At 67.7% G+C, this 54707-nt stretch carries 55 protein-coding genes and 1 pseudogene (2 of these 56 running past the window's edge); 30 read left to right on the top strand and 26 right to left on the bottom strand.

Annotated elements, in window-relative coordinates; genetic code table 11:
• The 8 genes in view from ABRP34_RS10635 to ABRP34_RS10600 are tightly spaced (at most 56 nt apart) and all read left to right on the top strand, a layout consistent with a single transcriptional unit that may run on beyond the window.
• Positions 1 to 292: the end of an MFS transporter gene (locus ABRP34_RS10635; RefSeq protein WP_003806434.1), read on the top strand. 1085 nt of this gene lie to the left of the window's left edge; only the last 292 of its 1377 coding nucleotides appear in the window; the start codon falls outside the window, past its left edge; its stop codon occupies positions 290 to 292.
• A 37-nt stretch (positions 293 to 329) separates the two neighbouring features.
• Positions 330 to 1481, top strand: a complete 1152-nt coding sequence (locus ABRP34_RS10630; protein ID WP_353713194.1) for a Gfo/Idh/MocA family oxidoreductase — start codon at positions 330 to 332, stop codon at positions 1479 to 1481.
• A gap of 3 nt (positions 1482 to 1484) precedes the next feature.
• Positions 1485 to 3590, top strand: coding sequence for an FAD-dependent oxidoreductase (locus tag ABRP34_RS10625; protein WP_353713193.1), 2106 nt, complete (start codon positions 1485 to 1487; stop codon positions 3588 to 3590).
• On the top strand, positions 3587 to 4435 hold the full coding sequence (locus tag ABRP34_RS10620) for a TIM barrel protein (RefSeq protein ID WP_353713192.1): 849 nt from the start codon (positions 3587 to 3589) through the stop codon (positions 4433 to 4435). The genes ABRP34_RS10625 and ABRP34_RS10620 overlap by 4 nt, the downstream gene beginning before the upstream one ends.
• Positions 4432 to 5289 carry an aldo/keto reductase gene (locus ABRP34_RS10615; protein WP_353713191.1) on the top strand — a complete coding sequence of 286 codons (858 nt, stop codon included), beginning with the start codon at positions 4432 to 4434 and terminating at the stop codon, positions 5287 to 5289. Before ABRP34_RS10620 ends, ABRP34_RS10615 begins: the two co-directional genes overlap by 4 nt.
• 20 nt (positions 5290 to 5309) lie before the next feature.
• Complete coding sequence (locus ABRP34_RS10610) at positions 5310 to 7157, top strand: FAD-dependent oxidoreductase (protein WP_353713190.1); 1848 nt, start codon at positions 5310 to 5312, stop codon at positions 7155 to 7157.
• Between the two features lie 56 nt (positions 7158 to 7213).
• Entirely contained in the window at positions 7214 to 7546 is a 333-nt protein-coding gene (locus ABRP34_RS10605; RefSeq protein WP_353713189.1) for a metalloregulator ArsR/SmtB family transcription factor, read from the top strand.
• Positions 7547 to 7559: 13 nt separating this feature from the next.
• On the top strand, positions 7560 to 8057 hold the full coding sequence (locus ABRP34_RS10600) for an SRPBCC domain-containing protein (protein ID WP_353713188.1): 498 nt from the start codon (positions 7560 to 7562) through the stop codon (positions 8055 to 8057).
• 101 nt (positions 8058 to 8158) lie between these two features.
• On the opposite strand, the gene ABRP34_RS10595 is transcribed toward ABRP34_RS10600, so the two are convergent.
• The 4 genes from ABRP34_RS10595 to ABRP34_RS10580 all read right to left on the bottom strand — a co-directional run bounded on the left by ABRP34_RS10595 (position 8159) and on the right by ABRP34_RS10580 (position 13138).
• Positions 8159 to 8317 (bottom strand): hypothetical protein, encoded by a 159-nt coding sequence (locus ABRP34_RS10595; protein WP_306302375.1) that lies wholly within the window; start codon positions 8315 to 8317, stop codon positions 8159 to 8161.
• 444 nt (positions 8318 to 8761) lie between these two features.
• Entirely contained in the window at positions 8762 to 10543 is a 1782-nt protein-coding gene (locus ABRP34_RS10590) for a biotin carboxylase N-terminal domain-containing protein (RefSeq protein WP_353713187.1), read from the bottom strand.
• Positions 10543 to 12354: a carboxyltransferase domain-containing protein gene (locus ABRP34_RS10585; RefSeq protein ID WP_353713186.1), complete on the bottom strand. Its 1812-nt coding sequence runs from the start codon at positions 12352 to 12354 to the stop codon at positions 10543 to 10545. Before ABRP34_RS10585 ends, ABRP34_RS10590 begins: the two co-directional genes overlap by 1 nt.
• A gap of 25 nt (positions 12355 to 12379) precedes the next feature.
• Positions 12380 to 13138: a 5-oxoprolinase subunit PxpA gene (locus tag ABRP34_RS10580; RefSeq protein ID WP_353713185.1), complete on the bottom strand. Its 759-nt coding sequence runs from the start codon at positions 13136 to 13138 to the stop codon at positions 12380 to 12382.
• Between the two features lie 104 nt (positions 13139 to 13242).
• Between ABRP34_RS10580 and ABRP34_RS10575 the strand changes: the two genes are divergently transcribed.
• The 3 genes from ABRP34_RS10575 to ABRP34_RS10565 all read left to right on the top strand — a co-directional run bounded on the left by ABRP34_RS10575 (position 13243) and on the right by ABRP34_RS10565 (position 16400).
• A complete protein-coding gene (locus tag ABRP34_RS10575) occupies positions 13243 to 13938 on the top strand; it encodes a GntR family transcriptional regulator (RefSeq protein ID WP_003806420.1) in 696 nt (231 codons plus the stop codon).
• 306 nt (positions 13939 to 14244) lie between these two features.
• Entirely contained in the window at positions 14245 to 15606 is a 1362-nt protein-coding gene (locus ABRP34_RS10570; protein WP_003806419.1) for an MFS transporter, read from the top strand.
• Positions 15603 to 16400 carry a putative hydro-lyase gene (locus ABRP34_RS10565; RefSeq protein WP_353713184.1) on the top strand — a complete coding sequence of 266 codons (798 nt, stop codon included), beginning with the start codon at positions 15603 to 15605 and terminating at the stop codon, positions 16398 to 16400. Before ABRP34_RS10570 ends, ABRP34_RS10565 begins: the two co-directional genes overlap by 4 nt.
• Positions 16401 to 16465: 65 nt before the next feature.
• Here the strand turns inward: ABRP34_RS10565 and ABRP34_RS10560 are convergent, their stop codons facing one another.
• Positions 16466 to 17260: a carbon-nitrogen hydrolase family protein gene (locus ABRP34_RS10560; RefSeq protein ID WP_353713183.1), complete on the bottom strand. Its 795-nt coding sequence runs from the start codon at positions 17258 to 17260 to the stop codon at positions 16466 to 16468.
• Between the two features lie 32 nt (positions 17261 to 17292).
• Here ABRP34_RS10560 and ABRP34_RS10555 point away from each other — a divergent pair, with 32 nt between their 5' ends.
• Positions 17293 to 17949 (top strand): GntR family transcriptional regulator, encoded by a 657-nt coding sequence (locus ABRP34_RS10555; RefSeq protein ID WP_353713182.1) that lies wholly within the window; start codon positions 17293 to 17295, stop codon positions 17947 to 17949.
• 75 nt (positions 17950 to 18024) lie between these two features.
• Here ABRP34_RS10555 and ABRP34_RS10550 read toward each other — a convergent pair whose 3' ends face one another.
• Complete coding sequence (locus tag ABRP34_RS10550) at positions 18025 to 19407, bottom strand: MFS transporter (protein ID WP_083839728.1); 1383 nt, start codon at positions 19405 to 19407, stop codon at positions 18025 to 18027.
• A 148-nt stretch (positions 19408 to 19555) separates the two neighbouring features.
• Here ABRP34_RS10550 and ABRP34_RS10545 point away from each other — a divergent pair, with 148 nt between their 5' ends.
• On the top strand, positions 19556 to 20242 hold the full coding sequence (locus ABRP34_RS10545; protein WP_353713181.1) for a DUF2848 domain-containing protein: 687 nt from the start codon (positions 19556 to 19558) through the stop codon (positions 20240 to 20242).
• 82 nt (positions 20243 to 20324) lie between these two features.
• Here ABRP34_RS10545 and ABRP34_RS10540 read toward each other — a convergent pair whose 3' ends face one another.
• Both ABRP34_RS10540 and ABRP34_RS10535 read right to left on the bottom strand, forming a co-directional pair.
• Complete coding sequence (locus tag ABRP34_RS10540) at positions 20325 to 21602, bottom strand: pyridoxal phosphate-dependent aminotransferase (protein WP_003806413.1); 1278 nt, start codon at positions 21600 to 21602, stop codon at positions 20325 to 20327.
• A 102-nt stretch (positions 21603 to 21704) separates the two neighbouring features.
• Positions 21705 to 22589 carry a peptidase gene (locus ABRP34_RS10535; RefSeq protein ID WP_353713180.1) on the bottom strand — a complete coding sequence of 295 codons (885 nt, stop codon included), beginning with the start codon at positions 22587 to 22589 and terminating at the stop codon, positions 21705 to 21707.
• Between the two features lie 183 nt (positions 22590 to 22772).
• On the opposite strand from ABRP34_RS10535, the gene ABRP34_RS10530 reads away from it, so the two are divergent.
• The 3 genes from ABRP34_RS10530 (at position 22773) to ABRP34_RS10520 (ending at position 24928) form a co-directional block, all read left to right on the top strand.
• Positions 22773 to 23240: a hypothetical protein gene (locus ABRP34_RS10530; RefSeq protein WP_353713179.1), complete on the top strand. Its 468-nt coding sequence runs from the start codon at positions 22773 to 22775 to the stop codon at positions 23238 to 23240.
• Positions 23241 to 23273: 33 nt separating this feature from the next.
• Positions 23274 to 24221 carry an LssY C-terminal domain-containing protein gene (locus ABRP34_RS10525; protein WP_353713178.1) on the top strand — a complete coding sequence of 316 codons (948 nt, stop codon included), beginning with the start codon at positions 23274 to 23276 and terminating at the stop codon, positions 24219 to 24221.
• A 197-nt stretch (positions 24222 to 24418) separates the two neighbouring features.
• Complete coding sequence (locus ABRP34_RS10520) at positions 24419 to 24928, top strand: ASCH domain-containing protein (protein ID WP_353713177.1); 510 nt, start codon at positions 24419 to 24421, stop codon at positions 24926 to 24928.
• 30 nt (positions 24929 to 24958) lie between these two features.
• Here the strand turns inward: ABRP34_RS10520 and ABRP34_RS10515 are convergent, their stop codons facing one another.
• A complete protein-coding gene (locus ABRP34_RS10515; RefSeq protein ID WP_003806406.1) occupies positions 24959 to 25600 on the bottom strand; it encodes an NAD(P)-binding domain-containing protein in 642 nt (213 codons plus the stop codon).
• Between the two features lie 813 nt (positions 25601 to 26413).
• Between ABRP34_RS10515 and ABRP34_RS10510 the strand changes: the two genes are divergently transcribed.
• Entirely contained in the window at positions 26414 to 27010 is a 597-nt protein-coding gene (locus ABRP34_RS10510; RefSeq protein WP_353713347.1) for a DUF1992 domain-containing protein, read from the top strand.
• Between the two features lie 27 nt (positions 27011 to 27037).
• Complete coding sequence (locus tag ABRP34_RS10505; protein WP_353713176.1) at positions 27038 to 27904, top strand: HNH endonuclease; 867 nt, start codon at positions 27038 to 27040, stop codon at positions 27902 to 27904.
• Positions 27905 to 27917: 13 nt separating this feature from the next.
• Here ABRP34_RS10505 and ABRP34_RS10500 read toward each other — a convergent pair whose 3' ends face one another.
• The 3 genes from ABRP34_RS10500 to ABRP34_RS10490 are packed head-to-tail and all read right to left on the bottom strand — an operon-like array spanning position 27918 to position 31080.
• On the bottom strand, positions 27918 to 28274 hold the full coding sequence (locus ABRP34_RS10500; RefSeq protein ID WP_353713175.1) for a DUF6221 family protein: 357 nt from the start codon (positions 28272 to 28274) through the stop codon (positions 27918 to 27920).
• Positions 28275 to 28282: 8 nt separating this feature from the next.
• Positions 28283 to 29242 (bottom strand): NUDIX domain-containing protein, encoded by a 960-nt coding sequence (locus ABRP34_RS10495; RefSeq protein WP_353713174.1) that lies wholly within the window; start codon positions 29240 to 29242, stop codon positions 28283 to 28285.
• Positions 29239 to 31080 (bottom strand): ABC transporter ATP-binding protein, encoded by a 1842-nt coding sequence (locus tag ABRP34_RS10490; RefSeq protein ID WP_353713173.1) that lies wholly within the window; start codon positions 31078 to 31080, stop codon positions 29239 to 29241. Before ABRP34_RS10490 ends, ABRP34_RS10495 begins: the two co-directional genes overlap by 4 nt.
• Positions 31081 to 31346: 266 nt before the next feature.
• Here ABRP34_RS10490 and ABRP34_RS10485 point away from each other — a divergent pair, with 266 nt between their 5' ends.
• Entirely contained in the window at positions 31347 to 31706 is a 360-nt protein-coding gene (locus tag ABRP34_RS10485; protein WP_353713172.1) for a hypothetical protein, read from the top strand.
• A gap of 4 nt (positions 31707 to 31710) precedes the next feature.
• Here the strand turns inward: ABRP34_RS10485 and ABRP34_RS10480 are convergent, their stop codons facing one another.
• The 3 genes and pseudogenes from ABRP34_RS10480 to ABRP34_RS10470 form a co-directional block, all read right to left on the bottom strand.
• Positions 31711 to 31935 carry a hypothetical protein gene (locus ABRP34_RS10480; RefSeq protein ID WP_003806399.1) on the bottom strand — a complete coding sequence of 75 codons (225 nt, stop codon included), beginning with the start codon at positions 31933 to 31935 and terminating at the stop codon, positions 31711 to 31713.
• Positions 31936 to 32090: 155 nt separating this feature from the next.
• Positions 32091 to 33952 (bottom strand): annotated as a pseudogene (locus ABRP34_RS10475) (Na+/H+ antiporter).
• Positions 33953 to 34005: 53 nt separating this feature from the next.
• Positions 34006 to 34167, bottom strand: a complete 162-nt coding sequence (locus ABRP34_RS10470) for a hypothetical protein (protein ID WP_003806397.1) — start codon at positions 34165 to 34167, stop codon at positions 34006 to 34008.
• A gap of 231 nt (positions 34168 to 34398) precedes the next feature.
• Between ABRP34_RS10470 and ABRP34_RS10465 the strand changes: the two genes are divergently transcribed.
• A complete protein-coding gene (locus ABRP34_RS10465) occupies positions 34399 to 35010 on the top strand; it encodes an NADPH-dependent FMN reductase (RefSeq protein WP_003806396.1) in 612 nt (203 codons plus the stop codon).
• Positions 35011 to 35119: 109 nt separating this feature from the next.
• Here the strand turns inward: ABRP34_RS10465 and ABRP34_RS10460 are convergent, their stop codons facing one another.
• The 3 genes from ABRP34_RS10460 to ABRP34_RS10450 are packed head-to-tail and all read right to left on the bottom strand — an operon-like array spanning position 35120 to position 39361.
• Positions 35120 to 36643: a carboxyl transferase domain-containing protein gene (locus ABRP34_RS10460; RefSeq protein ID WP_353713346.1), complete on the bottom strand. Its 1524-nt coding sequence runs from the start codon at positions 36641 to 36643 to the stop codon at positions 35120 to 35122.
• A gap of 32 nt (positions 36644 to 36675) precedes the next feature.
• Complete coding sequence (locus ABRP34_RS10455) at positions 36676 to 37917, bottom strand: CoA transferase (protein WP_353713171.1); 1242 nt, start codon at positions 37915 to 37917, stop codon at positions 36676 to 36678.
• Positions 37918 to 37969: 52 nt separating this feature from the next.
• Positions 37970 to 39361, bottom strand: a complete 1392-nt coding sequence (locus ABRP34_RS10450) for an SLC13 family permease (protein WP_353713170.1) — start codon at positions 39359 to 39361, stop codon at positions 37970 to 37972.
• A gap of 130 nt (positions 39362 to 39491) precedes the next feature.
• On the opposite strand from ABRP34_RS10450, the gene ABRP34_RS10445 reads away from it, so the two are divergent.
• From ABRP34_RS10445 to ABRP34_RS10420, 6 genes are all read left to right on the top strand, one after another.
• Positions 39492 to 40193 (top strand): FadR/GntR family transcriptional regulator, encoded by a 702-nt coding sequence (locus ABRP34_RS10445; protein ID WP_353713169.1) that lies wholly within the window; start codon positions 39492 to 39494, stop codon positions 40191 to 40193.
• Positions 40194 to 40197: 4 nt separating this feature from the next.
• A complete protein-coding gene (locus tag ABRP34_RS10440) occupies positions 40198 to 40929 on the top strand; it encodes a glutamine amidotransferase (protein ID WP_353713168.1) in 732 nt (243 codons plus the stop codon).
• A 273-nt stretch (positions 40930 to 41202) separates the two neighbouring features.
• Positions 41203 to 41601: a cupin domain-containing protein gene (locus tag ABRP34_RS10435; RefSeq protein WP_003806387.1), complete on the top strand. Its 399-nt coding sequence runs from the start codon at positions 41203 to 41205 to the stop codon at positions 41599 to 41601.
• Between the two features lie 171 nt (positions 41602 to 41772).
• Positions 41773 to 42789 carry a magnesium and cobalt transport protein CorA gene (locus ABRP34_RS10430; protein WP_353713167.1) on the top strand — a complete coding sequence of 339 codons (1017 nt, stop codon included), beginning with the start codon at positions 41773 to 41775 and terminating at the stop codon, positions 42787 to 42789.
• 311 nt (positions 42790 to 43100) lie between these two features.
• The gene (locus ABRP34_RS10425) at positions 43101 to 44795 is read left to right on the top strand and encodes a multicopper oxidase domain-containing protein (protein WP_353713166.1); all 1695 of its coding nucleotides are present in this window, start codon (positions 43101 to 43103) and stop codon (positions 44793 to 44795) included.
• A gap of 246 nt (positions 44796 to 45041) precedes the next feature.
• Complete coding sequence (locus ABRP34_RS10420; RefSeq protein WP_353713165.1) at positions 45042 to 47141, top strand: Ig-like domain-containing protein; 2100 nt, start codon at positions 45042 to 45044, stop codon at positions 47139 to 47141.
• A gap of 94 nt (positions 47142 to 47235) precedes the next feature.
• Here ABRP34_RS10420 and ABRP34_RS10415 read toward each other — a convergent pair whose 3' ends face one another.
• Complete coding sequence (locus ABRP34_RS10415) at positions 47236 to 47757, bottom strand: hypothetical protein (RefSeq protein WP_353713164.1); 522 nt, start codon at positions 47755 to 47757, stop codon at positions 47236 to 47238.
• Positions 47758 to 48057: 300 nt separating this feature from the next.
• Positions 48058 to 48894, bottom strand: coding sequence for an alpha/beta hydrolase (locus tag ABRP34_RS10410; protein WP_353713163.1), 837 nt, complete (start codon positions 48892 to 48894; stop codon positions 48058 to 48060).
• Positions 48895 to 49036: 142 nt separating this feature from the next.
• Here ABRP34_RS10410 and ABRP34_RS10405 point away from each other — a divergent pair, with 142 nt between their 5' ends.
• Together ABRP34_RS10405 and ABRP34_RS10400 are read left to right on the top strand one after the other, a co-directional pair.
• Positions 49037 to 50083, top strand: a complete 1047-nt coding sequence (locus tag ABRP34_RS10405) for an LLM class flavin-dependent oxidoreductase (protein ID WP_353713162.1) — start codon at positions 49037 to 49039, stop codon at positions 50081 to 50083.
• 142 nt (positions 50084 to 50225) lie between these two features.
• Positions 50226 to 50471 (top strand): hypothetical protein, encoded by a 246-nt coding sequence (locus ABRP34_RS10400; protein ID WP_353713161.1) that lies wholly within the window; start codon positions 50226 to 50228, stop codon positions 50469 to 50471.
• Here ABRP34_RS10400 and ABRP34_RS10395 read toward each other — a convergent pair whose 3' ends face one another.
• The 3 genes from ABRP34_RS10395 to ABRP34_RS10385 form a co-directional block, all read right to left on the bottom strand.
• The gene (locus ABRP34_RS10395) at positions 50472 to 51131 is read right to left on the bottom strand and encodes a nucleoside/nucleotide kinase family protein (RefSeq protein ID WP_353713160.1); all 660 of its coding nucleotides are present in this window, start codon (positions 51129 to 51131) and stop codon (positions 50472 to 50474) included.
• 64 nt (positions 51132 to 51195) lie between these two features.
• Positions 51196 to 51675, bottom strand: a complete 480-nt coding sequence (locus ABRP34_RS10390) for an ATP-binding protein (protein ID WP_003806376.1) — start codon at positions 51673 to 51675, stop codon at positions 51196 to 51198.
• Positions 51676 to 51828: 153 nt separating this feature from the next.
• Positions 51829 to 52065: a hypothetical protein gene (locus ABRP34_RS10385; protein ID WP_003806375.1), complete on the bottom strand. Its 237-nt coding sequence runs from the start codon at positions 52063 to 52065 to the stop codon at positions 51829 to 51831.
• Between the two features lie 138 nt (positions 52066 to 52203).
• On the opposite strand from ABRP34_RS10385, the gene ABRP34_RS10380 reads away from it, so the two are divergent.
• Positions 52204 to 52818, top strand: a complete 615-nt coding sequence (locus tag ABRP34_RS10380) for a helix-turn-helix domain-containing protein (protein WP_353713159.1) — start codon at positions 52204 to 52206, stop codon at positions 52816 to 52818.
• 61 nt (positions 52819 to 52879) lie between these two features.
• Here the strand turns inward: ABRP34_RS10380 and ABRP34_RS10375 are convergent, their stop codons facing one another.
• Positions 52880 to 53314, bottom strand: coding sequence for a hypothetical protein (locus tag ABRP34_RS10375; protein WP_353713158.1), 435 nt, complete (start codon positions 53312 to 53314; stop codon positions 52880 to 52882).
• Positions 53304 to 53489, bottom strand: coding sequence for a hypothetical protein (locus ABRP34_RS10370; RefSeq protein WP_353713157.1), 186 nt, complete (start codon positions 53487 to 53489; stop codon positions 53304 to 53306). Before ABRP34_RS10370 ends, ABRP34_RS10375 begins: the two co-directional genes overlap by 11 nt.
• 368 nt (positions 53490 to 53857) lie before the next feature.
• Between ABRP34_RS10370 and ABRP34_RS10365 the strand changes: the two genes are divergently transcribed.
• Positions 53858 to 54400 (top strand): Hsp20/alpha crystallin family protein, encoded by a 543-nt coding sequence (locus ABRP34_RS10365; protein WP_353713156.1) that lies wholly within the window; start codon positions 53858 to 53860, stop codon positions 54398 to 54400.
• Here ABRP34_RS10365 and ABRP34_RS10360 read toward each other — a convergent pair.
• Positions 54388 to 54707 carry the end of a GAF and ANTAR domain-containing protein gene (locus tag ABRP34_RS10360; protein WP_353713155.1) on the bottom strand. The gene runs 424 nt beyond the window's last position, so only the last 320 of its 744 coding nucleotides appear in the window; the start codon falls outside the window, past its right edge — the gene reads right to left on this strand; it ends in the stop codon at positions 54388 to 54390. The two genes, ABRP34_RS10365 and ABRP34_RS10360, sit on opposite strands and share 13 nt — an antisense overlap.

Below are 54707 nucleotides of genomic sequence, written 5' to 3'. Positions count from 1 at the left end.
CTGCTGGAACGGTGTGTGGACCGTCTTCTTCCCCGAGATGTTCCCGGCACCGGTCCGCTACTCCGGGATGGCCATCGGCAGCCAGGTGGGGCTGATCCTCACCGGCTTCGCCCCCGCCATCGCCACCGTCCTGGCCCAGCCGGGCCCCGGCGGCTGGATCCCGGTGGCAGTCTTCACCGTGGCCTGCCTGGCAGTCTCCGCGATCGCCATCGCCACGGCCCGCGAAACCCACAGGACCCCGCTCGAGGAACTCGGCCTGCCGCGCCAACGCAGCTCTTTCGCCTCCCGCTGAACCCGGCCCCGCCCCACCCAGAATGAAAGTTGGAACCATGACCCCGTCAGCAACCGCCCCCCGCATGTACCGAGCCGGAATCGTGGGCTGCGGCGCCATCTCCCGCAACCACCTCGAGGCCTTCGGCGCCCTGGACAACGTGCAGGTGGTGGGTGTGTGCGACATCGACCTGGACCGGGCCCGCGCCACCGCCCGGGACTGGGACGTGCCGCATGCGGTGAACACCGTAGACGAAATCCTGGCGCTGGGCGTGGACATCGTGTCGGTCTGCACGCCCCACCCGACCCATGAAGAGGTGGTGCTCAAAGCCGCGGCAGCCGGGGTACATGTCCTGTGCGAAAAGCCGATCGCCACCCGGCTCGGATCGGCGGAGCGCATGGTCGCCGCCTGCGAGGAGGCCGGAGTGCAGTTCGGAGCGCTGTTCCAGCGCCGCTTCTGGCCGGCCGCGCAGCGGATCCGTTCCGCCATCGACGACGGGACACTGGGCCGGCCGCTCATGGCCCAGTGTTCCGTAATGCTGCACCGCGCGCCGGAATACTACAACAGGGATGCGTGGCGCGGCACCTGGGAGAACGACGGCGGCGGCGTGCTCATGACGCAGGCCATCCACCAGATCGACCTGCTGCAGTGGTACCTCGGCGACGTGGCGGAGGTGTACGGGAAGGTCAACACCTACCGGCACGGCGGCTACATCGAGGTGGAGGACTCCGCCACGGCAGTTATCACCTTCACCTCCGGCGCCATGGCAACGCTGGAGGCGTCGACGGCGGTGTCGCCCAACCTGGGCATCCAGCTGCGGATCACCGGCGAAACGGGAGCCTCGGCATCACTGACGGAATTCCCCGAGGGCAGCGACGGCCGGCTCGACCTGTGGGCCGTGGGGGAGAGGATCACCGTGGAGCCCGTCCATCCCGAGGGCGTGGAGCCGAACGTCGACCTCTCCACCATCAACGGCCAGCTGATTCCGCACCACACCAGCCAGGTCCGCGACTTCGTACAGGCCTTGGACGCCGGCACTGAGCCCGCCATCACGGGCAAGGACGCGCTGAAATCGCTGCGGATCCTGCTGGCGGTCTACGAATCCTCGCGCACCGGAGCCCCCGTCCGCTTCGCCGGTTCCGAGGCTTCACCGGGTGTGGACATACCGGCCGACGTCGTGACCCGGGTCCCGGCAGAAGCGGCAGGCTAGGCCATGACGGAGCACAACACCGGCCACGCCGCCCGCCCGCTCACCCTGGGCCGGAACGGCCGCACGCCGCGGACCCTCCGCAACCGGCTCGCCTCCGCTCCGATGGAACGGAACTACGGCACCGTGGACGGGCACATCACCGGGCAGTACATCGACTACCTGGTCACCCGCGCCAGGGCCGGCCTCGGACTGGTCACCACCGAAGCCACGTACGTGCGGGCCGACGGCAAGGGCCGCACGCACCAGCTGGGCCTGCACACCGACGCCATGGTTCCGGGGCTGCGCAGGCTCACCGACGCGCTGCACGCGGAAGGTGCGCTGGCCGCCGTCGAACTTAACCACGGCGGCCGGACCGCCCAGGCGGCGGTGTCCGGGCACAAGAACGTGGCGCCGTCGCCGGTGCCGTGCGCAGTGGCCGGCGGGGAGGTGCCGCGGGAACTGACCGCCGGGGAATGCCATGACCTCGTGGCGGCATATGCCGCTGCTGCCCGCCGGGCCGTGGCCGCGGGCTTTGACGTGATCAATATCCACGGCGCCCACGGGTACCTGATCCATCAGTTCATGTCCCCGATCTCCAACCACCGCACGGACGAGTTCGCCGCTCCGGAGCACTTCCTGAACCTGGTCATCGACGCCGTGCGCGAGGCCGCGCCGGACGCCCTCGTCGGGGTGCGGGTGTCCGTCGTCGAGGGCCCGGCGGACGGCATCAGCGCCGAAGAGCAGGTGGCGATCATAGCCAAAGCGCACCTGGACCGGCTGGACTTCCTGGACCTGTCCGCCGGCAGCTACGACGCCGGGGAATGGATCGTGCAGCCCGGCGAATGGAAGCCCGGCCTGCTCCGGGACTACGCCACGGCCTACCGCCGGTTCGGGCTTCCACTGGGCATGGCCGGGCGGCTGAACTCGCCGGCCGTCATCGAAGAGGTCCTCGGCGACGGCGTCTGTGATTTCGTCAGCCTGGCACGGGCCATCCACGCCGACCCGGCCTTTGCGGGCGGCGTGCTGCGGGGCGAGACATACCGCCCCTGCATCGCCTGCAACGTCTGCATCGATACCCTTGGCCAGGGGCAGGTCACGTGCACCGTCAACCCGGCGGTCGGGCGCTCGCGGGTCCCGCTTCCGACGCCGGGGGTGCGCCAGGGCGCCCGGGTGGCCGTGGTGGGCGCCGGCCCCGCCGGCCTCACCGCTGCCCGGGAACTCGCCCTGGCAGGCGCGCAGGTCACCGTGCTTGACGGCGGCGCCCGGCTCGGCGGGCAGCTCGCCCTCGCGGAACGGATGAAGTCCACCCCGGATTTCCACCGCTTCACCGACTGGTCCGCGGCCGAGAACGAACGGCTGGGCATTGGTGTCCGGTTGGGCAACCAGGTGGATTCCCGCGACCTGGGGGCGCTGGTCCGGGAAACGGGGGCCGACGCCGTCGTGCTGGCCACCGGCGGGACCCGCCCGGGTGCAGGTTTCCCCGGCGCGGACCTGCCCGGCGTGGCCGACGTGCGCGACTGGCTTGCCGCCCACCCCGAGGTGCTGCACCCCGATGGAGCCGGCGGGGACGTTCCGGAAGCCGTGACCATCTGGGGTGCGGACTCGGTGGCGATGAGCCTGGCCGACACCCTCGCGGACCGCGGCACCGCCGTGCTGCTGGTGGGCCCGCAGGAGGTGCTCGCTCCGGAATCCGGGCGGCGGGCAAAGATCCTTGCCGTGCCCCGGCTGGAACAGAATCCCCGGGTCCGGATCCGGCTGGGCGCCACGATCGAGGAATACGACGGCGGCCGGATCCGGATCGCCGCCCCGTCCCGGGACGGGGCCTACTCGGAGTGGCTGGACGCGCCGGGGAGCCTGCTGGTGTCCCGTTCAGTGCTGCCGCTGGACGGTCCCATCCCCGCTGAGGACCGCGAGGCAGTCCTTGCCCGCGAGGCCGGCGTGCCGGTCGTGTTGGCCGGAACGGTGGTGGACCGGAGCCCTGCCATCGCCTCCAACGCGGTGAAGAGCGGCTACGACGCAGCGCAGCGCATCGCCGCAGCCCTTGCCGCTGACCCTGCAACGCCCGAGACCGAACCCGCACCCCGCCCCTACGAACCCGTCGAACTCAGCATGAACGGAGCAGCATCATGAGCGCACCGCGCCGCCCGCTGGGCCTGGCCCAGCTGTCCCTCCTCAACACCGCCCCGCCGCAGCTGGTGGCCGTCGCCGCGGAGGCAGGCTTCGATTTCGTCGGTGTGCGCGTCCGTCCCGTCACCGCTGCCGAGCGCCCGTACGACCTGCAGCCTGGGTCGCCGATGCTGAAGGAGACCCTGGCCCGGATGGACGACACCGGGGTCACTGTCCGCGACATCGAGTTCCTGCTGCTGGACGGCACCGAACAGCGCGACGCGTGGCTTGGGATGATGGCGGCGGGGCAGGCCCTCGGTGCGGCATCCCTGACGGTGGCCGCGTCCGATCCCGACACCGCACGCCTTGCCGACACACTGGCGCGCATGACGGAGGACGGCCGCAGCCACGGCATCGTTCCCACCCTCGAGCCCATCTCCTACCAGGCGGTGCACTCCATCCCGGACGCGGTGGCCCTGGCCCGGACCGCCGGCTGCAACATCGTGGTGGACGCACTCCACCTGAACCGCTTCGGGGCTGTCCCGGGGTCCGCGCAGTGGCGGGACCTCGAGGCTAACTGTGACCTGGTGCCGCTGCTGCAGCTGTGCGACGGGCCTGCAGCGCGTCCGGCCGACCGTGCGGCGCTGGTGACGGAGTCCCGCTCGGAACGCGGTGTTCCGGGCGAAGGCGGCTTCGACCTGGCCGGCCTGGTCAACGCTTTCCCCGCCGATGTTCCGGTGAGCGCCGAGGTCCCGTCGGACAGCACGGTCGCCCGGCTGGGCGAGCTGGGCTGGGCACGGAAGCTCAAAGCCGCATCGGACACCGTGCTGCAGGCAGCAGACAACCTCCAGAAAGCAGGAAGCCAATGAGCAGGGCAACTCAGGAACGCCAGGAAGTACAGGAAAGCACGACGGCGGAACTGGCGCCCGGCGTCGTCATTCCCCTTATTGGCTTGGGCACCTGGCCGATGACCGGCGGGGAGGCTGCCGACGCCGTGGCCCGCGCCATCACCAACGGTTACCGGCACATCGACACGGCTGAAAATTACGGCAATGAGGAGGCCGTGGGCGAGGGGATCCGCCGCAGCGGCGTCCCCCGCGGGGACCTGTTCCTGACCACCAAATTCAACAGGCAGTGGCACGGCAAAGCCGGTGTGCGCGAGGCGTTCGGCGCGGCAACCCGGCGGCTGGGCACCGGGTATCTTGACCTCTTCCTGATCCACTGGCCGAATCCTGCCGAGGGACGGTTCGTCGAGGCAGCGGAGGGGCTCACCCGGCTGGCAGAGGACGGGCTGATCAGGTGCTGGGGTGTTTCCAACTTCAAACCGGCCCACCTGCGGGAACTGCAGGCGGCAGGCCTGCAAAGTCCCATCAACCAGGTGCAGATCGATCCCGAACACCAGCAGCTGGACCAGCTGGCCTTCCACCGTGGGCACGGCATCGTCACCGCCGCCTACAGCCCGCTGGGCCGCAATGGCGGCTTCCTCTCGGCGCCTGCGGTCACCGGTCCGGCCGAGGCATACGGCAAGACACCGGCGCAGGTGGTGCTCCGCTGGCAGGTCCAGTCCGGCCGGGTGGCCATCCCCAAGTCCGCCGACGACCGGCGGCAGCGCGAAAACCTCGACGTCTTCGGCTTTGCCCTCACGGAGGCCGAAATGGCCGGCATCGACGCCCTGGACACAGGCGCACCGCCGCGGCTCGACTCAGACGAATTCGGACACTGAAAGAAGTACTGGAGCAAGAGATGACTTTCCCGACAGATGCAACAACGCCGTCCGCGGCCGGAGCCGGAAGGCCGGCCGGAGCCGGTGCGCCGGCCGGAAGCCCCGACACCCTGACCTGCGACACCCTGAACTGTGACGTCCTGGTGGTGGGCTCCGGCGCGGGCGGCCTGGCCGCCGCCGTGACGGCCGCCTACCACGGGCTGAAGGTTGTGGTGGTGGAAAAGGCGGACGTGTGCGGCGGCGCCACGGCATGGTCGGGCGGCTGGGCCTGGGCGCCGGGCAATCCGCTGGCCAGGGCCGCCGGCGTCAGCGAGGACAAGGAGACCTTCCGCACCTACCTGCGCGGTGTCCTGGGGGCCGACTACCAGGCCGACCGGGTGGACGCATTCCTGGAGGCTGTGCCGCACATGGTGGGCTTCTTCCACCAGAAGACGTCGCTGCAGTTCGTGCCGGGTGCCAAAATCAACGACATCTACGGCGGACTTCCCGGCGCCGGGACCGGGCACCGCTCCGTGGGGCCCAAGCCGATGAACGCCCGGCGGATCCGTCCAGAGGTGCGCGCCAAGCTCCAGCATCAGCTGTATGAAACCTCGTTCCTGGGAATGGGCATCATGGCCGGACCCGATCTGGCCAAATTTCTGTCCGCGTCCCGGGGCAATCCCCGCGGGCTATTCCATGCAGGCTGGCGCTTCGGCCTGCACATCCTGGACCTGCTGACGCACCGGCGCAACATGCAGCTGGTCAACGGCACGGCCCTTACCGGCCGGCTGCTGCAGTCCGCAGACCGCTTCGGCGTGGACATCCGCGTCTCCACGCCCGCCCGCCGCCTGCTGACCGACGGCAGCGGCAAGGTAACGGGCGCCGTCGTCGGAACGTCCGCAGGGGAGCTGCGGATCAACGCGGCACGCGGCGTGGTCCTGGCCGCTGGAGGCTTCCCGCACGACGCGGAGCGCCGGCAGGCGCTGTTCCCGCACACGCCCACCGGACGAGAACACTGGACGCTGGCGCCTGCCGAGGCCAGCGGCGACGGCATCAGCCTGGGCCAGCAGGTGGGTGCCCGCTTCAGGACCGACGTGAAATCCGCAGCCGCGTGGTGCCCGGTGTCGCTCGTGCCGTACCGCAGCGGCCGGACCGGCACGTTCCCGCACATCATGGACCGCGCCAAGCCGGGCAGCATTGGCGTCCTCCGCAATGGGAAGCGGTTCGTCAACGAAGCCAACGGGTACTACGACTACGTGGCGGCGATGCTGGAGGCCACGCCGGCGGGGGAGCAGGCGGAGGCCTGGCAGATCGCCGACTCCCGCTTTGTGCGCCGCTTCCCGCTGGGCATGGCCAAGCCGCTGCCCGTGCCGCTCTTTCCCTACCTGCGCTCCGGCTACCTGAAGAAGGGCCGCACGCTCGAGGAACTCGCAGAGCGATGCGGCATCGACCCCGCCGGGCTGAAGGAGACGGTGGAGCGGTTCAACCGCCATGCGGCCGCCGGCGCGGACCCGGACTTCGGCCGCGGCTCCACGCCCTTCAACCGCTACGGCGGCGACGCCGCCGTGAAGCCGAATCCGTCGCTGGGCCCCATTGAGAAGGGCCCGTTCTACGCCGTGCGCGTGGTGCCGGGCAGCTTTGGCACGTTCGCCGGACTGGATGTGGACGGTCGCTCCCGGGCCCTGGACGACGGCGGCCGGCCCATCCCGGGGCTGTATGTCGCCGGCAACGACCAGGCCAGCGTGATGGGCGGGCACTACCCGGCCGGCGGCATCAACCTCGGCCCGGCGCTGGCGTTCGGGTACGTCGCCGGACGCGACCTGGCCGGCGCCGTTGAGTACGAGGACGACGGGACCGTGCCCGCGGACTCCGGCGTGGGGGCACTGTGAGCGGCAGTCGGCACGGCCATTGACTTCCTTCCCGTGCGGTCATATCCTACAACCAAATGGTTGTAGATCAGCTTAGCGATGCCGAACTCGACCGCCTCTTCCAGGCGTTCGCGGACACCACCCGGCGGGACATCATGCGCCGGGTGGCGGTGGGCGAGTACTCGGTGACCGGCCTGGCGGCCCTCTACGCCATGAGTTTTGCCGCCGTTCAGAAGCACGTGGCGGTGTTGGAGCGCGCCTCCCTGGTCACCAAGGAGAAGCGCGGAAGGGAGCAGATCGTGCGGGGCAACCATGACGGCCTGGAGAAAGCCCGCCGGCTGCTTGATGAGTACGAGGTGATCTGGCGGCAGCGCGTCGCCCGGATTGCAGACATCCTCGCTGAAGAATAGGAAGGGTCCGGCAATGACGGTTATCAGTTCCACCAAGAATCCCGAGGCGCTCAGCTTCATCCTCGTGGCCGAGTTCGACGCCGACGTGAAACGCGTGTGGCAGATCTGGGAAGACCCGCGGCAGCTCGAGCGCTGGTGGGGTCCGCCCACCTGGCCGGCAACGTTCAGCCAATACGAATTCACCCCCGGAGGAGAGGCTTCCTATTACATGACCGGCCCGGAAGGCGAAAAGGCCGGCGGCTGGTGGCGCATCACCGACATCCAGGCACCGAACCGCCTTGAGTTCGACGACGGCTTCGCCGATGATAACGGCGCTCCCGTCGAGGCCATGGGCAGCGCGCATGCCACTGTCACGCTGGAGGACATCGGCGGCCGCACGCGGATGACCGTCCAGTCCGTCTTCGAATCCGAAGAGCAGATGAACACGATGATGGAGATGGGCATGGAGGACGGCATGAGGGAGGCCGCCGGACAGATCGATGCCCTCCTGGCCGAGCACACCCGCGCCTGACGCGCAGCTCCGGCACGCTCCAACTGCTCCGGCTTAAACGCAAGAGGACGACGGCGGGAATGTCCCGCCGTCGTCCTCTTGCGTTTTGTCCGGGGTGCTGGTTACAGCGCACCGGTGTTCAGGCTGAGCGTGAACGTGTTCGGGCCGGTGAGGTGGACCGCAACGTCATTCTTGTGGGCGTTCGCCCGGCTCGAAAAGTCGTGCACCAGCGATTCCAGCGTGTGGTCCACTGCGGAACGGTCCCAGATCTTGATCGTCATTGATTCAGTGTTGTCAAAGGTCATTTCTCAGTGCTTTCGTGTCTGGGCATAGCGCCAATGCGATGCCGCGGAACAGGTCGGCCCAGAGAACGCTCGGAGGCCTAAGGCAGCTCGACGAGCTCACCGGTTTGGCCTCATTGCGTCCACCAGGATTTTGTTGTGTTTGAACTTCTAAGCCCGAGTTTGGAAAGCGTATTCCTATCGGGCTTCACTCTATGATGCACAGGCGGCGGAAGGCTTTTCAACCGATTTGGCCCCAAACGGTGGGTGAGGTTTGACACATGCCGCCCGCGGTGCTTATGAGACGAGACCCGCCCCACGTTCAGCGCGAACGTACACTTGAGGCCCCTAGGAAGCGGTTTCCAAGGGCCCCAAGTGTACGTTCGCGCGGGGTGGCCGAGCCGAGGACGCCGTCGTCCATCCGTTGCGTTAGCCGGTCGCGGCTTAGCCGATAAGCGCCAGGACCGAGCCGGAGGTGATCACGTCGCCCGGGCTGGCGGCGACGCCGGAAAGGATGCCGCCCCGGTGGGCGGGGACGCTGGTCTCCATCTTCATGGCCTCCAGGACCACCACGGGATCGCCGGCGGTCACGTCGGCACCCGGCTCCACGAGCCACTTCACCACGGTGCCGCTCATGGCGGCCCGGAGTTCCGCCGGGTCAGTGGAGACGCCGGAGGAAGCGCCGTCCGGGGAGCCGCCGCCGGACGGGCCAGCGGCGGAAGCCCCCAGGCCAGCGGGAAGCGCCTGGCCTGAACGCGCCCAGCCGTCCAGCAGGTCAGCCGGAAGCCCGACCGCGAGCCGGCGGCCGTCCACCTCCACGGTGATGGTCCGCCGGCGGCCGTCGGGGCCGGTGGGGCTGAAGTCGGGATCGGCCGGGATGCTGTCGGCGAAGTCCGTTTCGATCCAGCGCGTGTGGACGTCGAGGCCCGTCTCGGAAACGAAGTCCGCGGCTTCCACTACCGCGCGGTGGAACGGCAGGACGGTGGCCACGCCGGTGATGCTGATCTCGGCGAGGGCGCGGCGGGCCCGGCGCAGGGCCTGCTGGCGGTCGGCGCCGGTGACGATCAGCTTGGCCAGGAGCGAGTCGAACTGCGGTGCCACGAAGGAACCGGAGCGGACTCCCGTGTCCAGCCGGATGCCGGGGCCGGTGGGTGCGGTGAAGTCGCTGACGGTGCCGGGGGAGGGCAGGAAGCCGCGTCCCACGTCCTCGGCGTTGATCCTGAATTCGAAGGCGTGGCCGCGCGGGGCCGGATCCTCGGTGAAGTGCAGCCGTTCCCCGGCGGCGATCCGGAACTGTTCCTGGACCAGATCGATCCCCGTGGTTTCCTCGGTGATGGGGTGTTCCACCTGCAGCCGCGTGTTCACCTCGAGGAAGGCGACGGTGCCGTCGGCGGCGACCAAAAACTCCACCGTCCCCGCGCCCGAGTAGCCGGCTTCCCGGCAGACTGCCTTGGCGGCGTCGTAGATCTGGGTCCGCTGCCCCTCGCTGAGGAACGGCGCCGGGGCCTCCTCCACCAGCTTCTGGTGGCGGCGCTGGAGAGAGCAGTCGCGGGTTCCGACGACGACGACGTTGCCGTGCGTGTCGGCCAGAACCTGGGCTTCCACATGGCGCGGGCGGTCCAGATAGCGTTCCACGAAGCATTCGCCGCGGCCGAACGCGGCCACTGCCTCACGGACGGCGGAGTCGAAGGCTTCCTCGATCTCCTCCATATTCCGGACCACCTTCAGGCCGCGGCCGCCGCCGCCGAAGGCCGCCTTGATGGCGATCGGCAGGCCGTGCTCTTCGGCGAAAGCTCGGGCCTCCGCCGCGGATTCCACCGGTCCGTCGCTGCCCGCTACGAGCGGCGCCCCTGCACGGACGGCGATCTCGCGGGCGGTGATCTTGTTGCCGAGCTGGCGGATGGCCTCCGGCGACGGACCAATCCAGGCGAGTCCGGCATCCAGCACGGCCTGGGCGAAATCCGCGTTCTCGGACAGGAAGCCGTATCCGGGGTGCACGGCGTCCGCTCCGGCCCTGGCTGCGACGTCGAGCAGCTTGGGGATGTTCAGGTAGGTGTCCGCCGGGGAGTTGCCGCCGAGGCTGAAGGCTTCGTCCGCGGCGGCGACGTGCATGGCGTCCGCGTCGATGTCTGCATACACGGCCACGGAGGCCAGCTGGGCGTCGTCGCAGGCCCGGGCGATGCGGACGGCGATTTCGCCGCGGTTGGCAATGAGGACCTTGTGCATCAGTTACTCGCTTCTCTTTCTGGAGCTTCTTCGGAGGGGCCGGCGGGGGCTGCGGCAGATTCGGGGGCGATGCGGAAGCGGATGCTCCCGCCGATCGGGACCTGGGCGGCCAGGTCGAGCTGGTGGTCCACCACTACGCCGATCACCGGGTAGCCACCCGTGATGGGATGGTCGGCGAGGAAGAGGACGGGCAGGCCCTCCGGGGGCATCTGGATGGCACCCGCCACCGTGCCTTCGCTGGGCAGCTCGCCGGTGCGGCTGCGCTGCAGCGGTGTTCCCTGCAGCCTCATGCCCACGCGGTTGGACTCCGGCTTGACGGTCCAGTCCTGGCCGCACAGGGAGTCGATCGCGGCCTGGTCGAACCAGTCCGCACGCGGGCCCGGGACGATGTCCAGCACGGTGACCCCGCCGCTCGGATAGTCGGGCTGGATTTCCGGGCTGCCCACGACGCCGGACTCGGCCGCGCCGCCGGAGGGCAGCAGCTGGCCGGCCGCCAGCGGCTTCGGCCCGATTCCGGACATGGTGTCCGTGGAGCGGCTGCCCAGCACCGGCGGCGCGTCGACACCGCCCCGGACAGCTATGTAGCTGCGGAAGCCGGCGTCAGGAACTCCGATGGTGAGGATCTCGCCGTCCAGGAGGGCGAACGGTGCGGCCACCGGAACGGTCCGCTGCCGGTTCTGTGAGTCGCCGCTCTGTGTCTCGCCGGTGTCCGGCGCGTCGGGGGAGGCCGGCGGCGTTACGACGGTGAGTGCCGACGGCGCCCCCGCAACGGCCAAAACCTGGTCACCGACGGCCTGGACCCTGAGCCCGCCGGAGACGGTCTCGATGGCGGCTGCCGACGGCGCGTTCCCGACCAGGCGGTTTGCCCGGCGGAGCGAGGCCCGGTCCAGAGCGCCGGCAGCGGAGACGCCGAGGGCTGAATGCCCCTGCCGGCCCAGATCCTGGATGAGGCTGTGGATTCCGGGCGCGAGGACGCGGAGCCCGGAGGTGGCTGCCGGGGCTTGCTGCTGGCTGTCGGTTTGCCGGGTGTCCTGGCCTGCCAGCTGGACCACATCGCGGACGGCGCGGAACTGGACCCGGTGGCCCGGACTGGCAAGCGCCGGTTCGGGGCGGTCGAGGTCCCACATCTTCGCTCCGGTGCGGCCGATCAGCTGCCAGCCTCCCGGAGACTTTCGCGGGTAGACGGCCGAGTAGTTCCCGGCCAGCGCCACCGATCCTGCCGGGACCGCGGTGCGCGGGGAGCTGCGGCGGGGAACCTCCAGCGCCTGGTTCTCGCCCACCATGTACCCGAAGCCGGGGGCGAAGCCCGCGAAGGCAACGGTCCAGATCTGGCCGGTGTGGGCTGCGATCACGCCGTCGGCACCGAGGCCTGTCAGCTGCCCCACTTCGGCGAGATCCTCGCCGTCGTACACGGTATCTATGACCACCAGGCCGCCGGCCTGCTCCGCCGGTGCCGTGAGGTCCAGCTCCAGGAGGGCCTGCCCGATCCGCCGGGCAGCGGCGGGGGATTCGGCCCTGACCATGACGGTCTCGGCGGCGGCCAGGACATCCTGCTGGCCCGGCAGCGGCGCGTCGAGGAGCGCGGCCTGCAGGGCGAGCACGTCCTGCGTTCCGGATACTTCGGCGAGGACCGTGCGGGTTCCCACCGGCCGCACCGCGCGGACCCTTCCGGGGCGGGGAGCATCCGGGCGGACGGTGTCCGGGGGCGCGGTGTTGGTACCCGTGGTGGTTGGACGGGCGGTGTTGTGGCGGGCGGCCGCCGCGGGCTGGCCGAATGATGCAAAGGGCATGTCCACGTTAATGTTTGCCATCGGGTCCTGAATCCGTCGCTTCATGCTAGACGAAGGCCTTGATGCTGATGCCGGCGGCGTCGAGGGCGCGCTTCACGGCCACGGCCATGGCCACAGCGCCCGGAGAATCCCCGTGGACGCACACCGATTCTGCGCTGACCAACAGGTCCGAACCGTCGATGGCGCTGATGGCCTCCCCGGTGGTCATCTGCAGGACGCGGGCGGCAACCGCCTCCGGATCCTCCAGCACGGAACCGGGCTGGGAGCGCGACGTCAGCGTGCCGTCCGGGTTGTAGGCGCGGTCAGCGAACGCCTCGGAGACGGCGCGGAGCCCGGCTGCCTCCGCGAGCCGCAGCACTTCGGATCCGGGCAGGCCAAGGACGGGCAGGCCGGGATCCACCGACTTGACGGCGTCCACCACGGCGCGTGCCTGCGCGGTGTTGCGGACGATGGCGTTATAGAGGCCACCATGCGGCTTCACGTAGCTGACCCTGGTGCCGGCCGTCGCGGCCAGCGCCTGCAGCGCCCCGATCTGGTAGACGACGTCGTCAGCCAGTTCGCGGGGGTCGACGTCCATGTACCGGCGGCCGAATCCGGCCAGGTCGCGGTAGCCCACGTGGGCCCCGACCACCACGCCGGCCTTGGCCGCCGCCTCGCAGGTGGACCGGATGACGCTGGGATCGCCGGCGTGGAATCCGCAGGCGACGTTGGCGCTGGATACGGAAGCCATCATGGCTGCGTCATCTCCCAGGCTCCATCGCCCGAAGGATTCACCGACGTCGCTGTTCAAATCTATTGCGTGCATTGTGACCCTCATCTCAACTCGTCCTTACACAAGGATGCACCCTTCCGCGGGAATGTTCAACAATTCAACAATCTGATTGTGGTTGGTTCGTGTAAATTCGGTGTATGGCCACAGTGAATCCGCATGAATCAACGGAGCGAGCAGCGCCCGGTGCAGCGCGGCTGCGCGTGGCCGTGCCCTCAGTGGCCACCCGGGTCGCAAGCGAGCTCCGGCTCCAGATCGCTGAAGGTGCGCTTCCCCCCGGCACAAAGCTGAAGGAAGAGGCACTTTCCGAGGAGCTAGGGGTCTCCCGCAACACTGTGCGCGAGGCGTTCGCCGAACTCGCCAGTGAGCGGCTGGTGGTCCGCCAGCCCAACCGCGGCGTCTTTGTCGCCAGCCTTGAGGCCAGCGACATCCACGACGTCTACACCGTCCGGCGGGCCATCGAGGTCAGTGCGGTCCGGGGCGGCGGCAGTGCCGAAAGTATCGCGGCCGTGCGCGCGGCCGTCGAGGAAGGCAAGCGCGCGGCCGAGGCCGGCGACAGTGAACGGCTTGGCAGCGCCAACCAGCATTTTCACGGTGCCCTCGTTGCCATGGCCGGCAGCGAGCGCCTGGATATCATCATGTCGCAGGTGCTGGCCGAAATGCGGCTGTTCTTCCACAAGGCCTCCATCGACGGCGGCTTCTACCAGGACTACCTGTCCGAGAATGAGCAGATCTGCACGGCACTGGAAGCCGGCGAGTATGAGCGGGCCGCTGAACGGCTCCTCGCCTACCTCGACCGGTCCGAAGAGCACCAGACCGCCGTCCACTCGTCCTAGCTGAGGCCTTTTCACCACACGCAGCGCGAACGGACACTTGCGGCCCCGCTTTCGAGGGCTGCGCGTGTCCGTTCGCATTTAAGCCTCTTGACGGTGTGATCCAGGTCGCGTACATTGTTCAACAAGTTTGGATTGTTCTACATTTCCACAATCCAACAGAATACTCCGCTTTCGGCGGCTGCCCGGGGGAAGCCGCCAATCAGCCTCAGTGCCCGCGCTCCTGTCAACGTCGCAGGGCGGGCGGGCTGGCGCACCAGCGCATCCGTAGCAACACGGGTGGCATCCACACTCTTCATGGAGGAACAAATGGCCAATCAATCTGCAATGGCCTCCGCAGGCACCAGGCCCGCCGTCGGGCGCAAGGACATGTACAAGGCGTTCGCGGCCAGTCTCACCGGGACCGCGCTGGAGTTCTACGACTTCGCTGTCTACTCCGCAGCGGCCGCCATCGTTTTCCCGCTGATTTTCTTCCCGGCGTCGGACCCGGTGACGGGCACCCTGCTGGCGTTCTCGACGTACGCGGTGGGCTACATTTCCCGGCCCGTCGGCGGCATCATCTTTGGCCGGCTGGGTGATGAGATCGGCCGCAAGAAGATCCTGGTCTTCACCCTGATGCTGATCGGCGTGGCCACCTTCCTCATCGGCCTGCTGCCCACATACGGCAACATCGGGATCATCGCCCCGGCGATCCTCGTCTTCCTGAGGTTCGCGCAGGGCGTGGGTGTCGGCGGTGAATGGGGCGGCGCCGTCCTGCTGTCCAGCGAATTCGGCGAACCCAGCCGGCGCGGCTTCTGGGCCTCCGCGGCACAGATCGGCCCGCCTGCCGGCAACCTCCTGGCCAACGGCGCCCTCGCCGTCCTCACGCTGGCGCTGTCCGAGCAGGCATTCCTGGACTACGGCTGGCGGATCGCCTTCCTGATCTCCGCACTGCTGGTGGCCTTCGGGTTGTGGATCCGCCTGAAGCTGGAAGACACCCCCGTCTTCAAGGCCATGGAAGCCCGGGGCGAGCAGCCCAAAGCCCCCATCCGGGAACTCCTCGCCACCCAGCGCAGGCCCCTCCTGGCCGCCATGCTCAGCCGCATCGGCCCGGACGTCACCTACGCGCTCTGCACCGTCTTCACCCTGACCTACGGCATCCAGGAACTCGGCTTCGACCGCGGGCAGGTCCTCCTTGCCGTGCTCATCGGCTCGGGCCTGCAGCTCTTCACGATGCCGCTCGCGGGCGCCCTCTCCGACCGGATCAACCGGCGCCTCGTCTACGGCATCGCGGCAGTCGCCGCGGCCGTCTGGGGCTTCCTGTTCTTCATCGTGCTGGAAGGCCGCTCCCCGGTGATGCTCGTGGTGGGCACTGTGCTGGGCCTGCTTTGCCACTCCTTCATGTACGGTCCGCAGGCCGCGTTCGTCGTCGAGCAGTTCTCCCCGCGGCTCCGCTCCACGGGAAGCTCCCTGGCCTACACCTTTGCCGGCATCATCGGCGGTGCCATCGCGCCGTTCATGTTCACCCTGCTGCAGAGCACCTTCCACAGCTGGGTCCCCGTGGCCATCTACCTCAGCGTTGCCTGCCTGCTGACGGTGGTGGGCCTTGCCCTCGGCCGCGACTCGAATGTGGCCGAGGACGAGGAATACCTGCGGGCGTCAGCCGAAGTTGCCGGAAGCGCGGCCCGATGACACCGGCGAACGCCCTCCTGTCCCCGGCCGAGGCCCGCCGGCAGTTCCGCGACGGCCTGGTCACGCCCACCTCCGGCTGGAGCGGCGGCTATACCCAGGCCAACCTGATCGCGGTGACCGCGGATTACGCAGACGAGTTCCTCGAGTTCTGCCGGCTCAATCCCAAACCCTGCCCCGTCATCGACGTCATTCCCGCGGGAACGTACGAAAGTTCCCTCGCCGCGGGCTCAGACATCCGCACCGACATCCCCGCCTACCGGGCGTGGAAGGACGGCGTCCTGGCCGCCGAGGTCTCCGATGTCCGCTCTCTCTGGCACGACGACATGGTGGGCGTGCTCATCGGCTGCAGCTTCACGTTCGAAGCCGCGCTGGCCGCCGAGGGCATCCCGCTCCGGCACACCGAGACGGGCCGCAACGTCCCCATGTACCGCACCAATGTGGAGTGCACCCCGGCGGGGCGCATCCATGGCCCCATGGTCGTCTCGATGCGCCCGATGCCCGCCGAACTGGTGGAGACCGCTGTCAGGGTGACCGCGGAGGTGCCGAAGGTCCACGGCGCGCCGGTCCACGTCGGATCACCCCAGGAGCTCGGCATTGCCGACCTCGCGCGCCCCGACTTCGGGGACGCCGTGGACATCCGGCCCGGGGAAGTCCCGGTGTTCTGGGCCTGCGGGGTAACGCCGCAGAGCGCCGTGATGGCATCCCGGCCGGCTTTCGCCATCAGCCACGCTCCCGGGCACATGTTCATCACGGATGTTCCGGAGAGCACGTACCGGGTGCCGGCAGGGCAATAAGCGCAGAACAAAGGCGGGGCAGGGCCACACCATCAGTGGCCCTGCCCCGCCTTTGCTCTGCCTGCCTAGAAGCTCCTGGCGTTCGCCAGCACGGGCAGCTTTCCGCGGACGTCCGGAATAACGGACGGGTCGACGTCGACCACCGCCAGTTCGGGTGCGCCGCCCAGCGCGACCAGGGGGGAGCCCAGCGGCGACACCACCGCACTGTGGCCGATCCCGGTGGGCGCCGCGCCGGCGGACGGCAGCCCGAGTGTTGCCGGGTCAGCCTGGCCGCACGCCACCACAAAGGTGGTGCTGTCCACCGCCCGCGCACGGATCAGCAGGTCCCACTGCTCCGCCTTGCCTTCGCCCGCACCCCAGGATGCGCAGACGATGTTGACGGCGGCGCCGGCCCTGGCGTTGGCCGTGAACAGTGCGGGGAAGCGGACGTCGTAGCAGGTAGCAAGGCCGATGGTGGTGCCGTTCAGTTCGAATGTCACCGGGGCTGTTCCTGCGTCCACCGACTCGGACTCGGCGAATCCGAAGGCGTCAAAGAGGTGGATCTTGTCATAGGAAGTCTCGATCCCCGGGCCGGTGACCAGAAGCGTGTTCCGCACCCTCCCGCCTTCTCCGGGGGTGAACATGCCGGCCACGACGGCGATGTCCAGGTCTGCGGCTATGGCCCGGACTGTGGTGGCCCACGGCCCGTCCAACGGTTCGGCGATGTCAGCCAGCGGATGGCCGAAGGCGCGCATGGCCGCCTCGGGGAACACCACCAGCTCTGCGCCGGCCGTCTTTGCCCGGGTGGCGTAGTCTCGGATCAGCCCGAGGTTGGCCGCCAGGTCGGCGCCCGTGACGATTTGGGCAACTGCTAAACGCATGAATCTGCTCTTCTCTGTTGTATACCTGATGTATGCGAAAAAGTTCGGGGACGGCGGCGTCCGGCCGGGAGAAGGCGTACGCCTACCTGCGTGAAAACATCCTGACCGACCCGGAGATGCAGGGGCGCTTCCTCAACGAGCAGGAGCTGGCCGCCGAAATCGGGGTCTCCCGCACGCCGGTCCGCGAGGCCCTGCTGCTGCTGGTCTCCGACGGTCTGGTGGAACTGATCCCGCAGCGCGGGGCCTACGTCCCCCCGGTGACCGGCCGTGAAATCTCGGAGCTGATGGAGCTGCGCGGCGTGCTGGAAAGCCATGCCGCCCGCCTGGTCATCGAGCACCGGAGTGTCCCGGCGGACAAGATGCAGGACACCCTCGACCAGCAGACCAGGCTGCCCAGAAACGAAGGCGCGGAAGCCGCGCAGGAGTTTATCCGGCTGGACACCCTCTTCCACCAGCAGCTCATCGACGCTGCCGGCAATGAACTGATTTCCCGGACCTACAGCAAACTGCACGTCCGGCAGATCGTCGTCGGGGTTTCCGCCCTGTTCCGGACAGGGGGCAGGCGCGAACAGGTGTGCTCCGAACACCAGGACATCCTCGACGCCCTGGTGTCCGGGGACGCGGCGAAGGCGCAGAAGGCCATCGACCACCACCTGGCCGTCACCCGCGACATCCTGCTCCGCACCTGATGGAGCTCTTGTACAGATAATGGGACTTCGGGGGGCCTTGAGCGCCCAATACCTGTACAAAAACTCGGCAGGGGACTAGGCAGCCCCGGACTGCTGGCGGGCCGACGCGGAACCTTCCAGAAGCAGCCGGTAGTCCAGATCCTCAATGGTGTCGTTGTCCCGGCCGAGGGCCAGCCCCACCACGGTGACGGCTGCGGCAACGGCCACGTAGATGGCCACCGGAATCCAGGTGCCGAACTGGGCGAGCAGCACCGTGAACAGCAGGGGCGCGATGGCGCCGCCGATCACGCCGGCGAACGTGTACGCCAGCGAGCTGCCGGTGGACCGGAGCCGCGGGGAGAACTGCTCCACGATGAAGGCCGCCTGCGGACCGTACATGAAGGAGTGGGCCATCAGGCCCAGCACAATGCCCACAATGAGCATGGGCTGGTTGTTGCCGCCCAGGACGCCGAAGAAGATGAACGTCCACACCGCTCCCACCACGGCGCCGACGCCGTAGACCAGGCGGCGGTTGAAGCGGTCGGAGACGGCGCCGGCCAGCGGAATCATGAACAGCTGGAAGGCGGAGCCGATCAGGACGGCGGTCAGCACCTGGTTCCGCTCGTAGCCCAGGGCCTGGATGCCGTAGGTGAGCGTGAAGACGGTGAACAGGGCGTACAGCACGTCCGGTCCGACACGGCACAGGATGGCGGCGATCAGCGGACGCAGTTCCTTGCTGAAGACCTCGCGGACGGGGGCGTGCGGCTGTTCGCCGTGGGCCTCGATGGCCTTGAAGATGGGGGTGTCCTCCAGTTTCAGCCGGATCCAGAGTCCGAAGCCGACCAGCACGGCCGAAACCAGAAACGCGATGCGCCAGCCGAAGCTCAGGAACTGCTCCTCCGTGAGCGCGACCGTCAGGACGGCAAGGGCGCCGTTGGCCAGAAGATTGCCGGCAGGCGGACCCACCTGGGCCGCGGAAGCCCAGAAGCCGCGGCGGTGCGGGTCGCCGTATTCGCTGGAGAGCAGGACGGCGCCGCCCCATTCGCCGCCCACACCCACGCCCTGTGCGAACCGCAGGAGGACCAGGAGGATTCCTGCCGTGGCGCCGATGTTCGCGTAGCCGGGCAGCACGCCGATGAGCACCGTGGCCACGCCGATGATCATCAGCGTGGTCACCAGGACCTTCTTGCGGCCAATGCGGTCCCCGAGCCGGCCGAAGATGATGCCGCCGACCGGGCGGGAAACATAGCCGACGGCGTAGGTGGAGAAGGCGAGGATCGTTCCGGTCAGGGGATCGGTCGCCGGGAAGAAGACGACGGGAAATACGACGGCGGCCGCGGCCGAGTAGACGGCGAAGTCGTACCACTCGAGCGCGGTGCCGGTGAGGCTGGCGGCAAAGGCCTTGTACAGGCCCTTGGGGTGAATCGTCTTGTGCGGATGCGGCGCTGTGCCGGGACCCGGAACTGGAGCGTTGGCCATGGTGTTGTCCTCCACGAGGTTTTTCTAGTGACGCCTGTCACGCTGGCGTTAAATGTATACATTACGCATACTGGATGTACATTGGCGACCGTTTCCGGTTTCCGGTTTGTAAAAATTTCTGCAGCAAAATGCAAAGGATGGATCCACGATGACGACTCTGAGCCTTGAACTACCGGACGGCCGCACGCAGGATGTGGAGGTCAGGCACCTCCTGAATGCCGGCTACGCAGGGCGTGAGCAGGATGAAGTCCAGGCCCATATCGCTGAGCTCGCTGAACTTGGCGTTCCGGGCCCGGCTACTACTCCCGCCCTGTATCCAGTGTCCCCCTATCTGGCCCAGCAGGTATCGGAAGTCCAGGTACAGCATGGGCGCACCTCCGGGGAGGCGGAGTGGGCCCTTGTCATCACCGACGGCGGTGTGCTGCTCACCGTCGCCTGTGACCATACGGACCGCGCGCTCGAGGTGCACGGTGTTGCGTGGAGCAAGAATGCGAGCCCGGATGTGCTGGGCCGCAAGGCGTGGCGGCTTGATGACGTGCGGGACCACCTGGACCAGATCACCCTCAAGGCCTGGGTGGGGGAGGGCGACACCCCCGATACCCTCATCCAGGACAGCTCGCTGGAAGCCCTGCTGACCCCGGACTACTGGCTGGACGTCCTCACCGAACGCGGCCTGAACGCCCCCGGGACGGTGCTCATCTCCGGCACGGTGGCCATGACGGGCGGAGTCAACCAGTTCGCCCGCAGCTGGAAGGTGGAGATGGCCGATCCGGTGACCGGCCACTCCGTGGATGTCCAGTACGTGGTGGAGCAGATGGCGGAGCCGATCGGCTAACGTTTCCGGCCGCAAGGCAGGACGACGACGGCGGGAGAGTCCCGCCGTCGTCCGCTTCCCTCAGCCGCTGCGGCGGCAGTGCTCAGGCGCTCAGTTCGTCCGGCGCGTGGTGGGCGTTGCCGGACATGGCGCGGGCGCGGCCGGCCTTGGCCCGGTACGAGGCCAGGAAGGTGGCGATGCGGCGCACGGCCTCGCGGATGTCGTCCACGGCGGGCAGGATGACGAACCTGAAGTGGTCGGTGGCGTGCCAGTGGAATGCCGTCCCGTGGGAGACCAGGATTTTCTGGTCCTGCAGCAGGTCAAGGACAAACTGCTCATCGTCCACGAACGGATACATCTCCGGATCCAGCTTCGGGAACAGGTACATCGCGCCGGCCGCCGGCACGCAGCTCACGCCGGGAATCTCGTTGAGCAGCCGGCAGGCAAGGTCGCGCTGCTCCCGCAGCCGCCCGCCGGGCCGGATCAGGTCCGTGATGCTCTGGTAGCCGCCAAGCGACGTCTGGATCGCGTGCTGCGCGGGAACGTTGGGGCAGAGCCGGAGGGAAGCCAGGAGTTCGAGGGACTCCCGGTAGGCTGCGGTGGCCCAGCGCGGACCGGAAACGGCCACCCACCCGGCCCGGTAGCCGGGCATCCGGTACGCCTTGGACAGGCCGGAGAAGGTCAGGACTGGAATGTCCCGGGCCACTGAGGCCGTGTGGATGTGGACCTGGTCCTCGAACGTGATCTTTTCGTAGATCTCATCGGAAAACAGCACCAGGTCATGGCGCCGGGCCAGGTCGGCGAACTGCTCCAGGACGTGCCGCGGGTAGACGGCCCCGGTCGGGTTGTTGGGGTTGATGAGCACGATGGCCCGCGTGCGGTCCGTGATCTTGGCCTCGACGTCGGCCATGTCCGGCCACCAGTTGTTCTCCTCATCGCACATGTAGTGCACGGCGCTGCCGCCGCAGAGCACTGTGGCCGCAGTCCACAGCGGATAGTCCGGGGACGGGATAAGGACCTCGTCACCCACCTCGAGGAAAGCCTGGAGCGTCATGGAGATGAGTTCGCTGACTCCGTTGCCGATGAAGATATCCTCGACGCCGATGTCCATCAGGCCCTTGGTCTCGTAGTACTGCGAGATGGCGGTCCGGGCGGAGAAGATGCCCTTCGAATCGCTGTAGCCCTGGGCCTCGCGCAGGTGGTGGATCATGTCCACCACGATGGATTCCGGCGCATGCAGGCCGAACGGCGCCGGATCCCCGAGGTTCATGCGCAGAATGCTGTGGCCTTCCGACTCCATTTTCTTCGCCGCATGCTGCACCGGTCCCCTGAGGTCGTACCGGACATGTTGCAATCGGCTGGAATTCTGCATGGCGCGCATGAGGCATGTTTTCACAGCTGCGCCGCTCCGGACAATGTGATGAACCGGCCGCGTCGGACGACGGCGGGACCTCCCCCCGTCGTCAGCTGCCCACTGTGCCGGTCAGAGTTCCGGGACGCATTCCCCGCCGCCCAGAACGGCCAGTCCGGCGAGGTCGCCTGCGGCGAACTCCGTAACGCCGGCGCCTTCCGGGTTCATGAGCTGGGTGGGGTCGTTCACGTGGTCCAGCCCGACGACGTGGGCGAGCTCGTGCATGATGACGGCCCGGGCGTACCGGCGCCCGTCCGGCCACTGCAGAATGCCGGCAAAATCGGGGGCGTCGAGGGCTACCTGGCCCGCCACCAGCACGTACGGCTGCCCCTCCATGTAGGCGTACCCGCTGCCGCCCAGGCCGTCGACGTCCCCGGCCAGGTCAGGACTCTCCGCAGGGTTGGACCAGGCAATGAGCACGGGAGCCCACCTCTTGCCGTACAGGTCCGGCTGGAACATTTCACGGTCTTCGCTGGGTGCCTCCGGCGTAAGGCCGTCATAGACAAAGCGCAGGCCGGTGGCGGCCGAGACTTTGGCGACCGCCTCCTGGATCATCTGGTCGGCGCCGGGCGGGGCGTTGTCCGGACGGACCACGTAATGCACGGGCCGGCAGGGATCGTATGCGGCGAAGGGCTGACCGGGATCGGGGGATTCCTGCAGCACGTATGCCTGGGATCCTGTGCTGGCAGGCGGCCGCCCGAGCGGTGATGCCGCAGCCTCGAAGCCTGCCGGCGGCACCGCCGCTCCGGGAAGGTACGGCAGGACGGCCGGCAGCACATAGCGGTCGAACACCATCGGCACGGAGGAGAGGCCCACCAGCAGGACGATGCCTGCGCCGATGGCCCACTGCGGAATTCGTCCGCTCGCGGACCTTCGGACTCCCGGCGGCGACCCCGCGTTGGGTACGCCAAAACCTGGTGGTGGCGGGCTCTCCCGCCAGTCGGAATCCGGACGCAACAGTGTCCCCCTGGTTGTTGCACGTCGCCCTCACGAGAAATGGCTCACCCAAAGCATAGGCGCCGGGAGACCAAAGCGGCCATCATTCCCTGACGGCCGGCCGCCGCCGTTGCCGCGGCCAGGGCACCTGACGTAGCTTCGGGGAAGAGCAAGCGTGGCAGATAGCCAGAAGGAGAGTTGAGGATGTCCCTGTTCCGAGGACTTGTGAACGGAGCGCTCGCCGGCGCCGCGGGCACCACGGCGCTGAATGCCGTCAGCTACCTGGACATGGTGTGGCGCGGCCGGGCGGCGAGCACCACGCCCAGCGACTCCGTGGAGAGGCTGGCGGAACGGGCGGGAGTGACCATCCCGGGAACCGAAGCCCAGCGCGGGAACCGGGTGGAGGCCCTGGGCCCGCTGCTCGGGATCGCCACCGGCATGGGCCTCGGCGCCGTGCTGGGGGCGGCCGGGTCACTGGGGGTTCGCACCGGGCCCGTCCGGTCAGTGGCGGTGGCCTCGCTGGCTGCCCTGCTCGTCTCCAACATTCCCATGACCGCCCTGGGCGTGACTGATCCGCGGACCTGGAGTGCCGCGGACTGGGCCAGCGACATCGTGCCGCACGCCGCATACGGGGCGGTCACAGGGCACCTGCTGGAGCACCTGCCCATATAAGTGGCTGTTTCCAAAGACACCGCAAGGGATGCTGTGACCGACCCGGACGTCCCGCAGAATAACGGGCCGGCGGAGCCTGCGGTCCCGCAGCGTGCCGGAGGCCAGACGCCGCAGGAGCCGGAGCACTCCCGGCCGGACAGCCGGAAGGCGCGCTGGGGCACCCGCTGGGCCACCGTCGTCGCCGTCCTCCAGCGGCTGCTGTACGTGGCCATCACCGCCGCCGTGGGCTGGGCCGTCTATTTCTTCCTGCTCGCCCGGCTGGCCAGGGGCCCGGAGCAGGTGTGGGTGTTCCTCCCCGTCTGGCTGATTGCTGCCTACGCCTTCCTGCCCCGCGTCCACAAGATCCTCAGCAGCCTGTACCTGCCGAACTACTTCATCGGGCGTGCCCGCACCGGCGACGGCGTGCTCGGCGATCCGGTCAATCTCGCCGTCGTCGGTCCGGCGGACGAACTGCGCACCGCGATGCTCACGGCAGGGTGGATCGAGGCCGACCCCGTCACCCCGTCCACCGCCTGGCGCACCCTCAGCGCGACGCTTCTGGGCCGGAGCTATCCGCAGTCGCCGGTCAGTGCCCTGTACGTCTTCGGGAACAAGCAGGACATGGCGTTTCAGCGGGAAATCGACGGCAACCCGCGCAAGCGGCACCACGTGCGGTTCTGGAAATGCCCGGAAGGCTGGATGCTTCCCGGCGGGTTCGCCGTCGACTGGGTGGGTGCCGGAACATACGACAAAAGCGTGGGACTCTCGCTCTTCACGTTCCAGATCACCCACAAGATCGCGGACGGGACCGACGAGGAACGCGACTTCATCATCGGCACGCTGCAAACTGCCAATGCCGTGGAATCCGTGCACGTCATCCGGCACTTCTCCTCCGGGTACCACCACCGCAACGGCGGCGGAGACAGCATCCGCACGGACGGGCACCTTCCCATTATCGATCTCCGGCCGCACGGCCAACGGGATTCCGCACCCGCGCTGTGAGCCGGTCAGAAAACGCAAGCGGACGACGGCGGGACGCACCCGCCGTCGTCCTCTTGCGTTTGGCACAATGGCGGGTGGACCTGGGCAATGGAGGATAAGGACGGCATGAACAAGGCGATCACTAAATGCCCGCACTGCGGCCAGGCTGGCACAGCACCGGCTCCTGTTCTGGACCGCTGGCTGAAGGACGCGCTGGCGTGAGTGCTGCCGGCCTTCCTGCCGTGGACACTGCTGCGGCCGACCTTTTCTGGTCCGAATACGCCGCTGCCCGCCCCGAAGCGGTTCGGCTCTGTTCCGACTACACTGTCGAGCGCTTCGGGGATTCCGCCGTGCTGGCCGATGGGCTGTTGCGGGCCGTGACCGAGGGGGCCAAACGTGCCACCTCTGAACTCGCCGACGAATTCCTTGCGGCCGGGGACAGCCTGCCCCGCATCGGGTCGCACTGGATCGCCTGTGACGGTGCCGGCGTCCCGCGCGTCGTGCTGCGTACCGTCGAGCTGCGGCTCGGCCCGTTCACCAGTGCCGATGAGGCGTTCGCCCGGGATGAGGGGGAAGACGACCGGTCGCTGGCGAGCTGGCAGGCGGAGCACCGGAAGTACTGGACCCGCGTCCGGGGCCGCCGCGGGCTGGAATGGACCGAAGGCGACGAGATTGTTTTTGAGCGGTTCCGGGTGGTCTGGCCTCCCGAACTGGCGGACCCGGCCTAGGGCCGCCGGGTCCGCAGCTTAGGGCCGGTCTCAGATTGTCCGCGGAGCCTTTGCCAGGTTCTCCGTGAGCTCCGCCGCGTTCTGCCGGACCACGTAGGCAGGGCGGTCCCGCTCGACGCGCCAGCTGTCGGACAGGGGGCCGACGTTGACGGTATCGAAGCCGAACTCGTCGTATAGCCTCGCCACCAGCTCACTTGCCTCGGGATAGTCACTCGCAGTGGCCAGCGCGCGGCGGTTCTCCGTGCCCGGCGGGGTACCGTCCGAGGTGATCTGCTTGGCCATGATGTGGTTGAAGCCCTTGGCCACCTTGGACTCCGGAAGGTGTTCCTGCAGCAGGCCGGACGTGGTGGCTTCCCCGTTGTCCAGCGCCGGGATGCGGCCGTCCCGCTCCCAGTAGTAGTTGTTGGTATCGATCACGATCTTTCCGGCCAGCGGCTCCACGGGGATGTCCCGGTAGCTCTTGAGGGGAACGGTGACGACGGCGAAGTCGCCCATGGCCGCAGCCTCCGCAGCCGTGGCCGCCTTTGCCTGCGGCCCCAGCTCCGCAACGAGTCCGGCCAGGGTTTCCGGCCCCCGCGAATTACTGATGACCACGTCATAGCCGAGCTCCACAGCCTTCCGGGCGACCTGGCTTCCAATGTGTCCTGCACCGATGATTCCGATTGTTGTCATGTCCGGCGCAACAGCGGGTAGCCCGCAGGTATTTCGCACATTACGCCAGACGACCTGCGCCAGCCGAGGGCGGGAGCGCCGGAGGCCCGCGAGTGCCCAAGTAGCGGCCGCTGCGCAAATTCGAGTACCCGCTACCGGTGCCTGTCCACGCTGTGGCACATAGGGTTGTTGTATTGGGTGGTGGAAAGTGTGCCGGTGCCACCAATTGCCGGCACACACCGGGCTGGGAAGGCCGCCACGGTTGTTGCCGGACCAGCCGGTCCTCCCCGGCTGATTCGGCACGTCGGTGATCGCCGGAGCAGTTGGACTTGGGGCTCGGAAAGCCTCGTCAGACGGCCGGCAATCATGATTGAATACCCGGTCCGGCCTTTAGTTGCCGCCCCACCTGCGAGGGCCCCATGAAGATTCCGAGGTCTGAACTTCCCGTCATCACGGCGGCTGTGAACGCTGCGCCTGCGAAGGTGGGCCCCGACCAACCCCCCGGTCCCCGCTCCAGCGCGGCGGTTCCCGCCGGGCCAAGACAAAGCCCGGTTCAAGGACCGGCCGCAGCCGCCCCGGGCGGCGCAGGCAGACGGCCGCCGGGCGACGAAGTCGCCGCCGTTCCGGCGCGCGCGGATATCGGCAACTGGCCGGACCCTATGTAAGCCGGAAACCTAAGCGTGCATCGGTGAAGGCGTACGACGGCGGGGGTCCCGCCGTCGTCGTTCTGGCCGGCGTCTGCCTGGTTCCGCCCAACGATCCGTTGAACACTCCGGCACGCGCCGGAATACTGGAACCGGGGCAATGTCCGGCGGCAGGGGCGGTGACACGGTGATGGGTGCAGCAGGCAGCAACTTCAGGCGGAAGGTGGAGCGCGCAGCCGAACTCCGCGCGCTCCGGTCCTCCGGGGGGACAGCGGAGGACGACCCGGAGCTGTCCGCCGCCGAGTCCGAGCTGCGGGAAAAGCGCCGGAAGGTCACCGATGCGGCCCGCGCCGACTACCTCATCCGGGACGCGATGGCGCAGGGGAAGTTCGACAACTTGAAATACTCGGGCAAACCGATTCCCGGACTCGGGGAGGCCCTTGACCCCGACTGGTGGGTCAAGGGCCTCATCCAGCGCGAGCACCTTAGCGGCCTGGGGCCAAAAGCCATCCTGCTGCGCACCGAGGATGCGGAGCTGGACGCCAAACTGGACGCGCAGGGCACGGAAAAGCAGGTTCGCGACATCGTTGAGGACTTCAACGCCAGCGTTATTGAGGCGCGCCGCCAGCTGCAGGGCGGGCCGCCGGTGGTCACAAAAACCCGTGACGCCGACGCCGAGGTGCAGCGGTGGCGCGAACGGCGTGCCGTGGCGGCCGCGGCTGCACCGCAACCTGTCGCGGGAGCCAAACCCTCGTGGTGGCGGCGTCTGCGGCACCGCTCCTCCTGAAGCCCCCGCAGGTGGCACGATAAGGGAATGGTGGCTGTTCTGCTGGGCTGGAACCCGGGGGTAGGCGATACCTGGCCGGGCTATTCGCGGGTCGTGGACGAGCTGGGTGCTGCCGGCGTGCACCGGCGCGCGTGGCCCACCGGAACCGGCACCCTGCCGGGGCCGGGAGCGGATGCCTGGCTTCTGCTGCACGGAAAGGCAGGAAGCGGGCTGATCGGCCATGGCGTGGTCGCCTCCGCGCCATATCCGGTTGCCGCGCCCGAGTTGGAACACGGGACCCGGACCTGCATTGACGTGGACTTTGACGTGCTGCTGCCGCTCGGAGACCAGGTCCCGGTGGACATCCTGGCGGCCCGCGCGCCGCTGACGGACTGGGCTGCTGCCGCGGCCACCGGCGCGTGCCGGCCGGTCCCGGAGGAACAGGCGCGGGCCATCCGGGAGCTCTGGGCCGAGTGCCTGCCGGCCGACGAGAACGATCCGGTCCTTCCCGTGCCCGGCACCCTGCCGCAGGACGCCCTGATCCGGGTGGGCGTGAACAGATACGAGCGCAATCCGCACGCCCGGCGCGTCTGCCTGGCGCACCACGGCACCTCATGCGCCGCCTGCGGGTTCTCCTTCGAGGCGGCCTACGGCCCGGAAGGCGAAGGCTTCATCCATGTCCATCACCTGGTGCCGGCCAGCCAGCTGGGGCCCGGCTACGAGCTGGACCCTGTGGGGGACCTGGTTCCGCTGTGCCCCAACTGCCACGCCATGGCGCACCGCCGCCGGGTTCCGTACACCGTGGCCGAACTCCGGGCCATGAGGTCCAGCGCGGGGTACATCAGCGGATCCGTGGTGTCACAGCAGGAGCTGGATGCCCAGGCTGAGGCCCGCCGCATCCTGGGCAGCAAGTGAGCGGCCCGGGGAGCTACGGGGACCAGAGCCACTCCCGGCTGAAGTCGGGGTGGTCACTGTAGGGGACCGCCAGCGCATTGAGTGACAGGGTGGTCCATTCCAGCGCCTGCGGAATCCACTCGGTCTCGTCGCCGAAGGGATCGCTCACGAGGGTGGCCAGCGCCGTCTGCCTGGCCGCCTCGACGATGCCGATCAGGCGCCGCTTGGCTTCGCACTCCAGCAGCAGGCGGCGTTCGTACCACTTGCCCGATTCCGACGTCGTGCGGTCGTCCAGCAGCTTGCGCGCCACGGCCTCGTCTTCGGCGATGCGCGCGGACAGGAACTCCACGATGTCCACTGTCTGAGCGTACGCCCGCCGCTGCGCGGGCACACACGGTGCTAGACGGCGGCGCGCAGGTCCGCGGCGGGGCTGATGTCCAGTGCGGTGCTGAGGTCCGCCGGGGACAGAGGCAGGTAGTAGGCGGAGTGGTAGCGCGTGCGGTCGCCGGTCACCACCCACGCTGAGCCCTTGCGGACGCGAAAGCGCTTGGTCAGGACCGTCCTGTCATGGTGGATGAGGTGGGCGAGGACATCTGCCATGACATCCTCGTGCGTGCACAGGACCGTTCCCGTCCCGCGGGCCTTGGCAACGAGGTCCAGTGTGGCCGCCAGGCTGCCGGCGGCCAGGTGCTCAGAACGCTCCACTACGAGGGATTCCCGGCGTGCCAGCTGGGCGACCGTTTCGAGGCAGCGGATCGAGGGTGCGGAGACGATGCGCTCGATGTCAAACACGGCTCCGAGTGAGGAGAGTGACCTGGCGGCCTGCTCGCCGATCCGCGCCAGGGGCCGGCTGCCTGCTGCCGGGTCCCACTCGTCCCGTTTCGTCATTTCCGCCCCGCGCACCAGCAGCAGCATTTTCTCCCGCTTCGGCGCCGGACGGATACCCAACTCCAACTGAAGCAGGGTGCCCAGGGCGATGATGGCGGGCCTGTCCCGCGGCTCGGTGACGGTGCGCAAGGCCGCCGGCAGCGAAAGCCACCTGACGGCGTCGACCTCTTCATTGGGAGTGAAGCGGCCTGGCCCCGCCGCGGCAGCCCAGTAACGGATACTTTTGATTCTGCGTTTGCTGTCCTCGTAGCGGATGGTGGGCAGCTCCGCGCCCAGACGGCACTGCAGGCCCGTTTCCTCCCGCACCTCACGTTCCGCGCATTCCGGGCCCGTTTCCCCCGGGTCCGCTTTGCCCTTGGGGATGGACCAGTCGCCGTGGGCCGGCCGGTGGATCAGGAGCACTTCAAGGGCGCCTTTCCCTCCGATCCGCCAGGGCAGTGCACCATACGTCGGGGGCTTCGTCCTGCTCATGCGCTCGTCTCCGTTTTGAGGCTGCCGCTTTCGGCAGGAACCAGGGTCAGGGCCGGAGTGTCCTTGGCATGCTGCAGACTGTCCAGCCGGCTGTAGAGGCCGCCCGCCGCGGCGAGTTCGCTGTGCCGGCCGCTTTCCACAATCCGCCCCTTGTCCAGCACGTAGATCCGGTCGGCCCGTTTCAGCGTCGAGAGCCGGTGCGCGATGACGATCACCGTCCGCCCTGCCATGAGCCGTTCCAGGCCGCGCATGACGTACTGCTCAGAAATGGCGTCCAGGCCGGATGTTGGTTCATCAAGGATCACGATGGGTGTGTCGCGGACCAGCGCGCGGGCGATGGCGATGCGCTGGCGCTGCCCGCCGGAGAGCGTGACGCCCCGCTCGGCCACCGGGGTGTCGTACCCGAGGGGCAGGTTGCGGACGAACTCGTCCACGTGGGCTGCCTCGGCAGCGGCCAGGACCTGTTCCCGGCTGACGCCCTCCGAGCCGTAGGCGATGTTGTCGTAGATGGTCCCGCGGAACAGGATTGACTCCTGCAGCACGATGGATATCTGCCGGCGCACCGTGGCCACCTGCAGGTCCCGCACATCGATGCCGTCAAGCAGAACTTCCCCCTCGGCCGCATCGTAGAGCCGCGGAATCAGGCTGACGACGGACGACTTTCCGGCGCCCGTCGGGCCAGTGATCGCCACGATGCTGCCGGGCTCCACCGTGAGGTCAATTCCGTGCAGCACATGCCGGTCGCCGTGGTAGCCGAAGCTCACCGAGCGCAGTTCCACCGCGCCGGCCAGCCGCGGCGCCGGCCGTGCGCCGGACAGGTCAGAAATGGCCGGCGCCGTGTCCAGGATTTCCTGGATGCGCTCGGCGCTGGCCTGGCCGCGGCTGATGACGGTGGTGAGCTTGGCCAGGGACTTCATGGGGGAGTACAGCGCCTTGAGGTAGGCGAGGAATACAAGCAGCAGGCCCAGTGTCAGGGTCCCGTCCAGCACGCGCTGGGCGCCGATCCATAGGACCAGCACCGTGCCCAGGGTCGCGATGATGTCAACCAGCGGCGAGAACATGGACTGCAGCCGGATGACCCTCAGGCCGGCGTCACGCCGTCCGTCATTGCGGGTCCGGAAGTCCTCCTCGTGGTGTGCCTCGCTCGTGTAGGTCTGCATCACGCGCACCGAGGAGAAGGTCTCCGACATCGCCGCCGCAATGTCGCTGTCCCTGCTGCGGGCCTCCTTTGACGCGACCTTGATGCGGCGCCGGTAGAAGAGCACGGTGACGAACAGCAGTGGCGACACCGCCAGGCCGATCAGTGCGAAGGTCGGGTCGATCAGCACGCAGATCGTGATCACGAACCCGAGGATGAAGACATTGGGCAGCAGCACGGACAGGATCGACACCATGAGCGCACGCACGTAGTCGACGTCGGTGGTGGTGCGGGTGACGAGGTCGCCCAGCCGCTGCTTGTCGTGGAAGGCCAAAGACAGCCGCTGCAGATGGGTGAAGACTTCGGCCCGGATCGTGGCCATCGCCCTCTCACCGACGCCGTTGAGCAGGCGGGTGCCAAGATAGTCCGCGCCCGCGTTCAGCACTGTCATGGCAAGCAAGGCCGACGCGGCGAGCAGAAGCAGCTGGAGCTGGCTCAGGCCGGCCAGGCCCAGGAAGGCCGGCGTCTCATGAAGCTGGGAGCTGCCCGTCGGCTGCAGCACGTCGTCGACGATGACTTTCATGGGCCACGGCAGGGCAACTTCCACGGCGGCGACGAACACCACCAGCAGCGCCCCGCCTGCCAGCGCCCAGACATGCGGGGCTATCGCCCCGCGGAACCGCCAAAAGGTTTGAAACATGTCTCCCCCTAAGAACCGGCGGTCGCGGACATCGCCCGAACGCTGTGCGTTGGGCGGTGCTCTGAGACCGTCCAGGGATAGTCCCTGGTCAGACTCACTATTTCCCACAGAGCTTTAGGAAACCCCTCCCGGAGCTTGGGGAAAACCTGTGGCAATTTGGAGTACGACGGCGGTTGCACCGTTTGGGGGGCTTACATCCGGGCCGTCTCGGACTACCGTTTGCAAGTAGAGGCAATTCCAGCCCGCACGGCAGCGAAGGAGACCCCATGGGTGAGGTGTGGATCCGCACCATCAGCCACAGCCTGGTGCGGGCCGACAGGGTCACGGAGATTGCCTCGTCCCGCGGGTCGGTCCACGAAGAGCGCGGGTATTCGATCAGGGCGGTGGCCGAGGGCAGGGCCTATATTCTCGTCGACAACAGCGACCTCGAGGGCACGGCGAAAGCCAGATTCGGGCATGCCCGGCGCATGCAGGCGGCATTGCTGCTCGCCATGGACGCGGCAAGCACTTCCGCCGCGTCCATGGTGATCAGTTATGAACAGGACGGGGAACGCTGGATCCTCTCCCCGGCGTCGGACATTGCGGGCGTAACGGAGCCGGCCGTGCCGATGGCGAAGAGCACCTGAACGCCTAGCGTGCCACCCCGTTGGCATCCTCCGGGCCCACAAAGTCGCACGAGCCCGGGTGGCGTTCGGGCAGGATGCAGGTCCGGCCGGTGGCCAGGTGCACATTGCCGCAGCGGCCCGCCAGGGCCACGTCTTCGCGGACATGGAAGCTTCTGAGGTCGGGCCGTTCCCCGCTGCTGACCGGAAGAACGGACGGTGCTGGCCTGCTGTCGCCGTCGGAACTATTCATGCCTACAGAACTCCTCGTCGAGTGGCTGCCCCCGGGACGCAAGGCCAGTCGTGCGGATCCAAGGTCTCCAGTCTCCCGCCGCGGCATTAACGGCGGGTTACGGGGCTGTTAGATCCGTTTGGCTATCTTGTCCCCGCCCGGGCTACCTTGCTCCGTTATCCGAGCAGATCGTCCACGTAGCACCACCGCCAGTCCTCACCCGGTTCGATGCTGCGCATCACAGGGTGTCCGGTGGCATGGAAATGCCGGGACGCGTGGGTGGCGGGAGAGGAATCACAGCAGCCCACGTTCCCGCACTCCAGGCACATCCGCAGGTGGACCGTGACGGTGCCTTCGCGGACGCAGGCGTCGCAGTGCGCCTCGGGGGGAACCTCGGGATCGCGGGCGGCCTCCAGATGCTCGCAGTCTCCGCCCGGCCGGGCGACGGCGCGGGACCCGGAAACGTCGGCCTCCTCGATGACGGCGTCCAGCATCGACTCTTCGACGTCGAGCCGTTCCAGGACATTGCTGAGCACTTCGTGGGCGTAGTTCCCGCCGCTTCTGAGTTCGAGGACCTTCGCCCGCTCCGCCTCGAGCATGGCGAGCCGCAGCTGGGCATAGCGCTGGCTGGGAGTGGCGGCTTCCGCCGTCGGCCTGCCCAGGCGTTCCCACGCTGCGAGTCCGCGCTCAAGCGTCCTCCGCTTGAGCATGGCCACCACCTCCGGAGGATCATCGTCGGTCTGGAGTTCGTGCAGCCGCTCCACTCCCGCCGCCGTGGCCTGCTGCGTCAGCGAGGCCTGGGCCAGCGCGTCCTCGCCCGGATCGGGGCCCTGCACGCGGAGCAGCCGCACCAGGGCGGGCAGCGTGAACCCCTGCAGCGCAAGCGTGCCGGCCACCACCACCATTGCCGCCAGGATCAGCACAGTGCGGTGCTCCAGGTCCTCGGGCAGCGTGAGGACTGCGGCGAGCGTGACCACGCCGCGCATGCCGGCCCACGAGATGATGGCCGGGTACTGCCAGGGTGGTGCTGGGTCGTTCCGGGCCACGGACGGGATCAGCCGGGGCAGGTAGGTTGCCGGGAAGACCCAGACCGGCCGCAGCAGCAGGACAGCCAGCAAGATCACCGCACACCCCGCCCAGATTCTGGCGGCGCCGAGGGAGTCGTCCTGGACGCCCTCGATGACGGTCCGCACCTGCAGCCCGATGAGGAGGAACACCGAGTTTTCCAGCAGGGCACCGTCTCCCAGTTGCTCCGCTGGCTCTGCCGGGCGGCCCCGTTGGGCATGGAGGGTGCCTTGGTGCCCATGATCAGGCCGGTCACCACCACGGCCAGGACGCCCGACGCGTGGATTGCCTCCGCCGGCAGGTAGGCCACGAAGGGTGCCATCAGCGACGTCGAGGTATTGATGGCAACGTTGCGGATCCGCAGGCGCAGCTGGGTGAGGACGTAGGCTGCGGCCAGTCCCACCACCAGCCCGCCGCCGGCGGCCACCAGGAAGTCGGCGCCGATCTCCAGCACGGAAACGGTTCCTGCGAGGGCGGCGACGGCTGCACGCAGGCATACCAGGGCGGTTGCGTCGTTGACCAGCGATTCGCCTTCCAGGATGCTGACGATCCTGCGCGGCATCCCTACCTTGCGGGCAATGGCGGTGGCGGCCACCGCATCCGGTGGAGCCACCACGGCAGCGAGCGCGACGGCCGCAGCGAGCGGTATTTCCGGGAACAGCCACCAGACCACGAGGCCCACCACAATGGTGCCGAAGACGACGTAGCCCACGGAGAGCAGCCCGATGGCCCGCCGGTTGGAGCGGAAGTCGTACAGCGATGTCTGCAGGGCGGCGGCATACAGGAGCGGCGGCAGCAGCCCCACGAGGACCAGCTCAGGGTTGAGGTCGACGCGGGGCACGAACGGGAGGAAGGAAGCGGCCACCCCGGCGAGCACCAGGAGCAGCGGGACGGACACATCAAGCTTGCGGCCCAGCGCGCTGACCGCGCACACCACAGCGGCGAGCGACAGCAACCCCAGGGCGACGTCCATGCGGCTATTCTCTCAGCCGCCGCGGACTGCCCGACGGCGGGCGGGGACTTCGGTCAGGATGTCTCCGCACGCTTGGGCGCAGGTTCGACGACGTCGTCAGCACCTTCGGCCGGATCCTGCGAATGCATGCGGATGTCGGTGGGGTCTGCCGTTTCGTCCCCTTCGGCGGGGGCTTCGCTGTGGATGCGCTGCAGCGACTCCGGGTTCTCGCTCATGACTGCCGTTCCTCTGTTGGGGTTGTGTGCTGTGGGCCATCGCTTAACGTTCATCTAGCTACCGCACCAGTCAGCCTGTCAAGGACCGCCGCTGCGCTCTGGCCGGGGATGCTGTTCTGTGTTGAACTGTTGGGGTTGCACCCGAAATGCCCCCGCGGTTGACGCCGCAGCACCGCCCTTAGCACCGTCTACCCAGCCGGTCCGCGCCGGCTGTTGGGAAGGAACTCCACTATGGCAACGCACAAGATCGGCTATTTCGTAGGGAGCCTGGCCAGCGGCTCCATCAACCGGACGCTTTCCAAGGCCCTTATCAAGCTGGCCCCCGGCGACCTCGAATTCACCGAGATTCCCATCAAGGACCTGCCCCTGTACAGCTACGACTACGACGCCGACTTCCCGCCCGAAGGCCGCGCGCTCAAAGAGGCCATCGAAGGCTCCGACGGCATCCTGTTTGTCTCCCCGGAATACAACCGGTCCATCCCCGGGGCGCTGAAGAACGCCATCGACTGGGGATCCCGGCCCTGGGGCACCAACTCATTCGCCCGCAAGCCCACCGGCATCATCGGCGCCTCGCCCGGGAGCATCGGCACTGCGGTGATGCAGTCCTCCATGCGCGCCGTGCTGAGCTTCCTCGACGCCCCGCAGCTGAACGCACCCGAGGCCTACGTGAAGTTCAACCCGGATGTGTTCGGCAGCGACGGCGAGGTAAAGGACGAATCCACTGAGGCCTTCCTGCGGCACTACATGGAGGAGTACTGCGCCTTCGTCCAGCGGGTCCTGGCGGCCAACGCACCGGGCCACATCGGTGACCCGGAACCCGACACCCAGAAGCTCTCCCGCTAGGCAGGCCCCCTCTTCCAGCCCTCCTCATGCCCAGTTTTTCTACAGGCAATGGCCGCTCGGAGGCCCGAAGCCCCATTATCTGTACAAGAACTCCTAGTAGTGGAGGGGCCTAGAGGGGGAGGGGGACGAGGCCGCCGAGGTTGCGGTACTTTTCGAGCCGCTGCGGGAGGAGCTCGGCCACCCCGGCGGCCGAAAGCGCGGCCAGCTCGTACTCGATCGCCTGCCCCAGGCGCTGGCAGAACGCCCTGCCCTCGAGGGCGGCGTCGCCGCGTTCGTCCACGATGTGCTCCACCATGCCATGTGCGTAGAGAGAGGCGACGTTGACGCCCTGCGCCTCGGACATGGCCGGGGCGAACTCGGTGCTGCGGTGCACGATGGCGCTGGCCCCTTCGGGCGGCAGGGGGGACAGCCAGGCGTGCTGTGCGGCGATGGTGCGGTCGGCCGGGAACAGTGCCAGGGCGCCGCCGCCTGTGCCCTGGCCCATCAGCACGGAAACCGTGGGGGAGTTGAGTCCGATGAGGTCATGGAGCGACCGTGCGATTTCGCCGGCCAGCCCGCCCTCTTCCGCTTCCTTGGACAGCGCCGCGCCGCCGGTGTCGATCACCGTCACCAGGGGCAGCCCGAGCTCTTCGGCCAGCCGCATGCCGCGGCGGGCTTCCCGCAGGGATGCGGGCCCCATCGCGGTCTGCTGCGAGGGCCGGGGCCGGGTGTGCCCGATCACCACGCAGGACTTCTGCCCGAAGCGGGCCAGTGCCAGCAGCAGCCCCGGGTCCTTTTCGCCCTGGCCGGTGCCGTTGAGCGGAAGCACGTCGCGGGCCCCGTAAGCCAGCAGCTGGCGCAGGTCCGGGCGGCGCGGGTTCCGGGAGATTTCGATCGATTCCCAGGCTCCGGCGTCGGACGGTTTCACGGACAGCGTCCGTGGCGGCCGGACCCGCGCGTGCGGGCCGGCGACCAGGATGCTCAGGGCGCGGTCGACGACGTCGGACAGCTGCCACGGCGGGACCACCGCGTCCACGAGCCCCTTGTCGAAAAGGTTCTCGGCCACCTGGACGTTCTCCGGAAAAGGGGTACCGTACAGCGCCTCGTAGACGCGCGGCCCCAGGAACCCGAGGAGGGCGCCCGGCTCGGCCACGGTGATGTGCCCGAGGGAGCCCCAGGAAGCCATGACACCGCCGGTGGTGGGATGCCGGAGGTACACGAGGTAAGGCAGGCCCGCCTGCCGGTGCGCCCGGACGGCCGCGCTGATCTTCACCATGGAGAGGAACGCGATGGTGCCCTCCTGCATGCGCGTGCCGCCCGACGCCGGTCCGGCCAGCAGCGGCAGGCCCTCCCGGGTGGCGCGTTCGACGGCGTTCACGATCCGTTCCGCGGCGGCCAGGCCGATGGAGCCTGCCAGGAAGCGGAACTCGCTGACAATGACGGCCACCCGCCGGCCGCGGATGAGGCCTTCACCGGTGAGGACGGACTCGTCCACGCCGGTCTTCTCCCGGGCGGCGGCAAGTTCCTGCCGGTACTCGGGGCTGGGATCGGGGTCCTCCACGGGGGAATCCCAGGAGCGGTACGAGCCGGGGTCAAGGACGGCTGCGATGAGTTCGGTGGCGTCCAGGTGCCGGACCTTCTGGGATGCGGGCATGGTCTGGTCTGTGGAAGTTACTGCGGCCATGGTCAGCGGCCCTCCCCGGCGGCGGTTGCGCCGGCAGCGGCGTCTGCCGGAACGAGCCCGAGCCATTGCCTGATCTGCTCTCCGTCCTGGTCCAGCAGCGGCGGAGCCGTGTGCGCCTTCAGCGTGGTTTCCGCGGTGTCCGCGGCGCTGAAGAAGCGCAGCGGCGGCCCCGGCAGGCTGACATTCCCGAGGATCTTGTGGTCGACGTCGATCACCAGGCCCTGCGAATGGACCTGTTCCCATTCGTAGACCTCGTCCAGGGTGCGGACCTTGCCGGCCGGGATCCCGGCCTCGTTCAGCATGGCGAGCAGGGGCTCGGCCTCGTATCCGGCGAACGCGCGTTCCACCTCCCCGATGACCTTTTCCCGGTTCCGGACTCGCTCGGCGTTGGATGCGAACTCCGGACGGTCCGCGTCAATGCCGAATGTTGAGGCAAACGTGCGCCACAGCTTCTCGCTGCCCACGCTGATCTGCACGCGGCCCTGCCGGCAGTGGAACAGGCCGTACGGTGCGATGGACGGGTGGTGGTTGCCCTGGGCTTTGGGCACCTCGCCGGCAACGGTGGCGCGCGTGCCCTGGAACGCGTGCACACCGATCAAGGCGGCAAGCAGGGAGGTCCGCACGATCTGCCCCTGGCCCGTCCGTTCGCGCTGCAGCAGCGCCGCGAGCGTGCCGAACGCCCCGTACATGCCGGAGAGGAGGTCCGCGATGGGCACGCCCACCCGCTGGGGGTCGTCCGGGCCGGAGCCGGTCAGGGACATCAGCCCGGCCTCACCCTGCAGGATCTGGTCGTAGCCGCTGCGGCGCGACTCCGGACCGTCGTGCCCGAAACCGGTGATGGACAGGACCACCAGCGAAGGGTTCAGCGCGTGCATCTCCGCGGCGGAGAACCCGAGCCGGTCCAGCACGCCGGGGCGGAAGTTTTCAATGACGACGTCGGCCCGTTCCAGCAGTTCGCGCAGAACCGTCCGGCCGTCGTCGCTCTTCAGGTCCAGGGCGATGGATTCCTTGTTGCGGTTGCAGGAGAGGAAGTACGTGGCCTGGGGATCGTCCTCGGGGCCGACGAACGGCGGCCCCCAGCCGCGCGTATCGTCGCCGGTGCCGGGATTCTCAACCTTGATGACCCGGGCGCCGAGGTCCGCGAGCATCATGCCGGCGTGCGGTCCGGCGAGGGCCCGGCTCAGGTCCACCACAAGGTAACCGGAGAGGGGGCCTTCGGGCTGGGGCGTGGATTCATGGCTCATGCTGGGTGTTCCTTCTCTTGCTGGGAGGGGCTGCTGGTGCTGGTCCGGCCGGCTACATCCAGCCGGGGAGCACCATGACCAGCCATGCGATGGCGGGGCCGGCGATGACGACGATGCCGCTGTAGGCCAGGATCTGCTTGTAGAACTTGTCCTTGTCCACGTCCTCCGGGGCGTTGGCCAGAACCAGCGCACCGTTGGTGGAGAACGGCGAGACGTCCACAATCGTGGCGGCGACGGCCAGGGCGGCGATCACACCAACCGCGCCGATTTCGCCGGTCGACAGGAACGGGACGGCCAGCGGGATGAGCGCGGCCAGGATGGCGGTGGAGGAGGCGAAGGCCGAGACCACGGCACCGATGTAGCAGATCAGCAGGGCCGCCAGCAGGGGCATCCCGAGGTGGGCGACGCCGTCGGACACGAACTTGATGGTGCCGGCTTCCTCGAGGACGCCCACAAAGGTGAGCATGCCGCAGATGAGCAGGACGGTGGACCAGCTGATCTTGTTGACGGCGCCCTTCTGGGCGGCGGGCGAGACGAGGGCCAGAATCATGGCGATGGTGATGGAGACGAACCCGACGTCCACCTTGAAACCGAGCGAGATGACGGCGAGCGCGATCAGGCCGGCAATGGTGACCAGCTGCGGAATGGTGGCGCGGGCGCCGGCCGCGTCAGCTGCTGACGGGGAGGCTGAAGAGGAGCTGGAGGTTCCCTTGCCCGCAACGCCGGAGGGGGAGATGTCGGCGCCGGAACCCTGCAGAGTGGCGCCGGCGGCGCGGGTGCCGACACTGACGGCCATCCTCGATTCAGCTGCCTGCTCCACAAGCCGGCCGGTCTTGCTGGAGAGCAGCTTGCTGCCGCCCAGGACGATGAAAAGCACCACGGCGATGGCAAGGTTGAAGACAAAGCTGGCAAGGAAGATCGCCATGGGGCTGGCTGCGAGGTCCGTCTTGGCGATGATGCCGTTGACCGTGACACCGTAGACGGCGATCGGGGAGAAGCCGCCCGCCTGCGCCCCGTGGATCACCATCATGCCCATCATGAGCGGGTTGATCCTGTGCTTCGCGGCGAAGCTCAGCGCGATGGGCGCGATGATCGCGACAGCGGCAGGGGACAGGGCCCCGACGGCGGTGATGACCGCCGTGATGGCGAACATGACCCAGGGGATGAGCGCCACTTTGCTGCCCACCATCCGGACCGCACCGCGCACCAGCAGGTCGATGGTTCCGTTGTTCTGGGCGATCGCGAAGAGATAGGTGACACCGACGATCGTCAGGAACAGGCCGCCGGGAAAGTTGGCAAGAATGTCGCTGGTGGACATCCCGAGGACCACTGAGCCGAGCAGGAACGCCCCTACGAACGCCAGGGCGCCCATGTTGAGGGGCAGCACCGTGGCCAGCAGGAACATCACCGCCAGGATGATGATGGAGAGTACGGGAGCGGACATCGTTGTTCCTCCGGGGGTGAGAGTTGATGTGATGTGGCTTACAAGGCTCACTGGCCTAGCCTCCTAGACACTAGGTGACTTTGTCAATACTCCTCCGCTAAGCTGATGCAAGAACGCCGGAAGGATGCGAATGCCCAAGAAGACCGCAACGCAACAGATTTCCCGCGTCGCGCGCCCGCGGCTGTACGAACAGCTCGTAGAGCAGCTGATGGACTTCATCGAGTCCGCGCAGCTGGGGCCCGGCGACACCCTCCCCGCTGAACGGGACCTGGCCGAACGGCTGGGCGTGTCGCGGGCGACGCTGGCCCAGGCTCTGGTGGCCCTGGAGGTCCTCGGCGTCATCGACGTCCAGCACGGTACCGGCGCGGTCCTGGTCTACCGGCCCAACGTTCCCTCGGTGCTCAAGGGACTTCGCGAGCACCGGAGCCGCCTTCCGGAGATTGTCGAAGCCCGCAGCACGCTCGAGGTCAAGCTGGCCGAACTTGCTGCCGCGCGGCGCACGAACGAGGACATGCAGGCCATCGACAAGGCGCTTGACGCCATGGCGGAAGAGGTGGCCTCGGGCGCGAAGGGGGCACACGGCGACGAACTGTTCCACCAGGCCATCACCGCCGCGGCGCACTCCGGCGTGTTGGCCCAGCTCATGACCTTCATTGCCGAGATGATCCTCGAAACGCGCCTCGAGTCGCTGGGGCAGCCCGGCCGGCCCGAGCAGTCACTGGCGTCCCACCGCAAGATCGCGGACGCCATCCGGGCCCAGGATTCGGAGGCCGCCGCGGCGGCGATGCTGGACCACATCACCCTCGTGTCCGACGTCGCCCTGCTGAAGTAAGCACGTGAAGCCGTTTCTGTTGCTCGCCTCGCGGGCCGAGGACGTCGCTGCGGAGGACGAATACGAGGCGTACCTGCGCTTTGGGGGACTGGAGCCGGACCAGCTGAAGCGGATCCGGATGGAGCGCGCGCCGCTTCCGGAGCTGGACCTCGATGACTATTCCGGCATCATCGTGGGCGGCAGCCCGTTCACTTCGAGCGACCCTCCCGCAAAGAAGAGCGAAGCCCAGCACCGTGTGGAGCGCGAATTGTCGGGGCTGCTGGACCGGATCGTGGACGAGGATTTCCCGTTCCTGGGCGCCTGCTACGGGGTGGGCACCCTTGGCCTGCACCAGGGCGCCGTGATCGACCGGACCTACGGCGAGCAGCTGGGCGGGGTAACCATCAGCCTGAGCCCGGCGGGCCTGCAGGATCCGCTGCTGGCCGGCCTTCCGGGGCAGTTCACCGCCTTCACCGGCCACAAGGAGGGGTGCACGGTGCTGCCCCCGCACGCGGTGCTGCTCGCCAGCTCCGCCGCCTGCCCGGTGCACATGTTCCGGATCAAGCAGAACCTGTACGCGACGCAGTTCCACCCCGAGCTCGACGCCGAGGGCCTGGTGACCAGGATCGACATCTACCGCCACGCCGGATACTTTCCGCCCGAGTCCGCCGAGGAGCTGATGGAGGCAGCCAGGACGTACTCGGCCACCGAACCCATGAAGATCCTGCGGAATTTCGTGAAGATCTACGGCCGGTAAGCGCAGCTCGCTGTCACCGGCGCACACTCAGTGCACGCCTGAGGCTTCGGTGGGCGCGCAGATTCCCCATTGACTTCGGCCGGCGGAGGTCTACGGTTGGACTACGTCAACATTGATCTGTTGCGTGCGTGTGCGGCGAGGGGGCAGCCACACCAACAATTGCGGCTGTTGAACGGTAACGCCTCCGTGGCAGCATGCACCTCGCCAGCGTGGGGCTTCTCCCGAAGCCGCCTTTTTGATTTCAGGTCTCAACCAAATCTGCAGGTACCGTCCATGACCGCTAATTTCATTACAGCCCTTGCCGTCAAATCCTTCGACGAACCGGATAAGAAGAGGTGCCCGGACAAGGCCGAGGTGGATCTGGTCAGCGTCAACGATTTCTCCGTTGCCCGGCTGATCCTCGCCCCCGGCTGGCGCTGGTCCGAATGCACCAAACCCACGGAGCAGACACCCTTCTGCCAGCACAACCACCTCGGGTTCTGCCTGTCCGGCGTCATGGAGGTGGAGTCGCCCGAGGGCACCCGATCCTTCATCCACGCCAATGACACCTACGCGATTCCTCCGGGGCACGACGAATGGGTTGTGGGTTCCGAGCCGTTCGTTGCCGTTGAATTTCTCGGCGCGGCATCGTTCGGGCGGCCGGTCAGCCGCGGACTCCACGCCAGAATCTGAGCCGGCCAAATCTGAGCCGCAGCATCACAGGTGCCGGTAGCTGGGGCGGTGCCATTGCTGTGAGCGCCATTGCCGTGCGGGCCCTAGTGGCACGGCGTCTTATTGGCACGGCGTTCCGGAAGGGATAACGTCACTGCCATGGGATGCCGGTCCAGCTGAGGAGTCGCCGCCATGGCCATCATCGATAACGCCGTGTACGTGGCCGGCCGCAGGACGGCTGATCCGGAAGGGCTGGAGGAGACCTACTTCCTGCTGCGGCAGCGCGAGGGCATGGCCTGGATCGGGCTCTACCGGCCGGATCCCCACGAGCTGCGGTCGGTGGCTGACGAGTTCGACCTCAGCGCGCTGGCAGTCGAGGACGCGCTCACCGGACACCAGCGCGCCAAGCTTGAGCATTACGGTGAAACGCTCTTCCTCGTCCTGCGCCCGGCACGGTACCTCGACGACGTCGAAAAGGTGGAGTTCGGCGAAATCCACGTCTTCGCCGGGCCGGATTTCGTGGTCACCGTCCGCCGCGCGGAATCACCGGACCTCGCGCGGGTGCGCCGCCGGATGGAATCCCAGCCGGAGTTCCTGGCCCTCGGCCCTGACGCCGTGCTGTACGCCATCCTGGACCAGGTGGTCGACGAGTACGAGCCTGTTGCCGCCGGCCTGGAAAACGACATCGACGAGATCGAGGATGAACTGTTCGGCGCGGATCCGGAAGTCTCCCGGCGCATCTACGAGCTGTCCCGCCAGGTCATCACCGTCCAGCGTGCCACCGGGCCCCTGGCCGGAATCCTGCAGGCATTGATCGCCGGAACGCCGGACCATCACCCCGGCCCCGAACTGCAGGACCACCTCCGCGATGTGCTGGACCACGTCCTGCGGCTCAACGACCGGATTGCGTCCTTCCGGGCGCTGCTGCAGAACGCCCTCGCGGTCAACGCAGCCCTCGTTGCCCAGCGCCAGAACGACGAGATGCGGCGGCTCACCGAGTCCAGCTTCGCGCAGAGCGAGCAGGTCAAGAGAATCTCTTCCTGGGCGGCCATCCTCTTCGCGCCCACGCTCATCGGCACCATTTACGGGATGAACTTCCATACGATGCCTGAGCTCGACTGGATCTTCGGCTACCCCATGGCGCTGGGGCTGATGATCGGCATGGGGCTGGTCCTCTACGCCACGTTCAAGCACAACAACTGGATCTAGAACACCCCGCCCGGAACCGCCGCCCCTCGTCAGCACCTGAGCACCTGCGCCTTCCGCACACCCTATTTGGGTGGGGCGAGCCGCCGGCGGCCGACTTCTCCAAGGTTTCCAGAAGCAGTACGGCCAACAATTGAGTTGTTCCACCCCCCTAGCGGCAGGGGAGCGGAACTCCGAACTTGGTCAGGGCACGGTGGCTGTTCGGCCACCGGCCGGGAAAGTTCGGGGTTCCGCGTCCCTGGGGATTGGCAGACCTGCGGCCCAGGCCGCAGGTCTGCCTTCGTTTAATCCGCAGTCGACATCTGGAGGAGACAATGACGTCTCGCAGGGAAGTTCTGAAACTGGGCGTGGTGGGGGCAGCGTCTTTGACCGGAGTGGCGGCGAGCGGCGACGAGCCGACTCAGAGCACGTCACTCATTACGCGGAGCCAGCTGGCCCCGGCAAACATGCCAGTGCCGTACACGGCGCTGTTCCGCCGTCCGCCGGAGCTGGTGCCGTACCAGACGGGTTTCGACGGCGGTGACCCCGCCCGGCCGTTCGCCCGCTACGCCCTCACCCAGAAGCTGGGCCAGGCGCGGTTCGTCCCGGGCCTCTACACCACGGTGGCCGGGTACAACGGAATCTTTCCCGGACCCACCATCCGGGTGCCGCAGGGGACCCGGACCGAAGTGCGGGTCCGCAACGCCCTTCCGTCCACGGCGCTGCTCCACCCCGGCACCTTCAAGACGGTCACCCACCTGCACGGCTCCGCATCGCTGCCGCAGTATGACGGCTACGCCAACGATTCCACGGCACCGGGAAAGTTCAAGAACTACCACTATCCCAACTGGCAGAACGCCCGCACCCTCTGGTACCACGACCACCACCACCTGGTCACGGCGCAGGGCGTCTACTCCGGGCTCGCGGCCATGTATCCGTTGTCGGACAGGTTCGAAAGGGCCCAGCTGCCCCAGGGCGAGTTCGACGTGCCGCTGATCATCTCGGACGCGCTGTTCAACGCGAACGGCTCACTCGGCTACAACGACAACGATCACGACGGGCTGTGGGGGGACATCATCATGGTGAACGGCGTCCCGTGGCCGCTCATGAAGGTCAAGCCCCGCATCTACCGGTTCCGGGTGCTCGTCGCGTCGATCACCCGTTCCTACCGCCCCGCCCTGTCCAACGGGGAGCCCGTCCACATCGTGGCCACCGACGGCGGCATGGTGCCTAAGGTCCAGGCCGTCTCGTCGTGGCGACAGGGAACGGCGGAGCGCTACGAGATCCTCATCGATTTCCGCAGGTACCGGGCCGGGCAGACGGTGGACCTGCGGAACCTCAGCAACAAGAACAACCTGGACTTCCCCAACACCAACAAGATCATGCGGTTTCAGGTGGTGGCCGACTCCGGCTCCGCGGCCGGAAGCATCAGTTCCGTGCCGGTGACCCTGGACGACGGCGGCACGCCGGGAAGCGCGCGCGGCAGCATCGCCACCATGAGCCTCACGCCCGAGATGGCGGTTGCCAAGCGCGTGCTCCGGGTGAAGCGCCAGGGAGGGGAATGGACCATCAACGAGGAGACCTGGGAGGACGTGGAAAGGTCGGGATTCACCAGGTGCTTCGCCGTCCCGAGGCGGAACTCCGTGGAACAGTGGACCATCATCAACGAGTCTGGCGGCTGGTTCCATCCCGTGCACATCCACCTCGTCGACGCCAAGATCATTGCCCGCAACACCAACGGCGGCAAACCGTTCGCATGGGAGACCGGGCCAAAGGACGTGTTCTACGCCGGTGAGAACGAATCCATCACGCTGCTCATGCAGTTCGATACAGGACCGGATTCCCCCGGCGGCCGGTACATGATGCACTGCCACAACCTGGTGCATGAGGACCACGACATGATGGTGCAGTTTTCCGTGGGCGACCTGCGGAACAACGACCCCATCCTCTCCGACCCGCCCAAGACGGACCTCACGCCGCTGGGCTCGTTCCCGCCCGTGTACCGTCCGGCGTTCCCGGCCGGCACCTGAGGAGGTGTCACGTAGCTGACGACGGGCAGCCCGGGAAGAAAGCTCAGGATTACGCCGGGTTTTCCGCAGGAGCCGAAGCTTCGCCGAAGCTTCCATGCAGCTGCGGCCTGCCACAGGCGCACGGAAAATACACTGGATACAGCCTTCCACTGGCTTTCCCCGCTGGCCCTCAGCTTTCGAAGGAACCCCAAAATTCGCGCTTCTGTTCTCCGTCCTGCCCTTGCCTCGCTGCTGCTGACGAGCCTTGTGGCAGCATTCGCCGGAGCCTCGCCAGTCACTGCCGCCGGGGGCACCGCCGCCACGGAAACCCCGGCGGCGGCGCCAGCTCCGGCCCGCTACATCGTGCGCTACTCTGCCGGGACCGACGTATCCTCGGCCGTGCGGAACCTGCGCTCGAGGAACATCGCGGTCGGGCGCACCTTCGCCAAGGCCCTCCGGGGCGCCGTGGTGACGGCAACGCCGGGACAGGCTGCGGAACTGAAGCGCTCGGCGGGCGTCGCCGCCGTCGAACCCGATGCCCCGGTGACGGCCGCCGATACCCAGCAGTCCGCACCGTGGGGCCTGGACCGCATTGACCAGCGCGCCCTGCCGCTCTCCGGGACCTACACCCCGGCGTCGTCAGGCGCCGGGGTGAGCGCCTATGTCATTGACTCCGGCGTGCTGTCTGCGCACGCGGAGTTTGCTGGCCGCGTCGCGCAGGGATGGACCGCGATTTCCGACGGGCTGGGCACCGGGGACTGCAACGGCCACGGCACGCACGTTGCCGGCACCATTGCGGGGAAGACCTACGGCGTGGCCAAGGCGGCCACCGTGATTCCCGTGAGGGTCCTGGACTGCAGCGGGTCGGGCTTCAACTCGGATGTCATCGCGGGCCTGGAGTGGGTCGCGTCCAACCACCAGGCCGGAACCCCGGCCGTGGCCAACCTGAGCCTCGGCAGCACCGCCAGCGCCATGGTGGACGCCGCGGTGCAGGGCATCATCAACGACGGCGTCACCGCCGTGGTTGCCGCCGGGAACTCCACCGCCGATGCCTGCAACAGCTCCCCGGCCCGCGTTGCCGGCGCGCTGACCGTCGCAGCGAGCGACTCCGCGGACAAGCAGGCAGCGTTCTCCAACTACGGCAGCTGCGTTGACCTGTACGCGCCGGGCGTGGGCATCAAGTCCGCGTCCCCCGGCTCCACCACGGCCACGGCCCTGATGAGCGGCACCTCGATGGCCTCACCGCACGTGGCAGGCGCCGCAGCCATAATGCTGTCCCGGTCACCTGGCCTGCCGCCGGCAGACGTGGCGGCGAAGCTGCTTTCCGCGGCCACCCCCGGGGCCGTCTCCGCCGCCACCGCGGGGACACCAAACCGCCTGCTGTTCACCGACCCCGCGGCGGGAGCCCTCACCGCGCCCGCCGCCACGGCGCTCAGCCCGGCAGCCAACTCCTCAGGCGCAGCTGTTGGAGCCAACGTCACCGTCGCGTTCAGCACAGCGGTCCAGGGCGTGGCCGGTTCCACCTTCGTCCTCCGGAACGCCTCAGGCACAGCGGTGCCGGCTGCAGTCAGCTACGATGCCGCCACGCGCACCGCAACGCTGAACCCTGAGGGCCTGCTTGCTGCGTCGCAGAAGTACACTGCGACGCTGACCGGCGGGGCCTCGGCCATCCGCGACGCCGCAGGCACTCCCTTCGTGACGGGCAGCTGGTCCTTCACCACCGCCGCGGCCCCCACGGTCACGGCCCGCACGCCCGGGGCGAACGGCACCTCCGTGGCTGCCGGGGGTAATGTCACGGCCACCTTCGGCACCGCGGTGCAGGGCATCAGCGGCAGCACCTTCGTGCTGCGGGGCCCGGGCGGCATAGTGGTCCCGGCGGCCGTCACCTACAGCGCGACCACCCGGACCGCCACACTGGACCCCTCGGCCAGCCTCGCCAACGACGCAAAGTACACCGTGACGCTCACCGGCGGAGCCGCCGCCATCCGCGACGCTGCAGGCACCCCGCTGGTCACCACCAGCTGGACGTTCACCACCGGCCCGGCCCCGAGCATCGCGGCCATGACGCCGCGCCCGGGCGCCACGCTGGTGCGGCGCGCCAACAACATCGCGGTGACCTTCAGCGAGGCCATCCAGGGGGCAAGCACCGGCACCGTCACGCTGAAGAACACCGCCACCGGCCTCATGATGTCGGCAACCGTATCCCGCAACGGCACCACGAATCAGTGGATCCTGAACCCGTCGGCAACCCTGGCCGCATGGACCAAGTACGCGGTAACGGTGAACGGAGGCGCCGCCGCGGTCCGCGACCTGGCGGGTAACCCGCTGAAGTCCACCAGCTGGACGTTCAGCACAGGTTCTCTCTGAGCGAGAGTAAAACAGCGCCGACGGCGGCACCCGCGTGCCGCCGTCGGCCTCCTGTTGAGCTAGTGAATCGGATACTCAGGAAAGCAGCGAACTGCTAGTAGCGTCCGTTGGGGACGTAGATGGTTGCGACCGGGCTCTTGTCAAAGTCTGACCACTTTGCCCACTTGCCGTACCTGTCCTTCTTCTCCACCCGGATCTTGACGTAGTGGAAGACCTTCTCGTACTTGTCGTGGCGGTCCTTGTCGTAGACCTTGACGATGTTGACAACGGATTCATGCTTGTGGACCCACACGTTTCCGTGGTCCTTGCCGATCTGGTCAACCTTCCACTTGCCGTCCTTCTGGAACATCTTCTGTTCGAAGTGGACCTTGGCGTCCTTATCGCAGCGGATCTTGAACTCGAATTCCACCTTGACAAACTTGCGTTCGCCCTTCTTGTAGCCGCCCTTGTCCTTGTCATGGACCTTCGGCTTCAGCGCCTTGACGGTACAGTCAGCACTCTTGGAGTCTGCCACGGCCGGAGTGGCCATGGCGATGGGGCCTGCAAGCAGGCCCAGCGAAACAGTGGAAACCAACGCGATCCTGGCCGAGCGGCGGGACGGTGTTGGCGGAGTCATTGTCATTGTTTCTCCCGCGAGGTGTGTTCGGGCATCGCTGGCCGATCACGTGACGCGTGGAGACCTATCAACCACTTCTGTCCGTTTTATGATCGCCCACCCAGACTGGCCGGGTGGGCCTGGAGCCGGATTCATTTTCAAGGAAAGCCCTTGGATCCGGTGTTTCAAATTGTACGCCCGGAAGTGCGTGTCAACACTTAGTTTCAGAATTTGTCAACCTGTTGGAGTTGTTTGTGGGGGCGGCGGGAGGGCGCCCGACGGCGGGGCGTGCCGCCGTCGGGCGTCCTCCTTGGCGCCGGGCTACTTGCCCAGGAAGCTGAGCAGGGCCTCGTTGACCTCTGCGCCGTGGGTCCAGAGCAGGCCGTGCGGGGCGCCGTCGATCTCCACGTAGTCAGCTTCCGGGAGGGCCTTGCTGAACTCCCGGCCCGTGGCGTCAATCGGCAGGATGTTGTCCGCCGTGCCATGCACGATCAGTGCCGGGACGTCGATCTTCGGGATATCGGCGCGGAAGTCGGTGATCCAGGTGGGCTGGGCGGCCACCGAGGCGAACGCACCGGAGCTGGCTGCGAGGTTCCAGCTGGCCTTCACGGACTCCTCGCTGAGCCTGGGCGTGCCCAGGAAGGTGTCGCTGTTGTAGAAGTTCTTGAAGAACTCGGTGAAGAAGGCGTAGCGGTCCGCTTTGACTGCCTCGGCAAGGCCGTCGAAGACTGACTGCGGCACACCGGTGGGGTTGTCGTCGGTCTGCAGGAGGTAGGGCTCCAAGGATCCGAGGAAGGCGGCCTTGGCCACGCGGGCCGACCCGAACGTGGAGAGGTACCGGGCCACTTCGCCGGTTCCCATCGAGAAGCCAACCAGCACCGCATCGTTGAGGTCCAGGGTGGTCAGGATGGTGTTGAGGTCGCCCGCAAAGGTGTCATAGTCGTAGCCGGTGGTGGGCTTGCTGGACTTGCCGAATCCGCGGCGGTCGTACGTGACGACGCGGTAGCCGGCATCGAGCAGGGCCGCTGTCTGCTTTTCCCAGGAGGATCCGTCCAGGGGGTAGCCGTGGATGAGGACAACAGCCTGTCCGGTTCCGTGGTCTTCGTAGTAGAGCTCGATGTCGGTGCTGTTTTCCTGTCCAACGGTGATGTACGCCATGTCAGCATTCCCTTCGGTCTCGTGAGAACGGACGTCCTCATGCGGTGATACCAACCTATCGGGATCGCGGGCCGGTGCGCGCGGCCTGCCACGGGGCGTGGCCTGCAGGAATGGCACAGGACGCGGGGATGTTGTGGTGGGCATGAAAAGAATTGGTTTCCTCTCGTTCGGCCACTGGGGCCCGGTGCAGGGTTCCCGCACCAGGACGGCACGTGATGCCCTGCTGCAGGGGATAGAGCTGGCCGTGGCCGCGGAGGAGCTGGGCATCGACGGCGCGTTTTTCCGCGTTCACCACTTCGCGCGCCAGCAGGCATCGCCGTTTCCGCTGCTCGCGGCCGCGGCGGCCCGCACCCGCCGCATTGAGCTCGGCACCGGCGTCATCGACATGCGCTACGAGAATCCGCTGTACATGGCCGAGGAGGCGGCGGCCACGGACCTCATCAGCGGGGGCCGGCTGCAGCTCGGCATCAGCCGCGGCTCACCCGAGCCGGCCCGGAACGGCGCGGCCGCCTTCGGCCATGCGCCGCGGGAGGGCGAGACCGACGCCGACATGGCGCGCCGGCACGCCGAGGAGTTCCGGCGGGCCATCTCCGGCGCCGGCGTGGTGGAGGCCGATCCCCGGTACGCCGGAGGGGCCACCGGGCTGCTCCCTGTCCAGCCCCGATCCGAGGGGCTTCCCGAGCGGATCTGGTGGGGCGCCGGAACCCGGAAGACAGCGGTCTGGGCGGCGGAGCGCGGGATGAACCTCATGAGCTCCACCCTGCTGACCGAGGATACGGGGGTACCGTTTCACGAGCTCCAGGCCGAGCAGATAGCGATGTTCCGTGAGGCGTGGGCGGCGGCCGGGCACGGCCGTGAGCCGCGGGTTTCGGTCAGCCGCAGCGTCCTGCCGCTGGCCGATGACGAGGACCGGCAGTACTTCGGGCTGAGCGCCCTCCGCGAGGGACGGGACCAGGTGGGCGCCCTGGATGGCACCCTGGCCCGCTTCGGCAAGAGCTACATCGGCGAGCCGGACGTCATCGCCGCCGAGCTGGCCGGCGACGCCGCGGTTCAGGCGGCAGACACGCTACTGCTGACCGTCCCAAACCAGCTTGGCGTGGACTACAACGCCAAGCTGCTGGAAAACATCGCCCGGCATGTGGCACCATCCCTGGGGTGGGCACCGCAGGATGTGCGGGGGCCAGCATAACCTGTTGGCACAGGGTGCCCACGCTGGCCGGTGTCGCGCTCATCCTGGTCTGGACGGTCCGGCTTCTGGCAAGCTCGCTGCGGCGGTACTTGGTGTGCTTAGACTGGGACGCGACCGGCATTTCCCAGTGAGAGGCAGTGGCATGACTGACAGCAAGCGCAATGCGGAAGAGCCCAGCGAGCTTCTGGGCCCTGGCGACCCGGACGCCGTCGAACAGGAACAGCCCCATCCCCAGGCCGGTACGGCGCACAACATTCGTGAGGAACAGATGACACAGGCCGGCGGAACAGTGCCCGCCAGCTACGTTGGCAGTGGAGCGCCGGAGGGCCAGCACAAACCGGAAGAGGCTGCGGACGAATCCGGGCTGTGGGATGCCGAGGACAGGTAGCTAGTACCAGGTCATGATCCTGTCGGCGCGGGAGCGCGTGGCTTCGATTAGGCGGGCATTGGCCGCGTCCGGCCCGTTGGCCCACGCCTCGGCCGCAGCGCGGTCCATGCCGTAGAACATGTGCCGCTCAACCAGGCGGGCAAGGCGCAGGCTGTGCGGTGTGTCGATGAACCACACCTCGTCCAGTTGTGCCCTCACCTGCTGCCAGCGCGGAGCGTCGCTGAGCAGGTAGTTGCCCTCGGTGATGATGACCGGGACGGCGGCTGGGATGGCGAGCGATGCGGCCACGGGCTCATCGATCGTCCGCCGGAACTCCGGCGCGTATACGACCTCCTCGTCCCGGCGCACAAGGCGCCTCAGGAGCGAAAGATAACCGCCGACGTCGAACGTGTCCGGGGCTCCCTTGCGCTGTCGCAGTGGAGTGCCGTCGATGATGGCGTTGCCCAGGTGGAAGCCATCCATGGGCACGACGAGGGCGGACTCAGGGCCCAGGGCGTCCGCGAGGCAGGCCGAGAACGTGGATTTGCCGGACCCCGGGGAACCAGCCACGCCGAGCAGAACCCGTCGGCCGGAGGTTAGCCGGCTGCGCAGTTCGGTGACGGCCTGCTGGATCTCCGCGGACTCGAAAGCCCGCACGGGCTCAACGTTCGGAAGGGTCATGCACAGCATCCTAGGCGAGTCCTGGCGGATCGCCGGAGTGTGCCGATGGTGCCGCGGAGTTGCGTCAGTCCAGCGGAATGGTGATGGTGATGGCCGTGCCGGTGCCGGGAGCCGAACTGATGTCCACGGTCCCGCCCGCTTCCTTTACCGCCTGTGAAATGGTCCTGAGCCCCGCGCCGTGGCCGATGCCTTCTCCCGCCGCCGGCGGAACCGACTCGAAGCCCGTGCCGTTGTCGGCGACCATCAGGCGGATGCCGTGAAAAACGGCTGCGAGGCGGACAGTGACATCCGTGGCATGCGCATATTTGAACGTGTTGCTCAGCGCCACCTGCGCGGAGTGGTACAGCAGCGAGGCGCAGCCGGACGAGATCTCCACGCCGTGATGGGGTGTCTCCCACCGGACGCAGGTACCCTGGCGGCGCAGGGGGACAGTGAGCCTGTCGATGCAGCCGGCGAGCCCCAGCCGGTGAAAGTCCACGGGCTGCCGGTCGGTCATGACACCGCCGACTTCGATGACTTCCTCGAGAGTTGCTGACTGGTTCATGGCGCCCCCCGCTTCCTAGCGGCCTTAGTTGCATGCTTTCCCTGGAAGGATCGCTCCTCCAGGGGCTGATGCTTAAGGGTGGCGCGGGCTGATCAGGCTTGCCGCAGGTTTACCTCGGGATCAAATCAAGTTTTCGCAAGGTCTTGGGTGCGCCTACGTAGCCAGCATCCAGGGCTGAAGCTCCTTTTGCGGATACGTGGCGGCGTCGGCGGCGTCAAGAACCTCCAGCGCCGTCATATGCGCGGCGGCCGCCACTTCACGGATCGGCTTGCCGTGGGTTACGGCCGCGGCTACTGCGCTCTGCAGGGTTGCCTCTGCCGGGTCATGCTCTGCTTTTGCGGATTCCAGCGTCGCCACGGCTTCTTCCACCGCGCGGATGTCGTCGTCCATCGGTGCCCTCCCATTCTGCTCCATTGCAGTGACGCCAGCGCCCGGGGACCAGCATTCCCGATGACGAGGTGTCATGACCCTAAAACAATAAGACAGACAGGTCTGTCTCTGCCAGTCCCAAGGTACACTGATTCCCTAATGAGTGCTCCTGATGCAACCGGGGACACCTTGTTGCCCGACGAGGTGCGGACCGGCCATAGCGAACCAGTGGATCGGATCCTGGCCGCTGCCTACGAGCTTTTCTCCCACCGCGGCGTCCGGGACGTCGGTATCAATGAGCTGATCGAGCGGTCCGGCGTGGCCAAGTCGACGTTTTACCGCCACTTTCCGTCAAAGGATGCGCTGGTGCTGGCTTTCCTGGCCCTCCGTGACCAGGTATGGACGGTGGACCTGATTGCCTCCGAGGCGAGGCGCAGGGGAACCACACCCGAGGGCCGGCTGCTGGCCATTTTCGACGTGTTCGGCGATTGGTTCCAGCGGGACGATTTCGAAGCGTGCACGTTCATCAATGTCCTCCTCGAAATGGGCCCGGGGCATCCCCTGGGGGAGGCCAGCATCGGCTACCTCGCCAGAATCCGGGGCCACATCCAGGCACTTGCCGAGGAAGCGGGGCTGGAACGCCCTGACGAATTCGCGCGCTCCTGGCACATCCTGATGAAGGGCTCCATCATTTCCGCGACGGAAGGCGACTTCCTCGCCAACAAGCGGGCGCAGCAGATGGCCGGCTGGCTCATCGCGCACCACCGGAACTAAGACCCGGGGCCTGACCTCGCCGCAGCTGGCAGCGTAGGTCCACTCCCGCCGTCGACCCTCTTCAGTCGAGCCGAAGCAGGTCCCGCAGGGGAGCGGGCAGCCACGTCGGCTTCGGTCCGTCAACTGTGTCTTTGGTGCCTTCCATCGGCCCCTCAGCAGCGCCAGCCGGGAAGTAGTCGGCCGCCGGGAGGGAGCTGCCGTCCGTGACCGGCGGCAGGCAGGCATTTTCGCTCAGGTGGCACAGCAGCGCTTGCTCGGGGGATCCCGGGTGTGAGGCCAGATGCTGCAGCAGCCGGTGCCGGGCTTCGGACTTGACATCAGTGGTGGCCAGGATATCAAGGATGAGTTCGATGACCTGGGCGCGCATCACAGTCCTGTCGATCGACCTCAGTGAGTCGCTGCAGAAGAGCTCCAGCGCCTCCTCGGCGCTTCTCCCCGGATCGGCCGCAGTCCTCAGCCTTTCGTGCTCAGCAGGGGTGGGGGCACTAGCGTCCATCGGAACCTCCTTGAATGTTCGCGTCTTCTTTCAGGAAAACGGCTTTGGCTGAAGTGGGCAGCTCAATGACCACCACGCCCGGACCCTGCACAGCCGGCGGCTCCGTAACCGCCTGGCTCCAGACGTTGAGGGCGGCGAATGTAACCACGGGAATACACAGGAGTAACAGCTTCATCACTGGGGCTCCTCCACTGGCGGCGTGATCCTTTGCATGGCGCCAATATGCGCCAAGCCTCCTGTGAAAACCTCGGTGCCGGCACCCCTCTGCAGCCGCACTTTGGGCTGATTTGGGGGGTCCGCCTGACGGAACGGTTCCGTCTGTCCATATCGCTTATTCGTCCGCCAGGAACTTCCCGGGTTTTCATAGGGAAACTCTCAGGATTCCTGGCGCTGAGCCGCTGAAGGCGGGGAGGTTCGCCAGTGGGCAGGCTCCCGGACGACCGCCTGACAAGCGCCCGGCAACAGCGTAGCTTGGTTGGTTGGGACCCATTCCGGTCCTCCGCATCCTGCAATGGGGCCGGAAGCTGACAGGAGGTAACAGCGATGACCAACATATTCAGGCGTGCCGGCGTCGATATCCCGGAACCCTTCCGCCGATTCCTGGAGGGGGATCTGGACGCCTGGCTGCGTGTCGAGGAATACCGCGAGGCAGGCTCATTGGTGGTGAAGGCCGAAGCGCCGGGCATCGATCCTGACAATGACGTCGACATCACGCTGACCGGCAGCCAACTGCAGATCACCGTCCGCCGTGAAGAGAAATCGGAGCACAAGGACAAGGAAGGGTACCGCTCGGAATTCCGCTTCGGCACGTTTTCGCGGACCGTAAGCCTTCCCGCCCCGGTGAACCAGGAGGACATCCGCGCCTCATATACCGACGGCGTTCTGGAAGTCCGCGTTCCGTTGACTGAGGAGTCCGCTGCGGGCGCCCAGAAGATCCGGGTCTCCCGCGGTGCGGGGACGGCCGGAGCGGGAACCGAGGGGTCGTCGCGGCCTGCGGGACTCCACAGATGGGCGGGCAGGACCCCGACGGCCCGAGCTTCGGTGGCCCCTAGCAGTGCGCGCAGCCCGGCAGTTCAGCCCTCGTAGTGGGTCTTCGCCGGGCCCTGGCCAAGCGAGTCAACGATCGACGTCGCCACGCTGTGCAGCTTGATGTTGCGCGTACTCGACGCCGCCTTGAGCAGCTCGAAGGCTTCCTCCTGGCTGCATCTGTTCTGCGCCATGATCACGCCGACGGCGACGTCGATCACCGTGCGCGTTTCCAGGGTGGCCTTGAGGTTGGCCGCCGCGTCGCTGTAGTGGGCGAACCGCACCGCCAGCCGCAGGGCCATCGACGTCTGGCTGACGAAGTCCTGGGCGAGTTCCAGCACGCGCCCCTCGAAACGTCCAGGCCGGT

This window comes from Arthrobacter sp. K5, assembly GCF_040448525.1.
In the GTDB taxonomy this organism is placed as follows: Bacteria; Actinomycetota; Actinomycetes; order Actinomycetales; family Micrococcaceae; genus Arthrobacter; species Arthrobacter globiformis.
Note: the sequence above shows the minus strand (reverse complement) of the source record. Positions and strands in the feature narration are given on the sequence as shown.

What these genes read in the sequence shown, in the direction of transcription:
- ABRP34_RS10605 (WP_353713189.1), top strand. Translation starts at nt 7,214, where the DNA reads ATGGTTGTAGATCAGCTTAGCGATGCCGAACTCGACCGCCTCTTCCAG.
- ABRP34_RS10395 (WP_353713160.1), bottom strand. Translation starts at nt 51,131, where the DNA reads ATGACCCTTCCGAACGTTGAGCCCGTGCGGGCTTTCGAGTCCGCGGAG.
- ABRP34_RS10575 (WP_003806420.1), top strand. Translation starts at nt 13,243, where the DNA reads ATGGCCACAGTGAATCCGCATGAATCAACGGAGCGAGCAGCGCCCGGT.
- ABRP34_RS10375 (WP_353713158.1), bottom strand. Translation starts at nt 53,314, where the DNA reads ATGGACGCTAGTGCCCCCACCCCTGCTGAGCACGAAAGGCTGAGGACT.
- ABRP34_RS10570 (WP_003806419.1), top strand. Translation starts at nt 14,245, where the DNA reads ATGGCCAATCAATCTGCAATGGCCTCCGCAGGCACCAGGCCCGCCGTC.
- ABRP34_RS10400 (WP_353713161.1), top strand. Translation starts at nt 50,226, where the DNA reads ATGACTGACAGCAAGCGCAATGCGGAAGAGCCCAGCGAGCTTCTGGGC.
- ABRP34_RS10370 (WP_353713157.1), bottom strand. Translation starts at nt 53,489, where the DNA reads ATGAAGCTGTTACTCCTGTGTATTCCCGTGGTTACATTCGCCGCCCTC.
- ABRP34_RS10585 (WP_353713186.1), bottom strand. Translation starts at nt 12,354, where the DNA reads ATGGCAAACATTAACGTGGACATGCCCTTTGCATCATTCGGCCAGCCC.
- ABRP34_RS10540 (WP_003806413.1), bottom strand. Translation starts at nt 21,602, where the DNA reads ATGCGCGCCATGCAGAATTCCAGCCGATTGCAACATGTCCGGTACGAC.
- ABRP34_RS10470 (WP_003806397.1), bottom strand. Translation starts at nt 34,167, where the DNA reads ATGAGCGAGAACCCGGAGTCGCTGCAGCGCATCCACAGCGAAGCCCCC.
- ABRP34_RS10545 (WP_353713181.1), top strand. Translation starts at nt 19,556, where the DNA reads ATGACGACTCTGAGCCTTGAACTACCGGACGGCCGCACGCAGGATGTG.
- ABRP34_RS10530 (WP_353713179.1), top strand. Translation starts at nt 22,773, where the DNA reads ATGTCCCTGTTCCGAGGACTTGTGAACGGAGCGCTCGCCGGCGCCGCG.
- ABRP34_RS10620 (WP_353713192.1), top strand. Translation starts at nt 3,587, where the DNA reads ATGAGCGCACCGCGCCGCCCGCTGGGCCTGGCCCAGCTGTCCCTCCTC.
- ABRP34_RS10560 (WP_353713183.1), bottom strand. Translation starts at nt 17,260, where the DNA reads ATGCGTTTAGCAGTTGCCCAAATCGTCACGGGCGCCGACCTGGCGGCC.
- ABRP34_RS10630 (WP_353713194.1), top strand. Translation starts at nt 330, where the DNA reads ATGACCCCGTCAGCAACCGCCCCCCGCATGTACCGAGCCGGAATCGTG.
- ABRP34_RS10435 (WP_003806387.1), top strand. Translation starts at nt 41,203, where the DNA reads ATGACCGCTAATTTCATTACAGCCCTTGCCGTCAAATCCTTCGACGAA.
- ABRP34_RS10510 (WP_353713347.1), top strand. Translation starts at nt 26,414, where the DNA reads ATGGGTGCAGCAGGCAGCAACTTCAGGCGGAAGGTGGAGCGCGCAGCC.
- ABRP34_RS10490 (WP_353713173.1), bottom strand. Translation starts at nt 31,080, where the DNA reads ATGTTTCAAACCTTTTGGCGGTTCCGCGGGGCGATAGCCCCGCATGTC.
- ABRP34_RS10495 (WP_353713174.1), bottom strand. Translation starts at nt 29,242, where the DNA reads ATGAGCAGGACGAAGCCCCCGACGTATGGTGCACTGCCCTGGCGGATC.
- ABRP34_RS10610 (WP_353713190.1), top strand. Translation starts at nt 5,310, where the DNA reads ATGACTTTCCCGACAGATGCAACAACGCCGTCCGCGGCCGGAGCCGGA.
- ABRP34_RS10515 (WP_003806406.1), bottom strand. Translation starts at nt 25,600, where the DNA reads ATGACAACAATCGGAATCATCGGTGCAGGACACATTGGAAGCCAGGTC.
- ABRP34_RS10480 (WP_003806399.1), bottom strand. Translation starts at nt 31,935, where the DNA reads ATGAATAGTTCCGACGGCGACAGCAGGCCAGCACCGTCCGTTCTTCCG.
- ABRP34_RS10425 (WP_353713166.1), top strand. Translation starts at nt 43,101, where the DNA reads ATGACGTCTCGCAGGGAAGTTCTGAAACTGGGCGTGGTGGGGGCAGCG.
- ABRP34_RS10385 (WP_003806375.1), bottom strand. Translation starts at nt 52,065, where the DNA reads ATGGACGACGACATCCGCGCGGTGGAAGAAGCCGTGGCGACGCTGGAA.
- ABRP34_RS10450 (WP_353713170.1), bottom strand. Translation starts at nt 39,361, where the DNA reads ATGTCCGCTCCCGTACTCTCCATCATCATCCTGGCGGTGATGTTCCTG.
- ABRP34_RS10415 (WP_353713164.1), bottom strand. Translation starts at nt 47,757, where the DNA reads ATGACTCCGCCAACACCGTCCCGCCGCTCGGCCAGGATCGCGTTGGTT.
- ABRP34_RS10380 (WP_353713159.1), top strand. Translation starts at nt 52,204, where the DNA reads ATGAGTGCTCCTGATGCAACCGGGGACACCTTGTTGCCCGACGAGGTG.
- ABRP34_RS10445 (WP_353713169.1), top strand. Translation starts at nt 39,492, where the DNA reads ATGCCCAAGAAGACCGCAACGCAACAGATTTCCCGCGTCGCGCGCCCG.
- ABRP34_RS10615 (WP_353713191.1), top strand. Translation starts at nt 4,432, where the DNA reads ATGAGCAGGGCAACTCAGGAACGCCAGGAAGTACAGGAAAGCACGACG.
- ABRP34_RS10590 (WP_353713187.1), bottom strand. Translation starts at nt 10,543, where the DNA reads ATGCACAAGGTCCTCATTGCCAACCGCGGCGAAATCGCCGTCCGCATC.
- ABRP34_RS10625 (WP_353713193.1), top strand. Translation starts at nt 1,485, where the DNA reads ATGACGGAGCACAACACCGGCCACGCCGCCCGCCCGCTCACCCTGGGC.
- ABRP34_RS10410 (WP_353713163.1), bottom strand. Translation starts at nt 48,894, where the DNA reads ATGGCGTACATCACCGTTGGACAGGAAAACAGCACCGACATCGAGCTC.
- ABRP34_RS10405 (WP_353713162.1), top strand. Translation starts at nt 49,037, where the DNA reads ATGAAAAGAATTGGTTTCCTCTCGTTCGGCCACTGGGGCCCGGTGCAG.
- ABRP34_RS10365 (WP_353713156.1), top strand. Translation starts at nt 53,858, where the DNA reads ATGACCAACATATTCAGGCGTGCCGGCGTCGATATCCCGGAACCCTTC.
- ABRP34_RS10455 (WP_353713171.1), bottom strand. Translation starts at nt 37,917, where the DNA reads ATGAGCCATGAATCCACGCCCCAGCCCGAAGGCCCCCTCTCCGGTTAC.
- ABRP34_RS10465 (WP_003806396.1), top strand. Translation starts at nt 34,399, where the DNA reads ATGGCAACGCACAAGATCGGCTATTTCGTAGGGAGCCTGGCCAGCGGC.
- ABRP34_RS10430 (WP_353713167.1), top strand. Translation starts at nt 41,773, where the DNA reads ATGGCCATCATCGATAACGCCGTGTACGTGGCCGGCCGCAGGACGGCT.
- ABRP34_RS10580 (WP_353713185.1), bottom strand. Translation starts at nt 13,138, where the DNA reads ATGCACGCAATAGATTTGAACAGCGACGTCGGTGAATCCTTCGGGCGA.
- ABRP34_RS10485 (WP_353713172.1), top strand. Translation starts at nt 31,347, where the DNA reads ATGGGTGAGGTGTGGATCCGCACCATCAGCCACAGCCTGGTGCGGGCC.
- ABRP34_RS10460 (WP_353713346.1), bottom strand. Translation starts at nt 36,643, where the DNA reads ATGCCCGCATCCCAGAAGGTCCGGCACCTGGACGCCACCGAACTCATC.
- ABRP34_RS10550 (WP_083839728.1), bottom strand. Translation starts at nt 19,407, where the DNA reads ATGGCCAACGCTCCAGTTCCGGGTCCCGGCACAGCGCCGCATCCGCAC.
- ABRP34_RS10600 (WP_353713188.1), top strand. Translation starts at nt 7,560, where the DNA reads ATGACGGTTATCAGTTCCACCAAGAATCCCGAGGCGCTCAGCTTCATC.
- ABRP34_RS10390 (WP_003806376.1), bottom strand. Translation starts at nt 51,675, where the DNA reads ATGAACCAGTCAGCAACTCTCGAGGAAGTCATCGAAGTCGGCGGTGTC.
- ABRP34_RS10505 (WP_353713176.1), top strand. Translation starts at nt 27,038, where the DNA reads ATGGTGGCTGTTCTGCTGGGCTGGAACCCGGGGGTAGGCGATACCTGG.
- ABRP34_RS10565 (WP_353713184.1), top strand. Translation starts at nt 15,603, where the DNA reads ATGACACCGGCGAACGCCCTCCTGTCCCCGGCCGAGGCCCGCCGGCAG.
- ABRP34_RS10595 (WP_306302375.1), bottom strand. Translation starts at nt 8,317, where the DNA reads ATGACGATCAAGATCTGGGACCGTTCCGCAGTGGACCACACGCTGGAA.
- ABRP34_RS10555 (WP_353713182.1), top strand. Translation starts at nt 17,293, where the DNA reads ATGCGAAAAAGTTCGGGGACGGCGGCGTCCGGCCGGGAGAAGGCGTAC.